Source organism: Staphylococcus sp. MI 10-1553 (genome assembly GCF_010365305.1).
In the GTDB taxonomy this organism is placed as follows: domain Bacteria; phylum Bacillota; class Bacilli; order Staphylococcales; family Staphylococcaceae; genus Staphylococcus.
On the sequence record NZ_CP048279.1, the window covers coordinates 115,343 to 173,013 of the forward strand.

53 protein-coding genes, 3 pseudogenes and 1 CRISPR repeat array (2 of these 57 running past the window's edge) are annotated in these 57,671 nt (G+C 34.4%); of the genes and pseudogenes, 38 read left to right on the forward strand and 18 right to left on the reverse strand.

The annotated features are described in order from the left end of the window. The 6 genes from GZH82_RS00500 to GZH82_RS00525 all read left to right on the forward strand — a co-directional run. A protein-coding gene (locus GZH82_RS00500; RefSeq protein ID WP_238989599.1) for a DUF2975 domain-containing protein crosses the window boundary here: on the forward strand, nt 1-243 show its 3' portion. The gene continues 213 nt to the left of window position 1, outside the view; 243 of the gene's 456 nt are visible here — the last part of the coding sequence; its start codon lies off the left edge, out of view; its stop codon occupies nt 241-243. Between the two features lie 9 nt (nt 244-252). Next, a complete protein-coding gene (locus GZH82_RS00505; RefSeq protein ID WP_086428585.1) occupies nt 253-456 on the forward strand; it encodes a helix-turn-helix domain-containing protein in 204 nt (67 codons plus the stop codon). A gap of 190 nt (nt 457-646) precedes the next feature. Then, the gene (locus GZH82_RS00510; protein ID WP_162680834.1) at nt 647-1,780 is read left to right on the forward strand and encodes a Fic family protein; all 1,134 of its coding nucleotides are present in this window, start codon (nt 647-649) and stop codon (nt 1,778-1,780) included. Nucleotides 1,781-2,372: 592 nt separating this feature from the next. Continuing rightward, entirely contained in the window at nt 2,373-3,308 is a 936-nt protein-coding gene (locus GZH82_RS00515; protein WP_162680835.1) for an amidohydrolase family protein, read from the forward strand. 142 nt (nt 3,309-3,450) lie between these two features. Beyond that, nucleotides 3,451-3,921 carry a peptide-methionine (S)-S-oxide reductase gene (locus GZH82_RS00520; RefSeq protein WP_162680836.1) on the forward strand — a complete coding sequence of 157 codons (471 nt, stop codon included), beginning with the start codon at nt 3,451-3,453 and terminating at the stop codon, nt 3,919-3,921. Nucleotides 3,922-3,964: 43 nt separating this feature from the next. After that, on the forward strand, nt 3,965-4,114 hold the full coding sequence (locus tag GZH82_RS00525) for a hypothetical protein (RefSeq protein ID WP_238989600.1): 150 nt from the start codon (nt 3,965-3,967) through the stop codon (nt 4,112-4,114). Nucleotides 4,115-4,210: 96 nt separating this feature from the next. Here the strand turns inward: GZH82_RS00525 and GZH82_RS00530 are convergent, their stop codons facing one another. Next, nucleotides 4,211-4,951: an NAD-dependent protein deacylase gene (locus GZH82_RS00530; RefSeq protein WP_162680837.1), complete on the reverse strand. Its 741-nt coding sequence runs from the start codon at nt 4,949-4,951 to the stop codon at nt 4,211-4,213. A 370-nt stretch (nt 4,952-5,321) separates the two neighbouring features. Here GZH82_RS00530 and GZH82_RS14055 point away from each other — a divergent pair. Further along, a pseudogene (locus GZH82_RS14055) lies at nt 5,322-5,492 on the forward strand (alpha/beta hydrolase); the annotation flags it as partial. 57 nt (nt 5,493-5,549) lie between these two features. Further along, on the forward strand, nt 5,550-6,440 hold the full coding sequence (locus tag GZH82_RS00540) for a LysR family transcriptional regulator (protein WP_162680839.1): 891 nt from the start codon (nt 5,550-5,552) through the stop codon (nt 6,438-6,440). On the opposite strand, the gene GZH82_RS00545 is transcribed toward GZH82_RS00540, so the two are convergent. The 5 genes from GZH82_RS00545 to GZH82_RS00565 all read right to left on the reverse strand — a co-directional run bounded on the left by GZH82_RS00545 (nt 6,437) and on the right by GZH82_RS00565 (nt 10,717). Beyond that, nucleotides 6,437-7,825, reverse strand: coding sequence for a YfcC family protein (locus GZH82_RS00545; protein ID WP_162680840.1), 1,389 nt, complete (start codon nt 7,823-7,825; stop codon nt 6,437-6,439). The two genes, GZH82_RS00540 and GZH82_RS00545, sit on opposite strands and share 4 nt — an antisense overlap. 20 nt (nt 7,826-7,845) lie before the next feature. Then, a complete protein-coding gene (locus GZH82_RS00550) occupies nt 7,846-9,027 on the reverse strand; it encodes a M20 family metallopeptidase (protein WP_162680841.1) in 1,182 nt (393 codons plus the stop codon). Nucleotides 9,028-9,432: 405 nt separating this feature from the next. Then, complete coding sequence (locus GZH82_RS00555; protein WP_162680842.1) at nt 9,433-9,975, reverse strand: TetR/AcrR family transcriptional regulator; 543 nt, start codon at nt 9,973-9,975, stop codon at nt 9,433-9,435. Continuing rightward, complete coding sequence (locus GZH82_RS00560; RefSeq protein ID WP_162680843.1) at nt 9,944-10,339, reverse strand: DUF3147 family protein; 396 nt, start codon at nt 10,337-10,339, stop codon at nt 9,944-9,946. Before GZH82_RS00560 ends, GZH82_RS00555 begins: the two co-directional genes overlap by 32 nt. Nucleotides 10,340-10,354: 15 nt before the next feature. Next, on the reverse strand, nt 10,355-10,717 hold the full coding sequence (locus tag GZH82_RS00565) for a DUF3147 family protein (RefSeq protein WP_162680844.1): 363 nt from the start codon (nt 10,715-10,717) through the stop codon (nt 10,355-10,357). A 478-nt stretch (nt 10,718-11,195) separates the two neighbouring features. Between GZH82_RS00565 and GZH82_RS14545 the strand changes: the two genes are divergently transcribed. The 3 genes from GZH82_RS14545 (at nt 11,196) to GZH82_RS14550 (ending at nt 11,850) form a co-directional block, all read left to right on the forward strand. Further along, nucleotides 11,196-11,384 carry a Mu transposase domain-containing protein gene (locus tag GZH82_RS14545; protein ID WP_457853066.1) on the forward strand — a complete coding sequence of 63 codons (189 nt, stop codon included), beginning with the start codon at nt 11,196-11,198 and terminating at the stop codon, nt 11,382-11,384. A gap of 17 nt (nt 11,385-11,401) precedes the next feature. Further along, nucleotides 11,402-11,590: an ATP-binding protein gene (locus GZH82_RS00570; protein WP_238989601.1), complete on the forward strand. Its 189-nt coding sequence runs from the start codon at nt 11,402-11,404 to the stop codon at nt 11,588-11,590. Between the two features lie 104 nt (nt 11,591-11,694). Then, nucleotides 11,695-11,850 carry a hypothetical protein gene (locus tag GZH82_RS14550; protein WP_162680743.1) on the forward strand — a complete coding sequence of 52 codons (156 nt, stop codon included), beginning with the start codon at nt 11,695-11,697 and terminating at the stop codon, nt 11,848-11,850. A gap of 293 nt (nt 11,851-12,143) precedes the next feature. On the opposite strand, the gene GZH82_RS00580 is transcribed toward GZH82_RS14550, so the two are convergent. The 4 genes from GZH82_RS00580 to GZH82_RS00595 all read right to left on the reverse strand — a co-directional run bounded on the left by GZH82_RS00580 (nt 12,144) and on the right by GZH82_RS00595 (nt 15,493). Continuing rightward, the gene (locus GZH82_RS00580; protein WP_162680845.1) at nt 12,144-13,052 is read right to left on the reverse strand and encodes a sensor histidine kinase; all 909 of its coding nucleotides are present in this window, start codon (nt 13,050-13,052) and stop codon (nt 12,144-12,146) included. Nucleotides 13,053-13,068: 16 nt separating this feature from the next. Beyond that, nucleotides 13,069-13,827: a cation-translocating P-type ATPase gene (locus GZH82_RS00585; protein ID WP_162680846.1), complete on the reverse strand. Its 759-nt coding sequence runs from the start codon at nt 13,825-13,827 to the stop codon at nt 13,069-13,071. Beyond that, nucleotides 13,820-14,734, reverse strand: a complete 915-nt coding sequence (locus GZH82_RS00590; RefSeq protein ID WP_162680847.1) for an ABC transporter ATP-binding protein — start codon at nt 14,732-14,734, stop codon at nt 13,820-13,822. The genes GZH82_RS00585 and GZH82_RS00590 overlap by 8 nt, the downstream gene beginning before the upstream one ends. A gap of 90 nt (nt 14,735-14,824) precedes the next feature. After that, nucleotides 14,825-15,493, reverse strand: coding sequence for a response regulator transcription factor (locus GZH82_RS00595; RefSeq protein WP_162680848.1), 669 nt, complete (start codon nt 15,491-15,493; stop codon nt 14,825-14,827). Between the two features lie 411 nt (nt 15,494-15,904). Here GZH82_RS00595 and cas1 point away from each other — a divergent pair, with 411 nt between their 5' ends. Genes cas1 through cas6 form a run of 9 tightly spaced genes read left to right on the forward strand, consistent with a single transcriptional unit; the run spans nt 15,905 to nt 24,440 of the window. Beyond that, a complete protein-coding gene (cas1, locus tag GZH82_RS00600; protein ID WP_162680849.1) occupies nt 15,905-16,813 on the forward strand; it encodes a type II CRISPR-associated endonuclease Cas1 in 909 nt (302 codons plus the stop codon). Continuing rightward, entirely contained in the window at nt 16,813-17,118 is a 306-nt protein-coding gene (gene cas2 / locus GZH82_RS00605) for a CRISPR-associated endonuclease Cas2 (protein WP_162680850.1), read from the forward strand. The genes cas1 and cas2 overlap by 1 nt, the downstream gene beginning before the upstream one ends. Before the next feature lie 13 nt (nt 17,119-17,131). Further along, nucleotides 17,132-19,405 carry a type III-A CRISPR-associated protein Cas10/Csm1 gene (gene cas10, locus GZH82_RS00610; RefSeq protein WP_162680851.1) on the forward strand — a complete coding sequence of 758 codons (2,274 nt, stop codon included), beginning with the start codon at nt 17,132-17,134 and terminating at the stop codon, nt 19,403-19,405. A 2-nt stretch (nt 19,406-19,407) separates the two neighbouring features. Next, nucleotides 19,408-19,833, forward strand: a complete 426-nt coding sequence (csm2, locus tag GZH82_RS00615; protein WP_162680852.1) for a type III-A CRISPR-associated protein Csm2 — start codon at nt 19,408-19,410, stop codon at nt 19,831-19,833. 1 nt (nt 19,834) lies between these two features. Beyond that, entirely contained in the window at nt 19,835-20,479 is a 645-nt protein-coding gene (gene csm3 / locus GZH82_RS00620; protein ID WP_162680853.1) for a type III-A CRISPR-associated RAMP protein Csm3, read from the forward strand. A gap of 10 nt (nt 20,480-20,489) precedes the next feature. Then, on the forward strand, nt 20,490-21,398 hold the full coding sequence (gene csm4 / locus GZH82_RS00625; RefSeq protein WP_162680854.1) for a type III-A CRISPR-associated RAMP protein Csm4: 909 nt from the start codon (nt 20,490-20,492) through the stop codon (nt 21,396-21,398). Between the two features lie 3 nt (nt 21,399-21,401). Continuing rightward, nucleotides 21,402-22,406, forward strand: coding sequence for a type III-A CRISPR-associated RAMP protein Csm5 (csm5, locus tag GZH82_RS00630; protein WP_162680855.1), 1,005 nt, complete (start codon nt 21,402-21,404; stop codon nt 22,404-22,406). Between the two features lie 16 nt (nt 22,407-22,422). Beyond that, nucleotides 22,423-23,691, forward strand: coding sequence for a type III-A CRISPR-associated CARF protein Csm6 (gene csm6 / locus GZH82_RS00635; RefSeq protein WP_162680856.1), 1,269 nt, complete (start codon nt 22,423-22,425; stop codon nt 23,689-23,691). Further along, complete coding sequence (cas6, locus tag GZH82_RS00640) at nt 23,688-24,440, forward strand: CRISPR-associated endoribonuclease Cas6 (protein ID WP_162680857.1); 753 nt, start codon at nt 23,688-23,690, stop codon at nt 24,438-24,440. The genes csm6 and cas6 overlap by 4 nt, the downstream gene beginning before the upstream one ends. 265 nt (nt 24,441-24,705) lie before the next feature. Beyond that, nucleotides 24,706-25,179: a CRISPR direct-repeat array (repeat unit 37 nt; unit sequence AATCAGATAGAACCCCGTACAAAAGGGGACGAGAACT). A gap of 174 nt (nt 25,180-25,353) precedes the next feature. Here cas6 and GZH82_RS00645 read toward each other — a convergent pair. Further along, nucleotides 25,354-25,578: pseudogene (locus GZH82_RS00645) on the reverse strand (transposase); the annotation flags it as partial. Nucleotides 25,579-25,739: 161 nt separating this feature from the next. On the opposite strand from GZH82_RS00645, the gene GZH82_RS00650 reads away from it, so the two are divergent. The 5 genes from GZH82_RS00650 to GZH82_RS00670 all read left to right on the forward strand — a co-directional run bounded on the left by GZH82_RS00650 (nt 25,740) and on the right by GZH82_RS00670 (nt 28,595). Further along, on the forward strand, nt 25,740-26,225 hold the full coding sequence (locus GZH82_RS00650; RefSeq protein ID WP_238989602.1) for a hypothetical protein: 486 nt from the start codon (nt 25,740-25,742) through the stop codon (nt 26,223-26,225). 214 nt (nt 26,226-26,439) lie between these two features. Further along, a complete protein-coding gene (locus GZH82_RS14065; RefSeq protein ID WP_473964383.1) occupies nt 26,440-26,496 on the forward strand; it encodes a hypothetical protein in 57 nt (18 codons plus the stop codon). A gap of 447 nt (nt 26,497-26,943) precedes the next feature. Next, complete coding sequence (locus GZH82_RS14070; protein WP_162680858.1) at nt 26,944-27,312, forward strand: hypothetical protein; 369 nt, start codon at nt 26,944-26,946, stop codon at nt 27,310-27,312. 72 nt (nt 27,313-27,384) lie between these two features. Then, a complete protein-coding gene (locus tag GZH82_RS14075) occupies nt 27,385-27,714 on the forward strand; it encodes an AAA domain-containing protein (protein WP_343236278.1) in 330 nt (109 codons plus the stop codon). A gap of 47 nt (nt 27,715-27,761) precedes the next feature. Further along, nucleotides 27,762-28,595: a MurR/RpiR family transcriptional regulator gene (locus GZH82_RS00670; RefSeq protein WP_238989603.1), complete on the forward strand. Its 834-nt coding sequence runs from the start codon at nt 27,762-27,764 to the stop codon at nt 28,593-28,595. A 101-nt stretch (nt 28,596-28,696) separates the two neighbouring features. Here GZH82_RS00670 and GZH82_RS14485 read toward each other — a convergent pair whose 3' ends face one another. From GZH82_RS14485 to GZH82_RS00685, 4 genes and pseudogenes are all read right to left on the reverse strand, one after another. Then, on the reverse strand, nt 28,697-29,209 hold the full coding sequence (locus GZH82_RS14485) for a PTS sugar transporter subunit IIA (protein WP_343236279.1): 513 nt from the start codon (nt 29,207-29,209) through the stop codon (nt 28,697-28,699). Between the two features lie 36 nt (nt 29,210-29,245). Continuing rightward, a pseudogene (locus GZH82_RS00675) lies at nt 29,246-30,667 on the reverse strand (PTS transporter subunit EIIC); the annotation flags it as partial. A 16-nt stretch (nt 30,668-30,683) separates the two neighbouring features. Further along, nucleotides 30,684-31,574 carry an N-acetylmuramic acid 6-phosphate etherase gene (murQ, locus tag GZH82_RS00680; RefSeq protein ID WP_275401864.1) on the reverse strand — a complete coding sequence of 297 codons (891 nt, stop codon included), beginning with the start codon at nt 31,572-31,574 and terminating at the stop codon, nt 30,684-30,686. Then, entirely contained in the window at nt 31,567-32,640 is a 1,074-nt protein-coding gene (locus tag GZH82_RS00685) for a DUF871 domain-containing protein (protein ID WP_162680862.1), read from the reverse strand. The genes murQ and GZH82_RS00685 overlap by 8 nt, the downstream gene beginning before the upstream one ends. An 858-nt stretch (nt 32,641-33,498) precedes the next feature. On the opposite strand from GZH82_RS00685, the gene ausA reads away from it, so the two are divergent. The 10 genes from ausA (at nt 33,499) to GZH82_RS00735 (ending at nt 51,113) form a co-directional block, all read left to right on the forward strand. Next, nucleotides 33,499-40,650 carry an aureusimine non-ribosomal peptide synthetase AusA gene (gene ausA / locus GZH82_RS00690; RefSeq protein WP_203232826.1) on the forward strand — a complete coding sequence of 2,384 codons (7,152 nt, stop codon included), beginning with the start codon at nt 33,499-33,501 and terminating at the stop codon, nt 40,648-40,650. Nucleotides 40,651-40,660: 10 nt separating this feature from the next. Continuing rightward, the gene (ausB, locus tag GZH82_RS00695) at nt 40,661-41,320 is read left to right on the forward strand and encodes an aureusimine biosynthesis 4'-phosphopantetheinyl transferase AusB (protein ID WP_162680864.1); all 660 of its coding nucleotides are present in this window, start codon (nt 40,661-40,663) and stop codon (nt 41,318-41,320) included. 382 nt (nt 41,321-41,702) lie between these two features. Continuing rightward, nucleotides 41,703-42,530 carry a peptidoglycan recognition protein family protein gene (locus GZH82_RS00700; protein ID WP_162680865.1) on the forward strand — a complete coding sequence of 276 codons (828 nt, stop codon included), beginning with the start codon at nt 41,703-41,705 and terminating at the stop codon, nt 42,528-42,530. A gap of 368 nt (nt 42,531-42,898) precedes the next feature. Then, nucleotides 42,899-43,099 carry a hypothetical protein gene (locus tag GZH82_RS00705; protein ID WP_162680866.1) on the forward strand — a complete coding sequence of 67 codons (201 nt, stop codon included), beginning with the start codon at nt 42,899-42,901 and terminating at the stop codon, nt 43,097-43,099. Between the two features lie 169 nt (nt 43,100-43,268). Continuing rightward, a complete protein-coding gene (locus GZH82_RS00710) occupies nt 43,269-46,064 on the forward strand; it encodes a type I restriction endonuclease subunit R (protein ID WP_162680867.1) in 2,796 nt (931 codons plus the stop codon). A gap of 82 nt (nt 46,065-46,146) precedes the next feature. Continuing rightward, a complete protein-coding gene (locus tag GZH82_RS00715) occupies nt 46,147-46,728 on the forward strand; it encodes a restriction endonuclease subunit S (protein ID WP_162680868.1) in 582 nt (193 codons plus the stop codon). 1 nt (nt 46,729) lies between these two features. Further along, nucleotides 46,730-48,286: a type I restriction-modification system subunit M gene (locus tag GZH82_RS00720; RefSeq protein ID WP_162680869.1), complete on the forward strand. Its 1,557-nt coding sequence runs from the start codon at nt 46,730-46,732 to the stop codon at nt 48,284-48,286. Further along, the gene (locus GZH82_RS00725; protein WP_162680870.1) at nt 48,279-49,511 is read left to right on the forward strand and encodes a restriction endonuclease subunit S; all 1,233 of its coding nucleotides are present in this window, start codon (nt 48,279-48,281) and stop codon (nt 49,509-49,511) included. The genes GZH82_RS00720 and GZH82_RS00725 overlap by 8 nt, the downstream gene beginning before the upstream one ends. Before the next feature lie 507 nt (nt 49,512-50,018). Next, nucleotides 50,019-50,345, forward strand: coding sequence for a PadR family transcriptional regulator (locus GZH82_RS00730; RefSeq protein WP_050329702.1), 327 nt, complete (start codon nt 50,019-50,021; stop codon nt 50,343-50,345). 3 nt (nt 50,346-50,348) lie between these two features. Continuing rightward, nucleotides 50,349-51,113: a hypothetical protein gene (locus tag GZH82_RS00735; RefSeq protein ID WP_162680871.1), complete on the forward strand. Its 765-nt coding sequence runs from the start codon at nt 50,349-50,351 to the stop codon at nt 51,111-51,113. A gap of 72 nt (nt 51,114-51,185) precedes the next feature. Here the strand turns inward: GZH82_RS00735 and GZH82_RS00740 are convergent, their stop codons facing one another. Then, nucleotides 51,186-51,680: a YagU family protein gene (locus GZH82_RS00740; RefSeq protein WP_457853069.1), complete on the reverse strand. Its 495-nt coding sequence runs from the start codon at nt 51,678-51,680 to the stop codon at nt 51,186-51,188. A gap of 236 nt (nt 51,681-51,916) precedes the next feature. Between GZH82_RS00740 and GZH82_RS00745 the strand changes: the two genes are divergently transcribed. Then, nucleotides 51,917-52,924, forward strand: coding sequence for a DUF418 domain-containing protein (locus tag GZH82_RS00745; RefSeq protein ID WP_162680872.1), 1,008 nt, complete (start codon nt 51,917-51,919; stop codon nt 52,922-52,924). Between the two features lie 350 nt (nt 52,925-53,274). Here the strand turns inward: GZH82_RS00745 and GZH82_RS13810 are convergent, their stop codons facing one another. Together GZH82_RS13810 and GZH82_RS00750 are read right to left on the reverse strand one after the other, a co-directional pair. Beyond that, nucleotides 53,275-53,442, reverse strand: a complete 168-nt coding sequence (locus GZH82_RS13810) for a hypothetical protein (protein ID WP_182282097.1) — start codon at nt 53,440-53,442, stop codon at nt 53,275-53,277. Between the two features lie 382 nt (nt 53,443-53,824). After that, nucleotides 53,825-54,655, reverse strand: coding sequence for a B domain-containing protein (locus GZH82_RS00750; RefSeq protein ID WP_162680873.1), 831 nt, complete (start codon nt 54,653-54,655; stop codon nt 53,825-53,827). 491 nt (nt 54,656-55,146) lie between these two features. On the opposite strand from GZH82_RS00750, the gene GZH82_RS00755 reads away from it, so the two are divergent. Together GZH82_RS00755 and GZH82_RS00760 are read left to right on the forward strand one after the other, a co-directional pair. Beyond that, nucleotides 55,147-56,661 carry a PTS mannitol transporter subunit IIBC gene (locus tag GZH82_RS00755; RefSeq protein WP_162680874.1) on the forward strand — a complete coding sequence of 505 codons (1,515 nt, stop codon included), beginning with the start codon at nt 55,147-55,149 and terminating at the stop codon, nt 56,659-56,661. Between the two features lie 23 nt (nt 56,662-56,684). Beyond that, nucleotides 56,685-57,671, forward strand: the beginning of a protein-coding gene (locus GZH82_RS00760; protein WP_162682964.1) for a BglG family transcription antiterminator. 1,038 nt of this gene lie beyond the right edge of the window; 987 of the gene's 2,025 nt are visible here — the first part of the coding sequence; the start codon lies at nt 56,685-56,687; its stop codon lies off the right edge, out of view.

Sequence of the window (57,671 nt, forward strand, 5' to 3'; positions counted from 1 at the left end):
AAATTTGAATTTTCAACTCAATCACAGAATAGGATTTTATACCTTTCTCTCGGTATTATGATATTTTCAGCCACAAGCTTTTTGACCAATTCACTTCAAATTGACCTCAAATACATGAAAGCTCTTAATATGCAGGACTTATCTGATACACTTTTAATGGTGCTTGGTACAGTGGCACTCATTTTTAGTGCTATTTTTGAAAAGTCACGTAAGCTCAAAGAAGAAAATGATTTGACGATATAAGGAGTCATTATGATTAAAATAAAGTTAGATGAAGTGTTAAAAGAAAAAGACGTGTCGCTGACTGAATTGTCCAAAGCCGTCGATGTGACCATTGCGAACTTATCCATTTTAAAGACGGGGAAAGCAAAGGCCGTGCGCTTCAGTACTTTAGAGGCCATCTGTAAATATTTAGAATGCCAACCCGGCGACATTATCGTTTATGAAGAATCATAATTTCGTCTCTAATTCTAAGATAAGTTAACACAAGGGCTCGTGTGTAACGTGAGTGTTCAAAAAAGAAGCTACACACTTAAAAATGTTGATATAACAAGGTTTAGCTGATAATGAGATATAAAGAAGAACAAATTGATATCCTCTCTTAACGCAAAATGTTGTATAATTTGCGTTAAGAGAGGTGTTTTTAATGACTTTACGAGGCATAGATTTCTTACCACCCCAAGTGACTTTAGAAAATGCTTTAGATTTATACAAATCAGTTGCTGAAATTAATAGTTTAATAGGTGCGCTAAATACACAAATTAATCATTCATTGGTGAGTACACAAATGATTCAATTATTGACGTTATCGGAATCGGTTCAGTCTACAAGAATTGAAGGTACACAGGTCACATTTCTAGATATTATTGAAGAAACACCGAATGAACAAAAAAGTACGGAAGTGACGGAAGTGCTCAATTATAAAGATGCTTTAGATTATGGTGTCATGCAAATTAAAAATGGGAATCCTATTACAACGCGTCTGATTCATGAATTGCACAAGATATTGATGGGACGCAACACAAGAGGAACCACTGTCTCTTCCGGTGAGTTTAGAAAGATTCAAAATTTTATTGGACCCAGTAGTGATATTAAAGATGCTGTCTATATTCCCGTTCCTGCTCATGAAATTGATGCCTATATGACAAACTGGGAACATTACATCAATCGTGTTAAGCATCCTAGTTTTGATCATGTACTCAAAGAAGGATACACTTTTTTAGATGAACAATCTGACCCGCTGATTAAAACGGCAATTATGCATGCACAGTTCGAATCTATTCACCCTTATCTTGATGGCAATGGTCGTCTCGGCAGAATATTAATTGTGCTGAATATGATGGCTGAAAGTGCTGTAAATGCGCCGATATTTTTTGTGAGTGAAGAATTAGAGCGAGAAAGACTACGATACTACAATTTGTTGAATAGTGTCAGAGGTTCTCATGCTGATTGGTACAAATGGATTCAATTTTACTTACGCGCTTGTCAACGCATGATTCTAAATCTACAAACGAAGCTAGAAAATATCGAAACATTAGCTAAAGAAGGGCTTAAGAAAATTAATAATGCTGCTGGTTCAAAAATCATGGATGTCTGGTTTTACACGTTTACAACACCCAATGTGACTGTTAAATATGCAGCTAAAAGTTTGGATATGAGTGAAAATACTGCCAGAATGCATCTCAATACACTGGTTGATCTAGGTATGATTGATGTGGATCATGCGCGAAAACGTAATAAAGTGTATGTGAATTATGATTTATTACAAATTCTAAGATAAGTTAACACAAGGGCTCGTGTGTAACGTGAGTGTTCAAAAAAGAAGCTAAACACTTAAAAACGTTGATATAACAGCATTTTGTCAAATCATTGATGAAAATCCTACATTCTCTTAACGCAAAATTTCGTATTTTTTGCGTTAAGAAGTTTGCAGGATGTTTTTTTATTCGTCACGGGTATGGCTTGATGAAGTTGCAATGTGAACGATTATATTGCTGACGATGGACTAAGAAGAATTGTTTGAGGGCGTGAAATGATAAACATATAATATGAAGTGTATCGCATGTCATTGTTTATTTAAACTGTACGCAAAATTAATTTGATAGGTCATTAAAAACAGTTTGATATGAAAAAGAAATATCTTGTAAGTGAGATGACGGTGATGCGATATGTCAATAAGTATCAGAAAGGGTTGTTGTGTCATCTTAATGTGCTAGAGTGAAAGGAAAGTGAAATGAGGGAAGACTGCCGGCGCTCTAAACGCTGTAGATAAAGGCATTCAACCATGTGTATGAAAGTATGATTGTCCCAACGCTTTGGTTCAGTGACATATTTTTTATTCAACACATATTAAAAAGAAAGAAGTGTGTCTCATGAAAAAAATCGATTTGCATTCACATTATTTCTCACCAGGTTTTATCAAATATTTAGATGAGTATTTTGATGGAAAGGGGGCAGGTGTTGCGACGCCGCTATTTTCGATCGAGGGCTATTTGAAATTTATGGAGGAAATGGAGATTGATTACGGGGTGCTGTCGATTGCAGGGCCTCATCATAGCGCTGCCCCAGATGACGTCATGATTGAAGTTAATGAGGAAGCCAATGCGTATGGTGGGGAACTGGTGAAAAAGTATCCCGAAAAAATTGGCCTTTTCGCATCATTACCGATTCCTCACGTTGATGCATCGATTCAAGCGATTAATCGTGCATTAGATGTCCATCATGCTGTGGGTTTCACGTTGCCATCACATGCGCGTGGAATTTATTTAGGCGACCCAAGCTTAGATCCAATCTTTGAGAAATTAAATGAACGTCATGCGATTGTGGCGATCCATCCGAACGAACCACAGCCGATTAACCCATCGATTAAAAAGAAAGTATTTACACCATTGATGGAATTTTTCTTTGATACGACACGAGCTATTGTCTATATGAACCAAAACCGCACATTTAGTAAATTTCCTAATATTAAATGGATTGTCCCACATAGCGGTGCGTTACTCCCAGTGATTGCGCAACGGATTGATATGGGGAATGCGATTTTTGAATATGAAGAACAACCGGATGATATTTTGAAAACAATGAACAATTTATATTTTGATTTAGCAGGTAAAGTGTTACCACAACAATTACCGATGCTGCTTCAAATGGCAGATGAAAATCGCATTGTTTACGGCTCAGACACGCCGTACACGATTGAGCCAGTGGTCAAAAAATTAACAGATGAAATTTTAATAACTGACCTTATTACGGATGAACAAAAAGAAAAGTTTATGTATCAAAATGCCGAAACGTTATTAGGAAGATAATGATATTCACATTTCAAACACTTTTGTGCTGATGATGCGCAGAAGTGTTTTTGATTGTTGATTAACGAAAATAGTGTTCGATGTATCATTGGGTTCACTAGCGCCCATCATATAAATAGAAGCAACATAAGGAGGGAGAGGTATGGAAACAATCTATCTTGCAGGAGGCTGTTTGTGGGGTGTGCAAGCATTTGTCAAAACATTGCCCGGTATCATCACAACAGAAGCAGGACGTGCAAATGGTGCTACAACAACGTTAGATGGTCCGTATGACGGCTATGTCGAGTGCGTTAAAACAACATTTGATCCATCACAAGTCGATGTTACCGCATTGATGGGCTACTTATTTGAAATCATAGACCCGTATAGCATCGATCAACAAGGAGAAGATGTTGGTTCTAAATATCGGACAGGTGCGTACAGCGAACAGTCGAAACATTTAGATGAAGCGCGACGATTCATTCACCAGCGACCTGATGCCGAACGTATCGCTGTCGAAGTGAAACCACTCACGAACTACATTCCGAGTGCCACTATCCATCAAGATCACCTCGACAAATATCCGAATGATTACTGTCATATCCCAGAAGCATTGATGAAGAAATATCTATAAAGGCAAAATCACAGTTTAGAAAGGTCTCCACCTCAAACAAAAAGTGTCTGTAAAGCATATTAAAGCTGGTAACCAATACAAAGTTAAAGACGTGTACGATCATACGAATGGCAAAAAATATTATGCTTTATATGACAAAAAAGGAAAACGAATGGGGTATATTGATAGCCGTATCGTTACAGTTGTGAAATAAACTGTGAGAGTGGATGAAAGTATTTAAACATCCCATTAAAGCAAAAAAAGCGGTAGTTCTACACGAGAGCTACTGCTTTTTGATTTATCATTTCATTTACGACAATATATCTCCTGTAAGTTGTTCCACGACAGTGACCATGTCGTCATGAATAACCAGTTCTGCAAAATGATCGTAAGGGGTTGTGTCTTTGTTAATAATCACGAGATGCTGACCTTGAAAGTTTGAGATAAGTCCGGCTGCGGGTTGGACGACCAATGAAGAACCTAGCACAATTAATGTATCCGCTTGTGTGATTTTTTGTACCGCACGCGTAATAGTCGCTTGATCTAACATTTCTCCATAAAGAACAATGTCAGGTCGAATGACATGGCCACAGTGTTTACATTGAATGAGTTGCTGTTGCATGACTTCATTTTTCGTATACTGCTGCTGACAATTCGGGCAGTAGAAGCGATTGAGTGTACCATGCAGTTCATCGACATGTTGGCTCCCTGCGTCACTATGAAGGCCGTCAATATTTTGCGTGATGACGCCTAATGATTGCTGACGTTGCTCCAATTCGGCAATCCATTTGTGTACAGGATTAGGCGCTTTATCTGCAAATAATAAATATTGATGACAAAAATCCATAAATCCAATTGAATCACTGTGTAAATAATCCGTACTCAACAAATATTCAGGAGAATACCCTTTTTTAGAAATTTCATCATATAACCCCCCAATAGAGCGGAAATCGGGAATACCACTCGCTACAGAGACGCCTGCGCCAGTGAAAAAAACGATTTTTTGAGCCTGATTAATGATCGCTTTTAATTTTTCAATGTTTTCATTCATACCTTTTCACTCCATATCAATAAAATCTTTATCGCTAACATTTTAATACGTTAAGGTAATCATATATTCATTTTAACAAATATGTTATTTTAAAGCGAAAAGTGTAGAGTGATATTATATTAAATAGTAATAAAAAGGTGTAGAGCCAATCTGAGGCTTTTTTGAGCCAGTTCCTTTATAATAAAAAAGAGAGAATAGAGGTCATGTCATGAAAAAGAAATGGATTTGGGGCGCCACTGTTTTAATCGTTGTCTTAATCGTTGGATTGTTTGTTGCGGTTTCGTTCAATCACCATCAGGCTAATTCTAAAAACTACTATAATACGAAGCTTGTGAAAAGTCAGACACCTACATTATTTTTACATGGCTATGACGGCAGTGTGTCCAATAGTTCCTCAAAATCATTGAAATATCTATTAGGGGATAGTCCAAAAAGTTACAAAGAATCAAAATATGAAGGTAAGACGGCACAGTACAGTGAATTGCATGAGAACAGTGACGTTGCAGATGAGTTGACTTACTTTTTATGGAGTGAATCATAAGGAATCAGTTATAGGTTACGAGTGAAAAGAAATTGTTTATTTTAAAGGGGGGTCTTGATGAAAGAACAAGATTATAAAATTCTCTCATTGCTTCATCAAGAAAAAAATTTAACTAGGGTAGCAGAAAAGCTTTTTATTTCACAACCTGCTTTAACATATAGAGTGAAGAAAATTGAACAAGAATTTGGTATCCATCTTACAAATAGGTTTGGTAAAAACATTGAATTTACCCCTGAAGGAGAATATTTAATGCAATTTTCGAACAAGATTTTGCATGATATACAAAATTTGAAAAATAGTATTAGTGAAATCAAATCATCTATACCCAATAGTTTTAAACTAGGTGCTAACAGTAACTTTATTGTTTATCATTTACCGTATATAATTAAAGCTTTTTCAGTCGTGGAACCCGCTTTAAAAATAAACATAGAAAGTGGATGGAGTTCCGAAGTGATGCAAAAATTAGAGAATAATGAATTAGATGTAGCGATTGTTACTGGTGATTATCAATGGTGTGGAGAGAAAATATTTTTAAAAAAGGACCCGATTACTTTAATAAGTAGTAGACCAATTAATTTGGATAGTTTACCACAAATCCCTAGAATTAATTATAAGCCACAAAAGAACTACAAAGCATATGTTGAGTTGGAGAATTCAATTACTAAGTTAATTAATGATTGGTGGCAAAGTAGATACAGTGTTGAAGGAAATATAGTGATAGAATCAGATAAAGTTGAACTTTGTAAAAAACTGGTCCAAGAGGAGATGGGATATTCTATTATTCCATATACTTGTATTGATAAAAATGAAGAATTTTATCAATACAATTTAGTGGATAGGAAAGGTAGCGAATTATATAGAAAAACATGGTTATTTTATAGAGAATCTGCAAAAGAAAATAACCATGTTCAAAATTTTATAGAATATTGTGAAAACTATTTTTGCTAAGGACCATAGTTTATCAATACAGCAATGACTAGAAATATTGCACCTACAAGTGTCCACCATAACACTAATGGGAATGCGAATTTTAGCCACTTGGTCCACGGTATACCGCCAATTGCAAGAACTGACATCAACACCCCTGAAAAAGGCGTAATAATATTTGTTATACCATCTCCAAGCTTAAATGCTAACACAGTTGTTTGTCTTGTTAGACCTATCATATCACCTATTGGCGTCATAATGGGCATGACTATAGAGGCTTGCCCACTACCAGAACTAACAAGGATATTAAAAAACCAATTGAAAGCAAACATCGCTAGAGCGCCAATCATTGTGGGTAATTCTTGTATATGCGCTGTAGCTATGTGAGTTATTGTATCTAAGATATTTGCTTCTTTAAAAATAACTATAATAGATCTGGCAATACCAATAATAATTGCACCATATGTTAATTTTTTGACACCACTCATGAATATATGAACAAAGTCATTAGGTTTAATTTTATCGATGGCTGCAATTATGATAGAAGTTAAAATAAAGATGCCTGACAATTCATTAACCGACCATTTATAGTTAAATACACCGAACAAGAAAATGCCTATAGAAGCTATAAATGTTAAAATAACAAGTAGATGTTTTTTATTGAATTTTTCAAAATTACTAACAGTATCAATCACTTCTACAGGGAATGGATTATCTTTTAATATACTTTTTGAAGAATCTATACTTATTTTTTTAGTATATCTACATATATATATAATTGTAACAGTAATCAGAGTTATAAAAATAATGATTCTAAACCATGCACCAGAGAATAGTGGGACGCCTGCAATTTTTTGTGCAACGCCCATAATGGCAGGATCAAATGTGCCCACTGCCCCACCAGCAAAGTTTCCCAGATAAACCATTGAGACACCGACGATAGCATCTAAATTCATTGCCCTTGCAAGCATAATTCCTATAGGGATAAAAGCGATGACTGTATTTCCTGATACCCCGACTTGGTGCATGATACCAAATATGGAAGCTATAGTAATAATTAATAAATATTTTCTACCTTTTGTTTTTTCTACTAATGCATTAATACCACTGTAAGTTGCGCCAGTTGAATCAATAATAGCAATAGCGCCCCCTATGATTAATACTAAGAAAATAATGTTTGCACTTTCTATTAGACCTTGTGGAATAGCGGTTATAAAATCTATTAAACTTGTTGGATTTTTAGCCGTTGAATGAAATGAATTAGGTATGATTTCGTGTATACCATCAATTGTTGTCCTTTTATACTTTCCTGATGGTAAAATGTAGGTCAGAATACCAGCAATTATAGACATGACAAATATAATTACAATAGCATCAGGAAAAGTTTTCCCACTCTTATGTTTCATTAACAAACACCCCAATCTTGTTAAACCTCTTTTTGTGCTTTATCGAATTCAGACTTGATTCTTGAACGCAAAACATTATCAGTTAAAAATTCAATAATTGTATAACTTAAAGCCTTACTAGCAATTCGAATTGCATTATAAGCCTCTGGAGTTTTTCCTGCCTTTACCCAAGCAATAGTGTGGTTGGGTGTATTAAATGGAACGAAAGCTGTTCTTAAACATGCACCAGGAACATCGTGTGTAACTAAACTGAAATCTGTAGATCCAGTTTTTTCTCTAGGAGGTGAAATTTGTGAAGCACCGACTTCTCGGGCATTTCTCAAAAGTACATCATTTAATGATTGAACGTTAACTTTACTTTCCATTTGTTTTAATGTTTTTATTTGAACTTGAGTTTCTGTTGCCAATGCAGCTCCTTTGGCGATTTTATATACTCTATCTAGTACTTCATTTAGATTTTTCCTTTTCTCGGCACGAATTGAAAATTGGGCAGAAGCATATTCAGGTACGATATTGACAGCTTGACCTCCATTTGTGATGATACCGTGCATACGTACATCGGGAGTAACATGCTCTCGTAGATACTCAATACCATTAAATAACATCATTACGCCGTCAAGTGCACTTCTTCCAAGTTCAGGAGAAACTGCAGCATGAGAAGGGACACCGCTATATTCGAAATCTATCTTATTAATGGCTAAAGACTTAACATCAACAGTAGTTCTATCTCCGCCATGCATCATTAAAGCTAAATCTAAATTTTTAAAGATACCTTCTTTCTGCATTGGGATTTTACCACTAGTCGTTTCTTCTGCTGGTGTGCCAATAACCTTTAACTTGTAATTTAAATCGCTACAAACTTTTGTGATAGCAATAGCTGCCCCAATAATTGATGGCGGTTGCAAATTATGGCCGCACCCATGTCCCATCCCTTCTAATGCATCAAACTCACATATTAATCCTATAGTTAAAGCGGTATTTGTTTTTTTATGATTATTAAAAGAAGCAATGAAAGCAGTAGGCAGACCTGACACATTTTTTTGTATAGAAAACCCATAGCTCTTTAATAATGATGTGATTTTGTCTACTGCTCTAAATTCATGATTACCTATCTCAGGGTTATCATGAATAAAGTCATTTAAATCAAACAGTATTTTTTCTACATCCTGTATTACGCTATTAATTCTTAATTTATAATCCATAATCCCACTCCTAAAGAAAGCGCTTTCTTGATATAAAATTATCATTTAAATCCTGTAGAGTGAAATTCAAAATTTTTAAGTGATGATAAAATAATTTTATAGATTTTTATGTGGCGTTGTTAAGGTGGGAAAGAGGGATTAGGATATTGGGGTTCAGTTTCCTAATAAAACACCTCAAAATTCTTTCAAACGAATTTTGAGGTGTTTTATTATTTTGGCTAAGTTACATCCTAGGTTCTATTAAAATTGTTTAAGGACAAGAGAGTGATAGTAATTGAAAATGTATTGCGTTTGATGCGCTTCTAAAATTTTTGATGTTTTGTTTTCTAACATAACTTAAGCTCCTAAGCAAGCGAGTTCATGGAGGCAAAATCATCAGAGTAGAGCAGATAATCAAGCCCACCTTTATATTAATTCATAAGCTTGCAATACTTTCGTGAGCATCGTTTCAATGTATGATTCATTCAACACATCTGGTTTAATTAGAATGTTAAAGTAAATGGGTGAGAAAATAAGGTCGATTAACATATCTTCATCTTCACTATGAATATGCGGTTCAATGATTGATTTTAAGATGGCACGCTTTTTCAAGAAATATTCTTCCATAAAGCGCGCTTTCGCATTTGTATCATGATGGCTAACTAAAATCTCAATGACTGCGGTACCAATGGGTGTCTTATATATGTTCATCATTGTCACGAGAAAGCGATACAAATCATCATATAAATTGAAATACGCTGGATGAAATGTTTCTGCGCGCTCTAAAAACAGATCCATAATGATAAATGTTTTGTCTGGCCAACGACGGTAAATCGTCGCTTTTGAGACACCTGTATTTTCTGCAATCTGATCGATCGTAATTTGATTTAAATTATATTCTACGAGTAACCGTTCAATTTCTTCATAAATTTTTTGATTAATTGTGGGATCTTTGGGTCTTCCGGCCATAGTGACCTCCTTTGCTTCTATGTGCTATCCATTCAACAATTTCTAATATTATCATTGCACTTATAAACCACGCAACAAATCCTACTACAATACTTAACAACCAGAGATGTGTCACTTTTAACATTTCCCAAGTGACGACAATATCAACAAGGACGCCTATCATACCAAAAATTGCACCACGGCTGACATGTACTGCAACAACGTCGCCAAATTCCATTCCAGATAAGTACATAGATACGAGGAAAACCGCTGGAAACGTTGCAAAAATTCCACCAAACTCTTTCCAAGGCAAGACTTGGGAAATGATATAACTTAATACGACTGTGAAGCCGCCTACGATAAACTTGATTAATGCCGATTTCACTATTTTTCGCGCTCCTTATAAGAAATGTTGTATACCGAATAATGCACAAGAAATGATAAGCCAACACAATACTGAAAAAACAGTCCCTTTTTGAAAGCCATGTTTATGAATGTAAAGGACAGTTAGGCCGACAGTCACAATACAGGAGAGAATACCTAAAATGGCTCCAGAACTTAGACGAATCGACATTTGCACTAATGTATCACCATGATGGTCAATCGCTAGTGCAAAAATCGCAGCTAAGAAAACAGCTGGCATCGTCGCAATAACACCGCCAATTTTTCCACCTGCTTTTCCAGCGATAACAGAAGCTAAAGCAACAGCAAAGCCACCAATTAAAAAGCGTAATAAGACACTTGTCAAGGAGATCCCAAACATGAACGTGTGCCTCCTTAAGATTTAATTATTAAACGAAACGTTTCGTTTAATAATATCGTAACGCGCATCATTTTTAATGTAAAGGAATTAAACAAAATGACACGAAATGGGCATATTTATTTGTTAATTCTTTGAAAAAATTAAACGCTCATACACGAAAAATTAGAGTTGGGTTGTACGGCTATGGCGATTTATAAATATATTTCTAAAAAAGGATATGAAGGCAAGTATACGATTCTTAGAGAATAGTGTAAGAATAAGAAATAGAAGGAAATTAAAAAAGCAACTATACGGGTAGAAACACGCCCCGGTATAGCTGCTCAAGTAGACTGGAAAGAAGATATGGTCATGCATGATAAATTTGGCAAACGTTATCAATTCAATATCTTTCTTTGCATTCTACACTATTCAAAAATGAAGTATATCACATTAACTTGGGATAGAAAACAAGATACACTATTTCAATTCTAAAGAGTCGATGGTTAATTTTAGAAAAGGTAAATATTCAGTACCTACAAAATTTATTGGAGAGGAGGTTCAATTAATCTTTAATGAGTTGACTGACGAGTTATCAATCTACTTTGATGCCGAATTAATTAGAACGCATCATTTATCGGACAAAAAATTCAATTATGTTACCGAAGAGCAGCTCTCTTCTATCAATTGATGTCACTCAGATATGAAATGAAATCCAGAATCATAACGATGAATATCCCCTTTTGTAGTTGGGGGGATTCATTTAGTAACAAAATAGCGTCAGCAGCCATTATTGATAGGCTCATTCATCATTCAAAAACATTTAAAATAACACGGGATTCCTACCGACTTAAAGACTATAAAAGTGAAAAAAGTTTAAACATACGTCATTCTTAAACCGCTAAAAAACGACATTTTCAAACCGCTATTGACACACCAGCTGTAGAGAGGGCAATATCTCAAAAAGATAGCACAAAAAATAAGGGAACGTGCTGAGGGTATTGATTCATACCATTATTACAGAAGGAGGTAAAATACATGCTTTAGCTGGGACAGAAGTTTATTTTACTGCCGACTATTTGGAGTATATGTCGGAGTGGGCAAGAAGGTATGAGGGAGAAATATATATTAACAGAGAAAACTTTGAAGCGATGTAAGGCTTCCATGCAAGTATCAAAAATTCTAGAATTGGCGGAGCAGATGGAAAACATGGCATAGAGGAATACTTAAGAACGCATATGGTATATATGAATGTTGGGGATTAGCGCGTAACCCATAGTTGAATACAAACATGATGGATAATTTAATTATACGATCTTATCGATTTTAACTTTTGTTATTATAGAGGAGCTAGGACGTCATTTTCGTCTCAGCTCCTTTATGTGGATACCCTTGTATACATATATAAGAGGGAGGTTCCGTTTTACCCTTGCTAAAAACCCCTTGTCTTTCATGAATAATCTTTTGAAAATTGTAGGCTTAGTTGAAATTGATGGTTTTTCATATTGGCGGTTACACGTCCTTTTTGTGTATGCATCAACCGTTGTACAACATATAAACCTAAGCCCATACTGCCATTGCTTCTACTCATATCAAGGGTGTATGATCTTTGGAAAATATGTGTTTGTTTCCCTTCATTTAAAAGCTCATCTGTATCATTCACGATTAACACTTCAACATTACGATCGCGTTCATAAAAATGAATATGTGCATACGTTTTACTATATTTGAGAAGATTTTGAATGACATTGGCGAAAATTCTTTCTAAAATCTTAATATCTCCTTTGATGGGACTGACGGATGTCTCATCAAAGGTTATCTTTATATTGTGTGCTTGAAATTGATAGAAATAAAGTAAAAACTGTTCTTGTACGATTTCATTGATATGAATTGTGACGATGTTCAAAGGGTAATCTCTTGAATCAAGGCGTGTGATTTCATGAAATAAATCCACAGCATGAATTAAAGCGTCTGTTTTATCATTGATAATCTTCAAGTACTTGTCAGGATTGTCCTGAATTTCTTGTGTTTTTAACAAGTTAACGTACCCTTTAATTGCTGTTAAAGGGGTGCGTAAATCATGGGAAATATTGGTGATTTCTTGATTTAAATGCAACTGTTGTCTCTTATAGCTTCTAACTTCAGCTCTCTGAATTTCTAACGTATGGTTGATCGCTGTTATAAGTTTTTGCGTCTCTTTTTGTTGGGTTTCCGTTCTAATATACTGATTAGACGTAATATCTTGTTTTAAATAATTTAATTGTTGCGTTATTTTTGATAGATCTTGCCTAATAAGCAAATAACGTGTGGCCATCACCACGAGTATCAATACAAGTATACCGATTATGAGATATGACATGATTACGTTTCCTTATCTATTCATCATTGAATTCTGATTTTTTAAATATGACCTGTCCACAGAATAAAAACAAGAGGCTTAAAATGCCACCTATGATCCAGTTGTTTAAATCAAGTGTACTAGAATGTGTCATAAAGTTTTCGAAGTTTTGATTCAGACGTTCTCCAGGTGTCAGCTTATAAAGGTGATTAAAATGATGATTGAGATATGCTAATAACTGAAATAAGTGTGAAGATTGAAGATAAATAAGGCTCGTTAAAATGATAACGATTGCGATATTAATTTTAAAGCTATTTAGTGTATGTGCAAGTGCAAGGCCACCTAATATAAGGGGAGCCATATTGATTAATGAAATTAAGTATTGATTGAGTGATACATTGTCATATTCAAACAATGTTAGACCTAAAATCACTGTAATGATGGTACTGATTATGCACAGTAATGAAAAACTAATAAGATAAACTAAGAATTTCCCCCAGAATATGGTACTTCTAGATACATCAAATGAAACAGAGATTTTATTCATCAACTTATTTTCTTTGTGATTAACGAGTAAATTCATTGCAATACCTACAATCAATATGAGCGTACTTGCTGAAATGACATTAATATAAAAGAAATGCGCGTTACCGTATGGGAAATGTGAGTCCACTTGATTAAAATAAAATAATGTGACTGCAGCTAAAACCATGAGTACATTACATACAAGAATGTACAGGTATAGGGCTTTACTATTAAATACGCGATATAATTCACTTTTGATATAATTAATCATATGAATTCACCTTCTCTTTATTTAAAAAATAATCTTCTAAATCGGTTGTCTGAATTTTAAATTCTTCAATTTCTACGCCGTGTTCTAATAAGAGCTTATTTATTTGATGATTTTGAATAGGGGTAGGGTCAATCCATAGAGATTGATCATGTAAGACTTTATAATGAATGTCTTTTATATTTTCTTCTAAGACTTGTATCGCTTTTTCAACAGGAGAGGCTTTAATGACGAGATATTTCTTACCTTTTTGCAACATTTCTTCTTTTGTAATATCTTCAATAATTTTTCCGTCATCAATAAAAACAAATCGATGCGCAAGTTGTTCTAGTTCATTCAAAATATGACTTGAAATCAGTATTGTAATGCCATATTCATGATTGAGTTTCCGCATTAAATTCCGAAAATCTTTGATACCTTCAGCGTCTAATCCATTAATCGGTTCATCTAGCACTAACAGGTCAGGTCCTGAAAGCAGTGCTAAAGCAATATTTAAACGTTGTTTCATTCCTAGAGAATATTGCTTAACTTTTTTATTTACACTTTTAAGACCCACTTGAGTTAAAACTTTCTGAATGTTTTCTTTGCTTGCAAGACCGCGTTGGATACTGAAATAAGTTAAATTTTTCTCACCCGTAAAGGTTGAAATCCAAGCGGAATGTTCAATCATAAACCCTACACGTTTACGTATGTGTGGGTTTGATTTAGGATTTTCTCCAAAAAGCTCGATATGACCACTTGTGGGGAAAATTTGATTTGCGATAAGTTTAAAAAGTGTTGATTTACCAGCACCATTCCTTCCTATGAGTGCACATATTTGTCCTTGGTAAAGCTCAAAGTGAATATCTTGTAATCCATAGTTTGTTTTGAATTTTTTACTCAGACTTTCTGTTTTAATGATGGGACGCAATATCTCCAACTCCTTTGCTATTGATACTTAGAATATAACGAAAATAGCTTTAAGTAGTTCTAAGCAAAGTATAAAGAAACCATAAAGATTTCATATGAGCATAAATCCAATACCCCAGACGGTTTTGATATAGGTTTCATTAGTATGTTTAGAAATTTTCTTTCTAATATTAGAAATATGTACGTTGATAGTATTATCGTCACCGAAATAAATGCCTTGCACTTTTTCGTAGATTTTTTGTTTAGAAAAGGCATTTTCCGGTTGTGACATAAGCAATGTTAAAATATCGTATTCTGTATTTGTTAAATTCATTTCTATGTTTTTGATGTAGGCTTGATGCTTTGTGAGATCTAAGCGTAAATCTTTCCATACTAGGACTTCAGGATTTTTATGATGTTCTAAATTTCTTAATTGAACGGCTACACGTGCAGCAACTTCCTTTATGTCAAAAGGTTTTGTGATGTAATCATCAGCACCCTTATGCAATAAGTGAACTTTTTCTTCGATATCCACCTTAGCAGAAATCACAATGATTTTACTGTTTGTGTTTGCTTTAATGATAGGAAGAATTTCCTCGCCTGTCACTTCAGGTAGCATTAAATCTAATAGAATTAAGTCATAAGTATTTTTTTCTATACACGCCTGTGCTTCAAGCCCCGAATATACGATATGTGCTTTTATATTCATTTTTGTCAATGTTAAAGACAATATATGCGCAATATCAATATCATCTTCTATAATAAGTGCTTCATATTGCATCAGTATTCACCTCATCAGTACCATTCTTGATTAATCACTTCTATCATACCATTATCACGAAAGGATATTATAGATTGAAAAAGAACACTTTTCAGAAAAAAAGATAAATAAACTTTTCGTAACGTAATTAATTTTGGCTTTAATCTTTATCTAGAAAATTGATGATGGTTTTTTTATACAAAGTAGAATCATTAGATAACAATAGTGTATAATTAATACGTATTAGTTGATATATAATTAGTTGTAAAGAATTTTTATCAATATAAAAGATTGTTAAGGGTTGTTTTATTAGTAAGAGAATGCTTAATTTACTTTTTAAAGCTTCAACAGAATCGATTGCATAGAAATATATTTAGGGAATGCTATCAACGTTTTTTGTCATTGAGTGTTCGATAATGGTGGTGATATTTATTGAAAGATATTATTTACGTAGAAAGTCATTATTTTGTAACTGTGAAAAACGAAAGTCTTAAATTCAAAAATATTATTGACAAAAATGAAAGATTTTATTTATTGGATGATATTGAAGCCTTAGTCTTTGATTCACCTAGGAGTTATTATTCTCAAAAATTAATTGTTAAATGTGTTGAATATAATATACTGGTTTTATTTTGCGATTTAAAGCATTCGCCTATAGCAGAAATCATCTCTGATTTTGCAATGGTTAATCGATTACAGAGAATTCAAGACCAATTACAAGTTTTAAGTAAAACAAAAGATAGACTTTGGAAAAAGATAGTAGCAAATAAAATAATAAATCAAGCTAAGTGTATTGAGAACAATGTAAATAAAGGGTCTACTGCTAAAAGTTTATGTGAGTATGCTAGAAGTGTTGGTCCAGGGGATCGGACAAACCGTGAGTCTGTAGCAGCAAGGTTGTATTTTCAAAGTTTGTATGGAAAGAATTTTAAACGAGGAAGATATGATGACAAGATAAATTCAGCACTTAACTATGGATATTCTATTCTTAGATCGTTCATAAAAAAAGAGCTTGCTATTCACGGATTTGAAATGAGTTTAGGTATAAAACATCATTCTACAGAGAATCCTTTTAATTTAGCAGATGATATCATTGAATGTTATCGTCCTTTTGTGGATAGCATGGTGTATGATTTGATTTTTAATTGTCATATTTCTAGCTTTGGGGTTACTGAAAAGAAAAAGATGTTAGAAGTTTTATATGAAAATTGTTTAATAGATAAGAAGATTGTAAAGTTGGTCGATAGCATTAAGTTAACAGTGCAATCTTTAATAAAATGTTACAAACAAAACACACCAACACATTTGCTGTTACCTAAGTTGATTGAGGTGGGTAACTAGTGATTTTATTAGTATGCTTCGATTTATCTAGAGAAACCAGACTTGATCGCAAAAAGGCAAACAAATATAGGGAGAGGTTATTAGAGTTAGGTTTTAGTATGAAACAATTTAGTTTGTATGAAAGATATATTAGTACTGCTCAGAAAAAGGATAAACTATTAGAAATTCTTCAAAAAGAAATCCCAGATACAGGCTCAATAACACTTTATATGCTACCAGATGAAGTGAACAATAAGCAAATTACAATCCTCGGTAAAAATGCGGAATTAATAAAAGAGAGGGAACCTAAACTTATTTTTTTATAAGATGGAGGATATTATGAACAAAAAAACATCATTAATGTATGGAGCATTATTACATGATATTGGTAAGATTATTTATAGAAGTAATAACCATCCTTTTGCCAAAGGGACACATTCTAAACTAGGGCGACTTTTTTTGTCAAAATTTTCAGGATTTAAGAATAACGACATTTTAGACTGTGTTTCGTATCATCATTTTAAAGAGTTGTCTAAAGTTAAACTAGATAAAGATAACCCAGCGTATATTACTTATATTGCTGATAACATCGCAAGTGGTATTGATCGGAGAGATGTCATCGAAGAAGGGGATCAAGAAAATGAAAAACATGCATTTAATTTCGATAAAAACACACCGTTGTTTAGTGTTTTCAATATCGTTAATTCACAAACACAAGGTCAAACGGAAGGGAAGTTTATTTTTAGCAAAGAAAGCCATATAGAATATCCTAAAAATGAAGAGGTTCAATATACTAGTGGTAATTATACACAATTGATGGAGGATATGAAGCAAGATTTAATTGAGAAAATAAAAGTAAACGAGCATCATTTTTCTTCTCTTTTGCAATGGACAGAGAGTTTGTGGCAATACGTACCAAGTTCAACCAATAAAAATCAATTAGTTGATATTTCTTTATATGATCATAGTCGCATTACATGTGCAATTGCTTCATGTATTTATGATTATTTAACCGAAAAAAATATATGTGATTTTCAAAATGAACTTTTTTCAAATTATAAGAAAACTCAAGCTTTTTATGATGAAAATGCCTTTTTATTATTAAGTATGGATATGAGTGGGATTCAAGATTTTATTTACAATATCAGTGGTTCAAAAGCACTCAAAAGTTTACGGTCCCGAAGCTTTTATTTAGAGATAATGATCGAAGTTATTGTAGACGAATTTTTATATAGAGTAGGTCTTAGTCGTGCTAATCTGTTATACACGGGGGGAGGGCACGCGTATTTAATAGTGCCAAACACAAATTATGTGAAAGAACAAGTTGAATTATTTCAATATGACATAAAGGAATGGTTTATACAAGAGTTTACAACAGATTTATCATTATCTATTGCTTATGAAGCATGTAGTGGTAATGACTTGATGAACTCGAATGGTAATTATAAAACAATTTGGCGCAATGTCAGTAATAAATTATCAGATATGAAATCTCAAAAATATACAGCTAAAGATATTTTAAGGTTTAATCATGAACATTCTCATGGTGATAGGGAATGTAAGGAATGTTTACGAAGTGATACAGAGATTAATGAAGAAGGATTATGTTCAGTTTGTGAAGGTATCATAAGTATATCTAATGACCTAAGAGATAAATCGTTTTTTGTTGTGTCAAACTCAGGAAAGTTGAAAATGCCATTTAATAATTTTTTAAATGTCTTAAATTATGAGGAGGCGGAGACATTAGCAAATCACGATGATAATGCAAAAATTTATAGTAAAAATGAGCCTTTTGTAGGGCAAGGGATTTCAACTAATTTATGGATGTGTGATTATGATTATGCAAGTCAATATGAAGAAATGAAATATAGTGGAATCAGTAGTTACGCGGAAAGAAGTGTAGGAATAAGACGATTAGGTGTAGTACGAGCAGATATTGATAATTTAGGTACAATATTTATTTCAGGTATACCTGAAAATTATAATTCACTCTCTCGAACTGCAACATTGTCTAGACAATTATCATTATTTTTTAAATATGAACTCACTAATCTTTTAAAGGGATATCAAATTACCGCAATTTATTCTGGTGGGGATGACTTGTTCTTAATTGGCGCATGGGATGACATTGTAGAAGCAAGTATTCATATCAATGATAGATTCAATGCATTCACGATGGGGAAATTAACTATTTCAGCGGGTATAGGTATGTTTAATGCCAAATACCCGATATCCAAAATGGCATTTGAGACAGGGCTATTAGAAGAGGCTGCTAAAACAGGTGATAAAAACCAAGTCGCTTTATGGATGAATGAAAAAGTTTACGGTTGGAAAGAATTAAAAGAGCAAGTGTTAAAAGAAAAATTATCATTAATACAAGAAGCATTTAAGACTACTGATAAACATGAAAAAGCTTTTATTTATAAAATACTTGTACTATTAAGAAATAAAGAACAAATTAACATCGCAAGATTAGCCTATTTATTGTCTAGAAGTAAAATGACGAATGATTTTAGTTCTTTGGTTTTTAAATGGGCTCAAGAGGAGCAAGAAAAAGAAGAGTTAATTACAGCTTTAGAATATTACATCTATCAAATAAGGGAGGCTGAATAATCATGATTTTAGCTAAGACTACAAGTGGTAAAAATATTGATTTGAATTTTGCACATGAAGTAATAAAAAATAATGTGAAAAAGTATAGAGATAAGCCAGGTAAAGAAAAAGAAGAGTTATTTGGTGGATTAACAACAAGTAAACTAAGAAATTTAATGGAACAAGTAAATAGACTACACACGATTGCTTTTAACTCAAATGAAGAAAAGTTGTCTGATAAATTTTTAGATGAATTGGAATACTTAAAAGTGAAATTTTACTACGAAGCAGGAAGAGAAAAAAGTGTAGATGAATTTTTAAAAAAAACATTGATGTTTCCTATAATTGATAAAGTTATAAAAAAAGAGTCCAGAGAATTTTTCTTAGATTATTGTAAGTATTTTGAAGCGCTCGTTGCTTTTGCTAAATATTATCAAAAGGAGGATTAAGATGTATTCAAAAATTAAAATCACAGGAACGATTGAAGTTGTCACAGGATTGCATATAGGAGGTGGTGGTGAGTCAAGTATGATCGGTGCGATTGATTCACCAGTTGTTAGAGATTTACAAACAAAATTACCAATTATTCCAGGTAGTTCAATAAAAGGAAAGATGAGAAGTCTCCTTGCTAAAAACTATGGCTTGAAAATGAAACAAGAGAATCATAATGACGATCATGAAAACGTATTAAGACTATTTGGGTCAAGTGAAAAAGGAAATATTAAAAGAGCACGGATACAAATATCTGACGCATTTTACTCGGATAAAACTAAAAAATTATTTGCTGAAAAAGATATTGCGTATACAGAAACGAAATTTGAGAACACAATTAATCGTTTAACTGCAGTGGCTAATCCAAGACAAATTGAAAGGGTTACACGTGGTTCTGAATTTGATTTTACATTTATTTATAATGTAGATGATGAAAGTGAAGTTGAAAAAGATTTTGAAAATATAAAGCGCGCACTTTCTTTGTTAGAAAACGATTACCTTGGTGGCGGTGGTACTCGAGGAAATGGACGTATTCAATTTAAAGATATTCTTATTGAAACGGTAATAGGAGATTATGATAGCTCTAAACTTAGAATAAAGTAGGTGTAGAAGTATGAATTTTGAAATATTTAAATTATATTTTAAGACGCCCGTACATTTTGGTAAAAAACGCTTATCAGACGGTGAGATGACGATTTCAGCTGATACTTTATTCAGTGCATTATTTATTGAATCTTTACAAATGGGTATAAATACAGATTGGTTATTGAATGACTTAGTTATCAGTGATACATTTCCATTCGAATCAGAGTTATATTATTTACCAAAGCCACTCATCAAAATTGAATCGAAAGAAGAAGGAAATCATAAGGATTTTAAAAAGTTAAAATATATTCCTGTTTATAATTATATGGATTATATACAAGGTCATTTACAAGCTAATGATGCAAAAGATTTGAATGAAATTTTTAATATTGGTCATTTTTCACTACAAACAAAGGTTTCACTAATTAGTCAAGAAACCGATCCAGATGCGGATAGTGAGCCATACTCTATCGGGACGTTTACCTTTGAAGTAAATGCAGGTCTATACTTTATTGCCAAAGGGTCAGATAAGACGTTGGAAAAATTAAAGGTGGTTATGAATACCTTGCAATTTTCTGGAATAGGAGGAAAACGTTTTGCAGGCCTAGGTAGATTTGAAGTTCAAAATGTGAATGATAGTAGTTTAAATCAACTCTTAAGTAACAAGGGAGTAAAACATATACTTCTTTCTACTGCTATGGCAAAGGAGCACGAGCTCGAAGCTTCTTGTGAAGATGCACGTTATACTTTAAAGAAACGCTCTGGCTTTATTCAATCAGTTAATTATTCAGAGACTCTAGTCAAGAAAAATGATTTTTATAGTTTTTCTGCAGGGTCCGTATTTACAAATCCTTTTAAGGGTGACATTTTTAATGTGGGTATGGAAGGTCAGCACCCTGTGTATCGATATGGTAAACCATTATGGTTGGAGGTCTAATATATGAGTATTAAAGTGTATGAGGCAACAATAAAGACAGTGGGTCCTGTACATATAGGTAGCGGTCGAACAATACGAAAACAAGATTATATCTATGATTTTCATAAATCGATGGTGCATATGGTTAATGGTGCAGAGTTAGTCAAATTTTTGAAAGGTAAAGATTTACTGGATGATTATCAAAAATTTTTAAGACATCCTCCAAAAAAACCTAGAGAAAGCGGTTTGAAAAATTTTTTAGATGCACATCGTATTAAACAAGATGAATGGAAAACATTTATTAAGTTTTCTGAACAAGTTCACCAAGGAAAAAAACATGGTACATATAAACCAAAGCCCCTTAATGATATTCATTTAATGATGAGAGATGGGCAAAACCAAGTTTATATACCAGGGAGTTCAATTAAAGGTGCTATAAAAACGGCTGTTGTATCTAAATATAATGAGGCAGAAAAAGATATTTTTAGTAAAATTAAAGTTAGTGATTCAGAACCCATTGATGAATGTCATTTAGCAATTTATCAAAAAATAGATATCAATAAAGTTGATAAACCTATGCCATTATATCGAGAATGTATTGATGTTAACACTGAAATCAAGTTTACTTTGTCTCTAGAAGATGACATATACACAATTGAAGATATTGAAGAATGTATTCAATCATTTTATAAAAATTACTATAACGAATGGTTAATCGGTTTTAAGGAAACCAATGGTGGCAGACGTTTCTCTATAGAAGGAGGTATGCCTGCTTTAGTTGGAGAAAATGTATTATACCTTGGTGCTGGTACAGGATTTGTAAGTAAAACAACTCATTATCAATTGAAAAATAGATTACAGGCAAAAAAAGATTCTTTTGAAATATTAAGAAAAAAATTTAGTAGTACTTATGGGAAAATGAAAGAAATACCTAAGAATGTACCTGTGGTTTTAAAAGGAACGATTAATGAAATTAAAAAAGAAGCGTATCAACAAGGCATGTGTATGATTACATTTAATAGTAAGTAATAGAGGAGTGAACGTTTTGAAAATCCTTTTTAGTCCGATAGGGAATACTGATCCTTGGAGTAATTATCGAGACGGTGCAATGTTGCATATTGTGAGACAGTATCGACCTGATAAGATTGTCTTATTTTTTACAGAGAGCATATGGAACGGGAATGAAAACATGCCTGGACGCAAGGAATTCAATTGGAATAAAATTATTTCTTCCGTATCACCTGATTCTAAAGTAGAAATTAAAATTGATAAAGTAGAAAATGAGCATGATTTTGATAGCTACAAAGAGTTGTTCCATAATTATATTTTAGAAATTATGAATGAAGAACCAAATGCAGAAGTACTGTTAAATGTAACGAGTGGTACACCTCAAATGGAGTCAACATTATGTCTAGAGTATGTAACCTATCCAAATCATAAGGAATGCATCCAAGTCGCAACGCCAGAACCTGAGAAAAATATTAAACGTATATTTGCAAACCCTAATGATCAAGAAGAAGCATTACAAAAAGTGAATGAAAACGAGATGAATTCAAAAATCAGAAGCAAATCTATAGATATTATTAGTTTTAGGGAAGCTATGATACGATCACAAATAATAGGATTAATTTATAATTACGATTATGAAGCGGCACTTACACTGATTAGTGAGCAAAAGTCATTTAGGAATGCCAAAAACTTACGTAAAAAGCTATTATTAATGACTACGCAGGTTAAAACACATGAAATCTTTCCAGAAATAAACGCTTCCTATAACAATAAAGCGTTAAAAAAAGTATTATTTCATTATTTAATTTTAAAGATGCGATATGATAGACAAGATGTTGCCGAAACATTAATCCGAGTTAAGTCCATTGCGGAGTTTATTATTAGAGACTACATTGAAGTCCATTATCCTAACATAATAATCGAAGAAAATGGTAAACCTTATCTAAATACGAATGATAATATGCCCTTTTTAATGAAATATCAAAAGCGGTTGAAAAATGAGTATAAAAGTTATGTGCCTCAAAGAATTTTAAGTTTACCTACATTTATTGATATTTTAAAAGTTTTAAGTCCTAAGTCACCATTGTTGAAAGAATTACTCGCAATAAATGATGTCAACGGGTTAAGAAATTCAGTTGCGCATCATCTAGATACATTAAAATTGGATCGTAATAAGAACCATACCAAAATTAGGTTATCAGTTGAATCAATCAAAAACATGCTAAACATCGCATATCCTGAGATTGATGAAAAGGATTTTAATTATTTTGAAGAAAAAAATAAGGAATTAATTGGACTGCTATGATTAATAAATTAACAATTGAACTTTCATTACCATCAAATATTAAGCCTAATTATTTAGGAAGTATTCTGCATGGTGTAATAATGGATTATCTTTCTACAGACATGGCTGCACAATTACATCATTATTATGCCTATAGTCCATTGAAACAGAGAATATATTTAAAAAATCACCTCATTATATGGGAAATTATTAGCATGAATGATAATCTCTCTGGAGAATTAATTGAAATATTTAGTAAAAACGAAACATTATTTTTAAAACATTATCATACACATATTCAATTGAAAACTTTTATAGTGACTAAATTTAATATTAAAGAGATGATGAATGGCTTTCTTGGAAAAGATGATTTGAGTCGTTTCATTCATATTAAAATACAAACACCGATGTCATTTAAAATGAAAAATGAATATTTAATCTTTCTAGATATTAACCGTTTCTTTAGAAGCATTATGATACAATTTGATAGTTTTTTTGATAATTATAAAATGTACGATAAAGAAACGTTAGATTTTATTGAAAGTAATGTAAAAATAGTAGATTACAAATTAAAAAGCACTAAGTTTTACTTGGAAAAGGTGAAAATACCTTCTTTTACTGGTGAACTTTCGCTAAAAGTTAAAGGTCCTTTGCCGTTTTTACAGTTAATATATTTTCTTTTGGAATTTGGCGAGCTTTCAGGTGTAGGGATTAAAACTAGTTTAGGTATGGGAAAATATAGTATTATTGAGAGGGAAAATAAAAAGTAAATATAATGAGATTTATGTATATATAAATGGATAACTTTTTAGTTATAGTAATAAGACCAGCGATATAGAAAATTACAAATTTACAGTAATTATTCAAAACGGAAAAATTGTACTCAATTAGTGTATAATTGATATTGAAAGTGTTGTTAATAGTTTTTGTCCGAAAAGTGGGCATCATGTAAGTATACACGTGATGTTGTGTCCACTTTTCGGACAGTAAATACACATTATAAGCCACTACAATAAAGTATTTGTGCAGATGACTAATCAGATAGAACCCCGTACAAAAGGGGACGAGAACATAAAATAACTCCGTCTGCTTCATTAAAATTGTACAATCAGATAGAACCCCGTACAAAAGGGGACGAGAACTAATTATTTTTTTGAATTCTTTATATTTTTTAGAAATCAGATAGAACCCCGTACAAAAGGGGACGAGAACTCAAATTTCACGCTACTAGTTCGCCATATGGTGTTTTAATCAGATAGAACCCCGTACAAAAGGGGACGAGAACTAAACGGTCGTGATTTGATTTCTTTGATGTATTTTTCATAATCAGATAGAACCCCGTACAAAAGGGGACGAGAACTTGTAAACTTCGAGCATTTGTTTATCTGTACTTAACAATCAGATAGAACCCCGTACAAAAGGGGACGAGAACTCGATAGCAAAAGTATTATAAAGTGCATTACGATGATTTGAATCAGATAGAACCCCGTACAAAAGGGGACGAAAGGTTGATATTACGATTTTTGAAACAATTTGTCCTAGGGTAAATAGGTTTAAAGGGGGATAAAAGTCAAGTGAAGTGGGGGAGTATTATCTCATAGAGTGTAAAAATAAGGGGCTGGGACAGACCTTTAGATCCCTTTAAGAAAAAGTCGTTATAATTCATTTTTTTGAATTTAACAGTTTTTTTCTTATTAGCGAACGAAAACTAGAACTTATTTTGGCTAGCTTTCGTATATTTACTGCCATGAGTGCGATGCCAAGTTCACACTCAACCTTTGATTTTGTGCGAACCGATAATCTTTGGAAACCCAAATTAGCCTTCAGATTTCCAAAAGTTGATTCAACATCTATCTTTCTCTTTTGATAAATGCGTTTCGTCTTTGGATCTGAAAGCTTCTTATTTGTTGTAAATGGCGGTTATAAAATGTAGGAAAAAGGCGGAATGAAAATGCTGTTTTTCCTACATTTTTAATTTTCTAGAATATATAATCATGTCTTAACTCAATCTTTGAATGGAGGTTGTTTGATTGAGACTTGATATATACGAAGGAGTGCTATTTTACATCATGAAAGGAATAAAACCAAATGATGCTGAGCTGGGTAGACAGTATTATTGCGACCCAAGAACAGTCAAAAAGTATTACGAAGCTGGAAAAGAAAATGAGTTAGAAAGAATAAAAGCAAGGAAAACGACGAAGAGAGTATCAAAATTAGAACCCTATAAAACGCTCATAGACGAAAAATTAGAGTTGGGTTGTACGGCTATGGCGATTTTTAAATATATTTCTAAAAAAGGATATGAAGGCAAGTATACGATTCTTAGAGAATATTGTAAGAATAAGAAAGAGAAGGAAATTAAAAAAGCAACTATACGGGTAGAAACACACCCCGGTATAGCTGCTCAAGTAGACTGGAAAGAAGATATGGTCATGCATGATAAATTTGGTAAACGTTATCAATTCAATATCTTTCTTTACGTTCCACACTATTCAAAAATAAAGTATATCACATTAACTTGGGATAGAAAACAAGATACACTATTTCAATTCTAAAGAGTCGATGGTTAATTTTAGAAAAGGTAAATATTCAGTACCTACAAAATTTATTGGAGAGGAGGTTTCAATTAATCTTTAATGAATTGACTGACGAGTTATCAATCTACTTTGATGCCGAATTAATTAGAACGCATCATTTATCGGACAAAAAATTCAATTATGTTACCGAAGAGCAGATCTCTTCTATCAATTGATGTCACTCAGATATGAAATGAAATCCACAATCATAACGACGAATATCCCCTTTTCTAGTTGGGGGATCATTTAGTAACAAGATAGCGTCAGTAGCCATTATTGATAGACTCATTCATTATTCAAAAATATTTAAAATAACAGGGGGTTCATACTGATTTAAAGATTATAAAAGCGAAAAAAGTTTAAACATACGTCATTCTTAAACCGCCATAAAACAACATTTTCAAACCGCTATTGACATGGAGTTCAGATAAATTACAATTTGAAAGAGGATTGTTATTTTTAAAGTCGATGGTATTACACAAACTAATCTTAATAGGGAATGCAAAGTCCATACAATCAGGGTTATATGATTTTCAACGTCGCTTTGAATATTTAGATGTATCTCCTAAAAAAGTGGAAAATGCATGGAACGTAATTCACCTTATTTTTCCTGTTATTATCACTACTTTCGCAAGTTTTAGGTCAATGTATCAAAGGATGCCTAAAGATTTTATAAATTACTTACTATACAGATGAAGTGAGGCAAGCTATTCCTCAAGCAGCAGTTGGAGCAATACAACGTGCCCAGCATCTTGTGGCAGTTGGAGACCCTGTTCAAATTGAGCCGGTGGTAACTATAGACCGAAATTTGATTGATTTTGTGAGGAAAGCATTTAATGTACCTGAACGATTAGTTAGCATTGAATCCTCAGTTCAAACGCTAAGTGATGGAGCTAATTTGTATGGTTATTGGAAAGGAGAAGATGCTGAAAAACAGTGGATTGGGATTCCACTATGGGTTTATAGAAGATGTCTTAATCCAATGTTCACTATTAGCAATACAATAGCAATTTGTGAAGGAGCAAGGTATAGTCGTAGTAGAAGAATTAAAAAAAGATTGGCGTAAAGCAATAATAAAAATGGGGATAAGGAACCCAATGTCTTTATTATTACCCCATTTTCTAAAGTTAAAAGTGAAATTATTGCTTTTGCCAAAAAAGAGTTGGAATCATTAGTTAACCCTAATATAAATCTTAGAAAGTGGCTATTTGATTCTATAGGAACAGTTCATACATTTCAAGGGAAGGAAGCAGATAAAGTTTATTTTGTCACTGGTACGGATGATACTCAAAATGCTGCTATACAATGGTCATGTCAAAAGCCAAATTTAATTAATGTTGCTGTAACAAGAGCTAAAAAAGAATTTATTGTTATTGGTGATAAGAAACGCATTAGTCAATTAAAGTATTATCAGGCGATAGATAAAGGAATAAATAATGTTTGTGAAGACCTATTATATTTAAAATAATGTAATAGTAAAAATTAAAGGAGGAGTTTATGGGAGTTCTTTCTCACATGAAAAGTATGCAGTCAGAAATGTCTGCTGCTGAAAGAAAAATTTTTCAGTTTATTTATAATAATAGTGAAAAAATAGCTAGTATGACAGCAAATGATATTGCTAAAGCATCTGGCGCAAGTAGTCCCACAGTTGTTCGTTTTTCTAAAAAGATGGGTTATAACAGTCTTACAGAACTTAAAATTGAACTTTCTGCTGAAGCTAAAAAAGTTCCTAGTGTAAATACTTATAGTGATGTCGACCAAGACGAATCATTTTATAGTTTAAAGAACAAACTTGCTAGTAATGCACGCTACACAATTGATGAAACCACAGCTTTATTTAATGAAAAACAATTTTTAGATGCTTGTAAGTTCATAGAGGAAAAAGAGTACTGCTATGTTTTAGGAATAGGGGCTTCTAGCTTAACTGCTATGGATATTGTTCAAAAATGGGGAAGATTAGGTAAGAATATAGTCAGTGAGCCGGATTATAATACTGTTTTACCACAGCTCATTTTACATCAGAAAGACTGTGTGATTTGGCTAGTTTCAAATTCGGGTTTGACTTCTGAATTAATTTCACTTGCTGAAACGGCCAAGGATTTAAATATTCCTATTATTACATTAACGCAGTTTGGACAAAATCCTTTGTCTAAACTTGCTGACGTTAACTTACAAACTTCAAGACCAATGGAATCGATTTATCGTAGTGCGGCAACGGATTCTATTTTGGCACAATTTATTACTGTTGACCTATTATTTTACGTTTATATTAGCCGGAATCGAGAAAATGCTGAGAAAATATATACAACGCGTTCTATTGTTGAAGAATATAGAAAAAAGTATTTTTAAAGGATTATTGAGAATTTAATTAATAAATTGCAAAAATGTAGAAGTAAGAAAAAAGTGTTAAAATATTAAATCAATTAAGGGGGATTAGCCCCTTAATTGATTTAATGAGTTGTAACACTAAAAACAGTATCTGTCGGAGTGACGCTCCCACAACTTTCTAATTTATAAGAATCTACTTTCTCCATATTTGTAATTACAACCATGATTGATGTATCTTTATTAGCAGTTTTAATGGCTCTTAAATCGAGCTTCGCTATTTTAGAATCTGTTGTTACCTTTTGACCTTCTGTAATAAAAACGTCAAAAGGTAAACCATTTAATTCTACAGTATTAACCCCCATATGTAACAATACCTCTAATCCATTGTCAGTAGTAATACCGATTGCATGTTTAGTGGGGAAAATAGTTGATATTGTACCGCTTACGGGCGAAAAAATTTCCTCATCTGTAGGTATAATGAAATACCCTTCACCCATCATTCTCTTGCTAAAAACAGGATCTGTTGATTCCTCTAAAGGATGAAGAGAACCTGTTGTTACAGCATTAAAAAATTCAGTTTCCTGCTTGCTAATTTTATTATCAGTTTTATTATCTTTAACCTGATTAACTGCCACTGTACTTATCTTACTGTCGATTGGTGATTGTTCCAGTAGTTTATCTTTGGGTATGCCTAAAAAATAAGTTACTATAAATCCCCCAATGTAAGCAGATATCAATCCCAATATATAACCTATCCAGTGGTTATTAGAAATCAATGGAATAAGTGCAATACCAGAAGGTCCTATTGCAATTGAACCAATACCCCCAATAGCACCTATAACTGCGCCCCCGATGCCTCCGCCAATACAAGCAGTAATAAATGGACGCCCCAACGGTAATGTTACTCCATATATCAATGGCTCCCCAATTCCTAAAACACCGACTGGTAAGGCCCCTTTTATCATTTCAGTTAATTCTGTATCTTTACGTAGTTTAACCCATAAAGCAATTGCTGCTCCAACTTGTCCTGCGCCGGCCATTGCTAGAATAGGAAGTAATAATGTCATACCTGTTTCATTAATCATTTGAATATGAATAGGTGTTAAAATTTGATGTAATCCAAACATAACCATTGGTAAAAATAGGGAGCCTAATACAAAACCTGAAAAAGGTCCTCCTACAGATAGTACCCAGTTGATACCGCCTACTAAAACATTTGAAATCAAGCCAGCTAATGGCATAATCAAGAAAATTTCAAGTAAACCTACTATTAATAGGGAAAGTGTAGGTGTGAAGATAATATCAACAGAATCGGGAATAATTTTATGCAATTTCTTTTCAATTATTGATAACAACCAGATGGCAAATATAACACCAATAATTCCACCTTGTCCTGCCGTTAATGCATCACCAGTAATAAGGTTTTTAATGGGTTTATCGACATTCATACCTGTAAGTGTTACTACTGCTCCAATAACCCCACCAAGAGTCTGGTTAGCTCCAAAAACTTTCGCTGCATTTATCCCTGTGTAAATGACTAAATATGCAAACATACCATTCTTAAGAATATTCAAGATATCTACAAACTGTTGCCAAGTTGTCGCACTTAATGTTCCTGCAGTAATCAAATTATTCATCACTGCGGCAATCCCAGCTATTAAACCTGAACCCACAAACGCAGGAATCATCGGCACAAAGATGTTTGATATATCTTTTAAAATAGACCTCAACGGAGAATTTTTTTGCTTAGCTTTTTGAGCTGCTTTCATTTTAGCTGCGTTAGCATTAACTCTTTCTTTTCCAGAACTTTTGTTGATATTTTCTCCTAGGTCTACACCAGCCAAACTAACCATTTCATTAGCTACTTTAGTAACCTTTCCTGGACCTATAATGACTTGTAATTGTTCATCAAATATGACACCTAATACACCAGGTATACTTTTTAGCTTTCTTTGATCAACTTTATGGTTATCATATATATTCATGCGTATACGAGTCATACAATGATTAACAGTTTGAACATTTTCTAATCCCCCGGCACCTGCATATATTTCTTTGGCAAGTTCATTTAATGTCAATTCTTCTTTTCCCATTTGATACACCCCTTGTTCAAATAGTTCTTCTGATAAACCCGTCTGCTTTGACTAATTTTTTCGTTGCTTCTTCTTTGTTACTGTTTGTCAAAATCATAACAATTGCTAATTTTACATTTTGATTAGCTTCTTCAAAGTAACGTGTTGCTGTGACATAATTGACTTCCGTTGCTTGCATAATAATTCTTTTAGAACGCTCTATTAATTTTCTATTTGTTGGCTTTACATCAACCATTAGATTTTTATACACTTTTCCTATTCCAATCATACTAACAGTAGAAATCATATTAAGAACCATTTTTTGAGCAGTTCCTGATTTCAAACGTGTTGATCCAGTTAAAAATTCTGGCCCACAGTCAACTTCGATTGGGAAATTTGCAATCATACTTATTTCTGAATTTTTATTGCATGATAAAGAGCCAGTTTGAGCTCCTATAGATTGAGCATAATTTATTCCACCAATAACGTAGGGGGTCCGGCCACTTGCTGTAACTCCAATGACCATATCGTTTTTTGTTAGACGAAGACTCATTAAATCTTTTTTACCTTGGTCTATATCATCTTCAATACCTTCTATAGCAGAGATCATTGCTTTATTACCACCAGCAATTAGGCCTATTATCATGTCTGTGTCCGCTCCAAAAGTTGGCACACATTCTACTGCATCTAATACACCTAAACGACCACTAGTGCCGGCACCCATATATATTAAGCGTCCGCCTTTTTTGAGATTTTCCGTTGCTGCATCTATCAATTTTTCAATTTGAGTTAATTGTTCAGAAATAGCTAGTGCCACTTTTTGATCTTCCTGATTCATTTTTTTTAACGCTAGACCTAAACTCATTTCATCTAGATTGTAGCTGTTTTCATTTCTATGTTCAGTTGTTAAATTATCTAAATTAATCATTTTCATCCTCGCTTTCGATATCATTTTTTATTAAGGTAAATTTCTGACCACCTTTGATAAATTGAATTAAATGCTGATCATTTTGACTTACTTGACCAACTACATTTACTTTTTCATCTGCTGGTAATGAGTATTTAGTAATTTGAATTTCCCCCATATATCTTAAATACTTTGAATTATCAATTGTTACTGATCCCGTATCACGCTTTATATTAAGTAAAGGTTGAATGTTCGTAATTTTTTTCTTTCGAGAATATGCGCTACGAATTACATCTCTTGCTTCATCAAGGCGATTTGTGTGTTCTCCTAAAGCAAAATCGATTTGATTACTAAATGAATCTACATGCAATAAAATATTATTTTTCTGTATGTAGTTAGCAAATTGATTTAATACAGAGTCAGAAAGACCAGGATCACCTATAAAAATTTTATCTGTTTCGGATAACAAGTCGAGAGAGGCAGCTAATGGATGATAGTTACGATGCTTTTCTAATGTTGGTAGACCTTGATAAAGTGGACCACGTAAGTTATTGTTACCAGGAACAAATGCTTGAGTCTTAAGCCCCAAAGTTTTTAACCATTTTGTTTTTTTACGATACCACTCTTCATCTAACCCTGTTTCTGATCGAGGATAGTAATTATGCCAAGCTTCTAACCGATCAAAGTTAGCATTAGCTAATTTCAGTTCTTGAATGTCATTTGAAGTAATGGTTGAAGCATTTAACGCAATCGTTATTTTATTGGATAACTGAGCTATACTTTTAATACTGATATTGTCGTCCGCACGTAACCCTGTTACACCTATTGATTGTAATTCATTAATCCTATTTACAGAAAAACCAGCATTTTGTAATGATGAGCTAGATATATCAACCATTAAATCTAAGTTTAACGATTTGGTAATATTACCTAATTCAATTAGTAATTTGTGATAATGAGTATTATTGTCTTCTGGTATATGTAGGGATGTGAAAACACCTGTGAACCCAGAGGTTGCCATCTTTTCAATGTATTGTTTTATTTCAGTAGATAGTGGTTGGTTTAAAAATACTGAGAACCCGAACATGACCTTTTCCTCCAACATTATACATATTTTTTAAAACACTCACCCTTAAATGAAAGCCCTTACATAATGATAAGTCAATTATAAACTTTTAATTTATTTAATGCAACGAAATTTCTTTAAATTGTTATAATTGATGAAATATCATTTCTATTAAAGCTGTTTAACCTATTTGTTAATCTAGGTGGTACTACGTTAAATCTATCTGTAACATCGATTTAAAACCATATATACATTTGAATCAAAATATCTTCCTAATATACCAATTATTGTTAGTGACTCATCATTCATATATATAGTCTAATTATCTATAGTGGCGTAATGATTTCTATAATGTTTTTACAATGGTATGTGGATTATCTAACTGATTTGCAAAGAGAGTATGGGTGGCGTTTTTATTCTGAAGGGTATTGATTCATACCATTATCACGAAAGGATATTATAGATTGAAAAAGAACACTTTTCAGAAAAAAGATAAATAAACTTTTCGTAACGTAATTAATTTTGGTTTTAATCTTTATCTAGAAAATTGATGACGGTTTTTTTATACAAAGTAGAATCATTAGATAACAATAGTGTATAAAATCAAATAGAACCCCGTAAAAAAAGGGGATGACGAGGTTGATATTGCAGCGTTTGAAACGATTTGTCTGAGGTTAGGTAGGGTTTAAAGTGTGATAAAAGTCAGAAGTCGAAATCAGATTTATGTCATATTTGTGTATAGAATTTTAATTTTATTTTTCATTTATATTAAAGTTATATAAAATTATTTATTTTGAGTTGTAAATTTGGCATAAAGTTTTTATGATATCAATGTAATAAAAATTATAATTTAACACATCTGAGAAAGAAGGGACTTTTATGAGGCTTTATGAAAATGAATCAATGACACAACAATATGAGTCAGTTTTATTTAATCGAGATCCATCTACACCGCCACATTCCTATGTGGTGCACTTACCGAAGAGTTTGGATATTCAACGCTTACTATATGCGTTGACACAGTTAGTACAAACTCAATCATTACTTAGGGCGTCTTTTACGTATGTAGAAGGTGAGTTGAAATATCGGATTCGTCAATTTGCGCCATTTATTGAGGTGGTTCATGAAGCGCGTGCCTTGTCAGATTTAAATTTCGAGGTTGATTTGGAACACAACGCATTTGATACGACGATTCCTACAACTGCCCCGCTTTTTGCCTTCAAAATTATTTGTTTGACCGATTGTATGCTACTTCAATTCAATGTAAGTCCTCTTATTTTTGATGAAGCTTCGATGCCTATTTTTTTAAGTCAACTGAGTCACTATTATGAAAACCCTTTTCAATCGATTACTTTGACGCCGAGCTTTAGTGAATTGATCCAACAAATGCATCAATTACGTCGATTGCCTTCGTTTAAGATGCAACTTCAACAATGGCAAAGCCAGCAAGTTGTACAAGATACCTACCATGCTTATATGCCTGTTCAAAGTTTAACGAATGAAAATCATACACAATGGCAAACGGTTAAGATTCAACATGATAAGGTGAATCTTGATGATATTTATAGCAGTATTATACTCGCGAATCATTTTATAGGACGTAGTGATGATGTACACGTCGGTTTAACGACGATGCGGACGCCGTCTTTTGACCAAGGTGATGCGATTGGGCCACGTATACGAATTTTACCTGGCAATTTTCATGTTGATCGCACACTTTCTTATCAACAGTTCAAGACACGGCTTTCCAGTCAAATTAACACGATTGTTAATGAAGAGGTACTGCATTTAACAGATTTAATTGAGGCGCATACAGGCTTTCCGTTTGAAACGTTAATTCATTCAGAGCCTATTCACTATACGTTTGAAATTGCAGGCGAAGTTTGTAAAGCTGAGCGCTTAAAACCGATTGAGACCGAAGCGGCACTCGATGTATATGTTCAAGAAGTCGAGGATGGCTATGTCGTAAAGATGTTATATAACCGCGATCAGTATGATGATTTAACAATTGAAACGTATGCGAATTTGATACGTCATTTATGTCTCCAAGGTGCGACGCGTCCAGAAGTGCCAATGAATTCATTTTCGTTAATGACGACAGCGCAGGACGAGGCGATATTACAACAACTGTTGAGAACAGAATCTGATATTTTTGCGACTGTACCTGAGTTGTTTGCCGAACAAGTCCAACGTCATCCTGATAAAGTAGCAGTCAGATTTGAAAATGACAGCATCACGTATGCACAACTTGATCGTCTGACGAATCAAGTTGCACGTCAAATACGTGCACGTGGGGTGAAGCCCAATGACTATATCGCGGTGATGGCGGAGCGTAGTATGGAGATGATTGTAGCGGTTTTAGGTATTGTGAAATCGGGGGCTGCTTATGTCCCGATTGATCCGGATTATCCTGAAGCACGGATTCAATATATATTAGAAGATGTGCAACCTGCTTTATTCGTGTTACATCAGGTCGATTTTGATACGACGGCGCCAACTGTGCTTTTGAAAGATTTGCAGGTTGGAAGTGACGCTACAGTACCTGTCGTTAATCATTGTGATGATGATGTGTATGTGATTTACACGTCTGGAACAACAGGTCAACCTAAAGGAACACGTATTATGCATCAGAGTGTTGATCGTCTTGTTAAAGGCGTGGATTATGTCCCATTAAATGAAGCAACAAAAATTTTATTATCTGGAACCATTGCGTTTGATGCGGTGACATTTGAAATTTATGGTGCATTATTAAATGGGGGTGAACTGGTCGTCTTGTCAAAAGACCAATTGTTAAATCCAAAAGCGCTCGAACAAGCAATCCAGAAGTATGAGATTAATACGATGTGGCTAACAGCATCGCTCTTTAATGCGACTGTGAGTACGCATGTTGAGGCACTTGAACCGCTCTCCTATTTATTAGTTGGGGGTGAAGCGCTGACGCGGAAGTGGGTCGAGCTCTTACATCAGCGGCCACATCACCCTCAAATCATTAATGGTTACGGACCTACGGAAAGTACAACCTTTACGACGACCTATACGATGCCTGAAACGATTCCTGCACGTATACCGATTGGAAAGCCGATACGAGAGACGGACATTTATATTTTACAAGGCACTCAGCGTTGTGGTATCGGCGTCCCAGGTGAATTATGTATTGGAGGGGCAGGTTTGGCGAAAGGGTATCTCAATCGCCCTGAATTAACGGCCTCACGTTTTATCGACCATCCATTTGGTACTGGGAAATTATATCGTACTGGAGACTTGGTTCGTTTACAACCTGATGGTGAAATCGATTATTTAGGACGTTTAGATAAACAAGTTAAAATAAGAGGATTTCGCATTGAATTAACAGAAATTGAACGTGCTATCGAGCGTATCCATGGCGTTAATAAAGCGGTTGTCGTGACGCGAGAAGTAGAGGGAGATAAACAACTCTATGCATTTTATGAAGGGGAACAAGAAATCTCAAATCAAACGATGACAACCACGCTCTCTGCACAAATGCCGAGTTATATGGTGCCATTGTCTTTCCAACGTATTGATCAAATACCGATGACGGTCAATGGAAAGTTAAATACGCAGGCATTACCCGATCCTGAAACCCGACTTCAAAGTCATTATGAAGCACCACGAAATGAAATGGAACAAGTTTTATGCCATATCTTTGAAGAGGTTTTGCATATTGAACGCGTGGACATTCATGATCACTTTTTTGAATTAGGCGGGCATTCGTTAAAGGCTACCCTAGTCGTGAACCGGATTGAGCGTGAATGGCATAAGCCCATGACAGTAGCTGATTTGATGAAATATCCGACGGTGGCCTCATTGTCAGAACGATTAGAAGGGATGTCAGAATCACAGACAGAAACGATGCCTATCGTCACATCGAATCAGCAGGCTTATCCTGCGAGTGCAGCGCAAAGGGGGATGTATTTCTTATGGCAGCTAGATCCAGATGATACGGTTTATAACGTCCCATTTATTTGGCGATTGAGCGCACCTTTAGATATAGAGAAATTACGCCATGCGGTGAGCCAATTGATTGAACGGCATGAAATTTTAAGAACGCAATTTGGAATGGACAATCAGCAAGTATATCAATATATTCAAGACTGTCATATCCCTGATTTTGAGGTGGTGACATTAGAGGAGCACGACCCTCAAGTATTGGTAGAATGCATGATGCAGCCGTTTGATTTAGAAAATGACCGGCTTTTACGTATACGTTATATTCAAACGCCAGAAGATGATTTTTTATTTATGGATACACATCATAGTGTCAATGATGGGATGAGTCAAACAATTATATTAGATGAGTTGAATCAACTTTATCAAGACAAACCACTACCTACTACGACACACCAATACAAAGATTATAGTGCATGGAGCAATCAACGTGAGATGACGAACCATCAAACCTATTGGCATGAATTATTAAAAGAAACACCCCCGACGTTAGAGCTTCCACTGGATTATCCAAGACCTCACGTCAAATCAACTAAGGGGGAGATGTATCAATGGCAGTTAGATGAAGACTTGAGTCAAAAAATTAAACAGTATGTTCAACAACACGATGTTACTGACTTTATGTTTTTTATGAGTGTCATTATGGTTTTATTAAGCCAATACAGTCGTCAAGAGGAGATTGTGTTAGGAAGTGTGATGAGTGCGCGGACACATCCAGATACAGAGCGCATGTTAGGGATGTTCGCGAATAGTGTCGTGTTCAAAGGTCAACCGACACGCAATAAACCTTGGCTCACATTTTTAGATGAAATGAAAACGATGAGTTTAGCAGCTTATGCGCATCAAGATTACCCATTTTCTGTATTAGTTGATGATTTAATCGCGCAACGTGATGCATCCCGACATCCATTTTTTGATGTCATCGTCATTCGTCAAAATAATGAAGCACATCATGCACACTTTGGTCATAGTCGTCTTATACATCAACATCCGAAAAGTACAACGGCGAAGTTTGATTTGTCTTTTATTATTGAAGAAGATAATCATCAATTTGCTTGGAACATTGAATATCGGACAGATCTTTTTCATAAAGAAACGATCCAACATATGTGTGACCAATTTGAAGTGATGATCCAAGCGATATTGGATCGAACAGCGTTACGCATTGGTGAACTCCCAATTGCGAAGCTCGACATGCATCAGTGGGTTGAAGCACATGTGACACCGCAACCAATGGCATATCCTGAACAGGAGACCGTCGGCAATCGGATTAAACAGTTGGCGCTACAAGCACCTGAGGCCACAGCAATGATTTTTGGAAACCAACATCATTCGATGCAAATGTTATATCAGCGTGCATTAGCCATTGCGCGACACTTATACGAACAAGGATGCCGTAAAGGAGACCGTGTGGCGCTTCTCATGACGCGGGGACCAGAAATGATTGAAAGCATGATAGCGGCAGCGTTGCTCGGCTGTCCTTATGTCCCGATTGATACAGATTATCCAAAAACGCGAATTGAATTTATTTTGAAGGATGCGCAAGTCAAACATATCTTGACGAATGTGCCACCACGTTTCACAACGGCGGCTACTTTAGATGTAAGAAGTTGTGTCACACAAGAAGATGATGCGCAAGTGATTCAATCAAGTGAACACGTAGAAGCTAACGATGTATTGTATATGATTTATACATCTGGAACGACAGGTCAACCGAAAGGCGTACAAATCACACATCATAATGTAATGAACTTAGTGACAGGTTGGTCGCAAAACATAAAACTCACGTCTGATGATGTCATATTACAATACGCTAATATTGTCTTTGATGCCTCTGTGATGGAAATTTATTGTGCATTATTCAATTCATGTCCTTTGGTGATTGCTTCTGAACAAGAAAGAAAGGATATTTTCGCTTTAGAACAATGTCTCCGCACACAACATGTCACTGTCGCTTTGATACCGGCACAACTGTGCATGATGATGACGGATTATCATTTACGTTGTTTGATTACGGGGGGCTCTGTGAGTACACCAGAACTTGTTGAAAGGGTTCGACCGCATTGTGAGATGTACGCCAATGCGTATGGTCCAACCGAATCGACAGTGATTACAACGGCATGGATTGACGACGGTCAGTCTGCATTGCAACGTGTACCGATAGGGCGACCACTCCCTAATATACAGGTGTATATCGTGTCGGAAGGACGACTCTGTGGTGTAGGGATACCTGGAGAGTTATGTATTGCGGGTGACAGCTTAGCGAAAGGTTATTTAAACCGTCCTGAAGTCAATGCACAAGCCTTTATTCCGAATCCTTGGGGTGACGGTCAATTATATCGCACGGGTGATTTAGCACGCTATTTAAACAACGGTGAGATTGAGTTTTTAGGTCGCATCGATCAACAAGAAAAGATTAACGGTTACCGTATTGAATTAGAAGAAATTACGAATCAAATGAATCGTGTGGATGGTATTTTAGACAGTGTTGTAAAAGTTGATCGGACGCATGAACATGCGCAATTAGTCGGTTACTATGTCGCTGAAAAAGATCAATCCGATGCATTACGTTACGCTTTAACTGCACAATTGCCACAGTATATGGTACCTCAAATATTCATACGGTTAGAGGAACTCCCTTTAACACCGAATGGCAAATTAGATGTTAAAGCTTTACCCGATGTTCATTCACAACTAGATCGCGCTGTTACAATGCCGAGAAATCAAACGGAACAACAGTTGGTGGATGTATTTGAACAGGTGCTCAATGTGACACCTATCGGCATAGATAATGATTTCTTTGAACTTGGTGGCAACTCAATTGCGACGATGAAAGTAGTGATGTTGCTTAAAAATAAAGGTATCGACATGGACATGCAAGATATCTATCAATATAAAACGATACGCGCACTTGTTGCTCAAAATGAACCGACCCAGTTAGATGTCCCGGGAAATATAGATGTCTTACAAACGATGATTGCGACGAACCAAACGCCTTTGTCAGAAGTGTCACAACAATCTTTAGGAACAGTATTACTAACAGGTGCAACAGGATTCTTAGGTGCTTATTTACTTTATGAACTGACTGAGCGTTACCAACGTGTACATTGTCTCATTCGTGCAGAAAGCGAATTACAAGCCCGTGAACGCTTAATCGACAATTTAAGTTATTATTTTGATTCATCGACGCGTGAAAAAATGATGCGCAATGTTGACATCATACATGGCGACACAAACCAAGATTTCACACAGTTAGCGACATCTATAGACACGATCATTCATGCAGCAGCGCGAACAGATCATTTTGGCGAAGATGATGAATTTTATGAAGCGAATGTGAAAAGTACTGTGGACCTGATCGCCTTGGCCAAGCGAGCACAAGCCCAGTTGATTTACATTTCTACATTGAGCGTGGCAGGTGACTTTTCAGAAGAACAAGAAGACACGCAATTCTCAGAAACAACGATTTTTAAAGACCAACGGATAACATCGCCTTATGCACGAAGTAAATTTTATGCCGAGCTCGAAGTGTTAGAAGCCATGCGACAAGGATTAAAGGTCAAAATCATGCGTGTAGGGAACTTAACAAGCAGTCGACACGGCAACATCACAATGAAAAATATGCGGACGAATCGTTTTTCTATCGTCATGCATGACTTGCTTCAGCTCGATAAGATTGGTATATCAGCCGCACAAACACCGATTTCATTTTCGTTTGTGGATGAAGCAGCACAGATGATTATTCAGTTCGCGGAGATCCAACAAAGCACTTACAATACATTTCATATTACGAACCACCATGAATATACCATGCAATCGATGCTCGAAAAGCTGACAAATCGCACAATTAAAGTGGTGGATGACGCAACATTTGAGCAATATGTACATGATGCGGGCTATTATGCTTGGGTGGGGTTAATGCATCACGATGATAAGCTGAAACCTGCCATCATCACGCAAGATTTTACACTGTCTGTGATGAAAGAACTGGATTTAAGTTGGTCAGAACTATCAGAAGCATGGTTAGCCCGTTGGCAACAAAGACTGAACGACACATTTAAGTAGGTGAAATGCAATGATATTCATTGTTAACTTAGAAAAGATGACAAACGCTATGACGAAGCAACTTGCTCATAAACAATATCTGTTTAAAAGAAATCATACGAAACACCACTATAAAAGCAATGAGAATCAGCATCGTGTGGGTGAACTACTCGTGCATTACGGATTAAGAAAAATGTATCAGCTTGAATCTTTAGATTGGCAGTTTAAATTTGGCACTTACGGCAAGCCTTATATTGACTCACCTCAGCCGGTATTCATCAGCCTATCGTATAGTGGGAACTATGTCGCTTGTGCATTTGATCAAAGTGAGATCGGATTGGATATTGAAAATCTCAGTCCGATTGAATGGCAACGATTGAAAATACAATTTACTAAAGAAGAAGCACACTGGATAGATAACGAAACACAATTTTATATGATTTGGACACAAAAAGAAGCCTATGCGAAGCTAACTGGCAAAGGCCTATCTGAAGGTGTTGCGACAAATAATGTATTAGAACCCCTTTATTACCATGGGCAACCTATCGCATTTCAAACACAGATTAAAGACACGTTGATGATACAACTGTGCCAAACAAAGCCATGTACACAAACGCCAATGATTGAAGTCGATCTTGAGACATTACTGGCGTCATCTTATATGGATCATCCGGGCAGTTTCACACATTGAAACACCTTAAATCATTTCGGATACTGAAGCAGTCACATTTTGCACTTTTATCATATGTATAAAAGTGTGAAGTGTGGCTGTTTATTGATAATACAAATATGAAAATCCGCTCTATGATGTTTCGTGGGATAATATTTCTACAGATTTCGAAGTACATGGTGAAATCAAAAAGATCAAAAAGGGTGTTGAGCAATTAGAGAGCGCTTTGAATCAGATATTGGCATCTTTAAACTCAGGGCACTGAGTATTGAGACATACATAAAAATCACAATTTTTTAATAACAAAAAACTTGACTTTATACTGTTTTTACGTAATATAGTTAATATAAATATGTTATATGATTTATTAATTATTAAAAAAGAATATGAAGGAGTGGGATTTATGCTGAAAATGTTTTCTGTGTTATCGACGTCTCTCACATTGTTGCTCATGCCAATGGTTTTTGCCCCTACAACTTATGCCAGAAGTTTATTTTCCAGACCGTTGCCTTCTTCTACACTTGCTCAAACTGTACCAACAATGATGTTAATGAATCATGATGAGCATGACAGTCCGAGTCAAAATTCGACTGAAAACAATGCACCTGGAACTGAAACCGCTCATCAAGACCAACAGAATCGCACGTTGCCTCCTCTTGATTACCCCAATGTTAATCAATATATCATAGAACATCATCTTCCACACTCAAAAATTGTGAAAGACCCAAGAATGAATACTTTACCCCATTTACCATATCGATATGGAACTTATATGGGGGTGGTCATTCATGAAGTCGGTGAAGATAACCGGACACTTCAACAATGGGTCGATCGAATGTACGCGACATACTACAGAGCGTTTGTACATGCCTTTGTAGACAATAATGAAATTCATCTTACCGCACCATCAGAATATTACGTCTGGGGTGCAGGCAAACAAGCCAACCCCTATTTTTACCAAATTGAAGTCGTTAGAATGTACACTTTTGATGATTTTGCAAGATCGGTCAATAACCAAGCGTGGCTCGCAGCGTATATGTTAAAACAAAATCATTTAACACCAACGCTAGCTGACGATCAAGAAGGCGTAGGTTCAGTCATTAGCCACAATGCAGTCAGAAAATACTGGGGTGGTACGACACACGTTGACCCGATAGCGTATTATGCAAGATGGGGCTATGATATGCATCAATTCTTTGATTTGGTGAAATATCATTATAATCATATGTAAAAAAATATGGCTATGCCGAAATATTAGAAAAAAACTTTTGTAAGCTATCAAGTTAAAGGTTTGTTACCTGTTTTTTTTAGGTGACAAGCCTTTTTGATGTCTATCTTTTTTTAGAAATGCCATCCACAAAAACCACATCTTTTCTCTTAACTCAAAGTGCTAAAAGTGTGATAAAAGATGTACGATATTATCATAACGTTACTTATTATGATTTCTTTTCTCCAGTTGGAATAGGCGCTCTCTCAAAACGTAAAATGAAAGGAAATGACACAAATAATGTGTTTTACGCTATAATTTAAAATAAAGCGTTTACTTATTATGAAAGTCATCGTACGAAATTAGAAAATAAATCATTTTGGAGATACAAGATGGAAGCATTATTTGAATTTGTTAAAAGTCTTTCGTACATTATTGTGTCCATCCCTACTAGCTATTTCATCGCATTTGGGGTAACAATATATGCTTTAATGCTTTGTATCTTTTTAGTCAGAGCGCCGATTAAAACATTTTTCGATCGACATTACTATGGTGGGGATAGTGACCAAATGCCATTTGTGGCGGGGCCATGATTTATTCTTGCAATGTCTTCGTTAATTGGATGCGCAATCGTTATGATATTATTGTATGTTTTTGCACGTCTATTAGGACATGTTTTGATGTTTATCCTCTTTGTTGTTGGCGTGTATTTGTTGTATAAAAAATGAAGTCAGGTTTTAAGTAGAGAGGGTTTGATGGTAAATGGCATATCAAAGTGAATTTGCGTTAGAAAACGATGTATTAAAACAGTTAACTCAGATGGGGTATGAACAATTAAATATTCATACACACGATGAAATGTTACAAAATTTTAGAGCAATCATTAATGAACGTCATATAAAAGCACTTAATCATCAGCCATTAACTGATAGTGAGTTTGATCGCTTAATTACAGATATTAATGGCAAGTCTGTGTTTGATAGTGCAGTTATTTTAAGGGATAAGTATGTACTCAAACGAGACGATGAAACGGTTGTTTATTTAAGTTTCCTTGATCAAAATAAATGGTGCCAAAATAAATTTCAAGTCACAAATCAAGTGAGTGTGAAAGATACTTATAAAAGTCGATATGATGTGACAATTTTGATTAATGGTTTGCCGTTAGTTCAAATCGAACTTAAACGTAGTGGTGTGGCTATTTCGGAGGCATTTAATCAAGTGGAGCGTTATCGTAAGCAAAATTTTACAGGTTTATTTAGATATATCCAACTGTTTGTGATTAGTAACAAGATGGAAACGCGCTACTATGCGAATAGTGATTTAACAATATTGAAGAGTCATATGTTCTACTGGAGTAATGAAAAAAATGAGCGGATTAACTATTTAAAAAGTTTTATCGAGGACTTTTTAGAGCCGTGCCATCTCGCTAAAATGATTAGTCGTTATATGATTGTTAATGAGACGGATAAAATTTTGCTGGCTCTACGTCCATATCAAGTGTATGCAGTAGAAAAATTGATAGAGCGTTCGCTTGAAACCAATAACAATGGTTTTATTTGGCATACGACAGGAAGCGGAAAAACGTTAACTTCTTTTAAAGCAAGTCAAATCTTGTCACAACAAGAAGGCATTAAGAAAGTGATCTTTTTAGTAGACCGAAAAGATTTAGATAGTCAAACCCTAGCCGAATTTAACAAGTTCCAAGAAGATTCTGTTGACTTAACAGACAGTACGCGTAAATTGTTAAAGCAACTAGGAGACGCCACGTTACCTTTAATCGTGACAACTATTCAAAAAATGGTCCATGCGATTAAATCGAATCATCCGGTCATGAACCAGTACGAGCATGACAAAGTGATCTTTATTATTGATGAATGTCACCGAAGCCAATTTGGCGACAAGCATCGCTTAGTTAAGCGACATTTTAAAAATGCACAATACTTTGGTTTTACTGGCACACCTCGTTTTGAGGAGAATAAGAGTCAAGATGGGCGTGCCACTGCGGACATCTTTGACAAATGTTTACATCATTACTTAATTAAAGATGCGATAAGAGATGGTAATGTTCTGGGCTTTTCTGTAGATTATGCACGCACCTTCGACCCTAAAAAAGACTTAAAAGAAGAATATGTCAATAAAATCAATGAAAAAGAAGTGTGGATGGCTGAAGAAAGAATCAGTAAAATTACAGAGCATATCATTGAAAACTATGCTAAGAAAACGAGAGATGGTCATTATACTTCAATGCTAACGGTACAAAGTATCCCAATGGCAATCGCTTATTACGAAGCCTTTAAAAAAGCGAAAGAAGCAGGCAAGCATGATTTAAATGTCACAACAATTTTTACATTTCGTCCCAACGAGGATTCAAATGAACAAGAAGATTTTGTACATTCAAGAGAAATGTTAGATCGCGTCATGGTAGACTATAATGCAATGTTTGGGACAAACTTTAATACGGATTATTTTGATGGCTTTTTCTCTGATGTCTCTAAAAAGATGAAGAAAGTGATACCTGGAGAAAAAATAGACATTCTTATCGTTGTTGACATGTTTTTAACAGGATTTGATAGTAAAAAATTGAATACGCTTTATGTTGATAAAAACCTAAAATATCACAATTTGATTCAAGCTTATTCAAGAACGAATCGTGTTGAAAAAGAAACAAAACCTTATGGGAATATTGTATGTTATCGTGACTTGAAAGCTGAAACAGATCAAGCGATAGAAATTTTTTCACAAACTGACAATACCGATACTGTACTGAGTGGTTCATTTGAAGAATATTTAGATGACTTTAAAGAAGTATTGAAACAATTATTTGCGCTTGTCATCACACCAGCTGATGTAGACAAGTTAGATCGAGAAGATGACCAAAAAGAGTTTGTATTGATATTTAGAGCGTTGGCAAGCTTGTTGTTAAAGTTAAAAACGTTTGAAGAATTTGAATTTACACAAGAACAAGTGGGAATTAGTGAACAAACCTTTGAAGATTATAAGAGTAAATATTTAAATTTGTATGAAAAAGTAGTAAAAAGCAACAAAGAAGAGACAGAGGGTGTCTCTATTCTTGGAGATATTGACTTTAAGGTAGAAATTCTCAGAAATGATTTAATCAATGTGCAATATATTATGAACTTAATCGGTCAAATTGAGCTTCAAGATAAGGCTGAACAAAATCGTAATCGTAAACAAATTCACCAACTATTGGATCGTGCAGATGATGAACAATTAAGACTAAAAGCGGACTTAATCCGTCAATTCTTAGACAAAGTCGTTCCAACACTAAAAGAAGGCACGGATGTGAATGAGGCTTACTATCAATATGAAGAAGCAGAAAAGTATAAAGAAATTGAAGCATTTGCGGAAGATAAAGCCTATCCTTCTCAATTGTTAGGTCACATTATCGAAGAGTATGAATATAGTGGAAGCATTAATAAAAATACCATTGATAAAGGCTTGGAAAATCAAGATGGATTTTTAGCAAAAACGAAAACAGCAAATAAAATCAAGAGCTTCGTCATGGAAACCGTACAAAAATACGGCAGTACAGAATAAATTTTGAAAACAACTGTAGTTTTTCTTTACTACAGTTGTTTTTGGTTGTATACTCATTGTAGTAGAACAAAACTTCAAGGAGATGAGCGCGATTAATCCATTAATTAGATACCATAGCGGGACAATTCTCAACCGCTTAAACCCTGTTGATGAGGCGTTTGGAACACCTATAATGATTTATGACCAAAACATGATGGACACGGATTTAGGTAAGTATCGCATTGAACAAACGGAACCGAAAACAATCACATTGAAAGAAGATCATAATGCCAAATGTATTACGGCAGGGCAAATCGTTTTTAATATGATTACGGGTGAAAGCGTTATTGTGAGCTCAAAGTATTCAGGGGCAATCTTACCGTATAACTATACACATATTGAAGTAGATAGAGAAAAAGTATATCCACGCTATCTCGTGTATTGGTTAAATCATTCACCGAAAGCCTTGAAACAAATCAAGCTTTATCAACAAGGTGGCAGTATGATTAAGAAAATGACGCATAAGCAGTTACAAGCGCTAGAAATCCCATTACCTAGCATGGAACAACAAAAGCAAATTGGTGATTTAGCACACAGCAGATTGAGATTAAAATATCTAAAAGCGAAAAGAGAACATCTTATGGATACGTATTTAACAGCGATTTTATTTAGGGAGGAACGTTAATATGTCAATTACGGAGAAGCAACGTCAACAGCAAGCAGAGTTACAGAAAAAATTATGGAGTATTGCAAACGATTTACGGGGGAATATGGATGCAAGCGAGTTTAGAAATTATATATTAGGTTTAATCTTTTATCGCTTTTTATCTGAAAAAACAGAAGTTCAAGTTGATATTTTATTTGAGGGAGAAAATACGACTTATGAACAAGCATGGCAAAATGAAGATTATAAAGAAGCGTTAGAAGCAGAATTATTGGAACGTATCGGTTATGTGATTGAACCACAAGACTTATTTAGCACTTTAATTAAAAAAATTGAGAATCAAACATTTGAAATAGAAGACTTACATAAAGCCATTAGTAAAATTGAAACTTCAACAAGAGGTCAAGAGAGCGAAGACGATTTCGATCATCTCTTTGATGATATGGACTTGAATGCCTCACGTTTAGGGAACACTAATGCTGAACGTACAAAATTAATTTCTAAAGTTATGATGAACTTATCTACTTTACCATTTGTGCATAGTGATATTGAGATTGATATGTTAGGGGACGCCTATGAATACTTGATTGGTCAATTTGCCGCAACAGCAGGTAAAAAGGCGGGAGAATTCTATACGCCGCAACAAGTATCTAAAATATTAGCGAAAATCGTCACTGCAAATAAACAAGACTTGAAAAATGTTTATGACCCCACTTGTGGTTCGGGCTCTTTATTATTGAGAGTGGGACGAGAAGCAAATGTAAGACATTATTATGGTCAAGAATACAACAGCACAACATTCAACCTCGCTCGAATGAACATGTTGCTACATGATGTGAACTATAGTCATTTCTCTATTGAAAATGGTGACACATTAGAACATCCTGCAGTATTGGAAGAAAAATTTGAAGCGGTTGTCGCTAATCCACCGTACAGCGCAAAATGGAGCGCAGACCCATCCTTTTTAGATGATGAGCGTTTTAGTAACTATGGTAAATTAGCACCAAAGTCAAAAGCGGACTTTGCCTTCATTCAGCATATGATTTATCACTTGGATGACAATGGTACAATGGCTGTTGTCTTGCCACACGGTGTGCTTTTCCGCGGCGCTGCAGAAGGTATAATTAGAAAGTATCTCATTGAAGAAAAAAACTATTTAGACGCAATCATTGGGTTACCAGCAAACCTCTTTTTCGGAACGAGTATCCCTACAGCGATATTAGTTTTTAAAAAATGTCGTGAAAAAGATGAAAATGTCTTATTTATTGATGCATCACAATCATTTGAAAAAGGAAAGAATCAAAACCACCTTTCAGATGAAGATGTGAATAAAATTGTCGAAACCTACTTAAAACGTGAAGACTTCGATAAATACAGCCATGTCGCTACTTTAGATGAAATTAAAGAGAATGACTATAACTTAAATATTCCAAGATATGTAGATACTTTTGAAGAGGAAGAACCTGTTGACTTAGAAGCGGTTCAGCAAGAAATCAAAGCAGTGGATGAAGAAATTGCATCTTTAGAGAAAGTGATTGCAGGTTACCTCAAAGAATTGGGAGTGGTGACGCATGACTAATGAGCCAAAAAATTTGCCTGAATTAAGGTTTCCTGAGTTTGAGAAAAGTTGGAGAATTATAACTTTAGGTGAAGCTACAACAAAGATAGGTAGTGGGAAAACTCCATTGGGTGGTAGTTCAGTGTATCTAAACAATGGAATCCCGTTTCTTAGAAGTCAAAACATACAGTATGGAATATTAGATTTAAGCGAATTGGTTTATATTGATGAAAATACAGATGAAAATATGAAAAGTAGCAGAACCTATTATGGAGATATTTTATTGAATATTACAGGTGCTTCTATTGGTAGAAGTGCTGTGAACACAATAAAAAAAGGTTATGCTAATTTAAATCAACATGTGTGCATAATAAGGTTAAAAGAACATTACAACTATCATTTTATAGGACAGTTTTTAATATCACCAAAGGGACAAAAAAAGATATTTATGGCGCAAAGTGGTGGTAGCAGAGAAGGACTGAATTTTAATGAAATCAGTAAAATAAAGTTTAGTTTACCAGATGAGTTAGAAGAACAACAAAAAACAGGTGATTTCTTCAGTAAACTCGACCGTCAAATCGAATTAGAAGAACAAAAATTAGCATTGTTGGAAGAACAGAAAAAGGGCTATATGCAAAAGATTTTCTCCCAAGAACTCCGATTTAAAGATGAAAATGAAGGTGACTATCCTGAATGGAAGATAAAAAAAATAGAAGATATAGCTTCTGTTACAAAAGGATTTACTCCGAGTACTAAAAATAATGATTATTGGCATGATGAAAATAGAAATTGGCTTTCTATAGCCGGTATGGATGAAAAGTATTTGTATCATGGTAATAAAGGTATTACAGATTTAGCTTCTCAAAAACATGATAAAGTCGATAAAAACACGTTAATTATGAGCTTTAAATTAACATTAGGAAAATTAGGAATAGTAAAAGAACCTATGTATACAAACGAAGCTATATGCCATTTTAATTGGAAAAGTAAAAATGTTAATACAGAGTATGTATATTATTATTTAAGTTATATAAATATTAGTAGCTTTGGTTCTCAGGCTGTAAAAGGAATCACATTAAACAATGATTCTATAAATAGTATCGTAATTAAGTTACCTTCACTATCAGAACAGTATAAAATTAGCGATCTATTAAAAAAATATGATGAATTTATTGAAAAACAGTTAGCTAAAATTGAACTATTGAAAGAGAGAAAAAAAGGATTTTTACAGAAGATGTTTGTGTAATTCTGATAACATTTTCAAACCGCTATTGACAATAAGTCCGGTTATGTTAATTTGTTTTAATTAAACCGAGAACGAACAGCAGCTTAAAGTAGGATTTAATGTAAAAATTTTATTTTGTAAATCACAAATATAACCAATAAAAAGGGTGCCATTGATGACAGACACCCTTTTTATAAAGTTCGACTGTATAAATGGACTTTATTACAACAATGGGGACGGAAGTCATTGGATTCTGTCAGTTAGAAGTGAAGTAACGCTAATTTCTGATTTTGTTAATGATGAATAATAGGCGATAGTTTAAAAAGGATAGAAGTAAATCGTTATACGGTCATGTTTTTGTTTTGCCAGATGTTTGGATAGATAGCATTATATGAGTTGACAATTATATTTATAGCTTGAATCGTGATGTAGCAAGGTCCATTAACTCATTTTTTATTATAAAAGGGTTGACGGGTTTCTAGAAATCAACTATCTTATATTATAAGATAGTTGGAATAGGTGATGGACATGTCAGTATCGAATCAAATGATGAAGGGGCTTTTAGATGGCGCGATACTCGGTTTAATTGCGCAAGGTGAAACTTATGGTTATGAGATTTTAGAAAAGTTGAAGGCAAACCAGTTTCCTGAAATTAGTGATGGCAGTATATACCCAGTCTTATTACGACTTAGCAAAAAGGGATATGTCCATACGACGACACGAAAATCAGATAATGGTGGACCGAAACGGAAGTATTATACGATATCGGAAAGTGGAGAAAAAGAGCTTGAACAATTCAAAGCAAAGTGGCGTGATTTGAATACAGGTATGAATCATCTTTTTGGAAGGGTGTAAGAAATGTTGAGCAAACAGTCAGAAGATTTTTTAGTTAAACTAAGAGTTGAGCTTTTGTTTAGAGGTAAAAAGGAAGAAGATATTGAAGAAATTGAAGCAGAATTAAGAGATCATTTAGAGACTGCTGAACAACAAGGTGAAAACGTCCATGCAATTATTGATACGCCGATTAAAGCCTATGCTGACCAGTTTTCAAAGCATTTGCCTTTTATCAATCTTTTGACTAAATATATTACCTTTTATGTCTTATTTCTATTCGCACTGTTTACAGTACCCGATTTATTTGCACAGTCTTATACTTTAACAGCAAGTACCATTTTAAATGCGATTTTTACTCTTTTAATCACTGTCATACTTGGTCTATATATGATACGGAAGTTGATATTGACATTTGGTGACAGTAAAAAAACATACATTTTTGGAGCGATGGGAGGCATTCTGCTATTTGGTTTAATCGTATTGAGCACATTTTTAGCACATCATTTTCCATTGTATAAGATTGTTACTTTGAATCAACAGGAAAGTAATATTGTAGGTATTGTCTTGCTCATGCTGGTTACGATGATTTGTTATATATTAAAACAAAAAATCTATGCACTCATTTTATTTTTAGTTTGTCTACCTAATATGATTGCTCTAGTCATGACACAAAATGGATCACGAACGTATTATCTCATTATTTCGTTATCTTTAATTATTGTCTTCAATATTGCTTTTATCGTCTATACCTTTTATCAATTTCGTAAAGATTCAAAGAGTAAAAATTAAATATTGTTAGATTGTAGAACTCAAAAAACCGCTCGTGTGATGTGCACTTATCACAATTGAGCGGTTTTAATTTTAATCTAATTGATAGCGATAGACAAAAAGTTGTCGTACGAGATCGATGGTCATCATCCAAACGATATGACCGAATAATTCAGAAAGATGCTCTTGGAAGGGTTGATCCCAAGGCGCAGGAACGGTATGCATAATCGGCATAATGATCAAGTGGAATAACCCCCAAATCACAATACCAAAGACAGCCCCTTGTCCCATTGCCATATACGCGTACCTTTTAACTAACAAACAATAAATAATGGCAATGACAATGGAGAAACTAAAGTGAACGATAAAGCTCACCCAAGGTAATGACATGCCGGAGAATGTATATGTTTGATGTGTGAAATCGTGACTGAATCCTAATTGTTGTAAGAGTTGTTGAGGGGGATTCGTCGCATTTCTTTCAGGTGTTCGTGGTGGAAACATGACTTCCCAACCTAATTTTACAATACCGGAAAGCAGCCCGCCGATAATGCCAGTATAAAATAACAGACCGATTTGTCTTTGAGTCAACTTAAGGACCTCCTGTTTATTTATCTATAATTAGTATATTACTATGTGAAAATGTTCTCAATTCATTTTGAATAAAAATATTTGTCTATTTAATAACAGAAACAGGTATATTGTGGGACGGTTTATACAATAGGCGGATTCATTTTACATTTACTCGTAAAATACTTCCTAAGTCTCATGATAGCTTCTACTTAAACCTATATTATGAGACAGGACATTTGATAAAGGAGCATTTTATGGAACCTACAAAAAAGAGAATTGAAGTTTTAGATTATTTAAGAGGATTTGCGTTACTTGGTATTATTTTTGCGAACATTATTTCGATTATACATGTGACTGAACATACAGGGAATGTCGACATTGTATATATGAAATATTTAAATATTTTGGTTGAAGCGAAATTCTTTTCAATCTTTTCATTATTATTTGGTATCGGCTTCTACATCTTTTTTCACAATGCGAAACAAAAAGACGTTAATCCGTACTTTCTTTACTTAAGAAGAATCCTAATCCTATTACTATTGGGTTTGATACATCAAATATTCCAACCCGGAGAAGCATTGTTTTTCTACGCGATTGTTGGTTTACCCCTTTTACTTTTTACATTTGTAGATAAGCGTATCAATCTCGTCCTTGGATTGATTTTATTGGCGTTAGGCGTTCTCAGCGGTAACAAAATCACTTTTATACCGGGACTATTTATACTGGGCTATACGATTGGGCAATATGACCTTCATAAGACGATCTACCATCATGCGAGGGCACTGCGTATTTCATTATTGTTATCTACAATAGGTTTTATTATTTCTATGGTTGTTTTACATCTTTATTATGTCGCGCCATCATATGATTTGGTGGAATCGACATTATCAAATGAGACCTATGTTAAGATGTATGAGACATTTTCGAATCTCATTGTTTACACGGCGCCTTTTATTTCTCTATTCTATGTATTATTGTTTGTCTACTTATTAAAATTTGATGGTGTGAAAAAATTATTACGCCCACTCAAATACTACGGTCAAATGGCTTTAACGAATTATTTATTGAATACATTTTTAATTATTATTGTCGGCAAATTTGTTACATTAACCTTTGCACAAACAGGGTTAGTCTGTGTCGCGATTTTAGCTGTACAAATGGTCTTTTCAATGATTTGGCTACGCGTATTTAGATACGGACCGATTGAATATATTTGGAGAATGGGGACTTATTTACAAGTCTTTAAAATCAAAAGAAGTTAATATCGATGTATTTGAACGTGAGTATTAAAAAACGGGTACAGAAATCGTTGTGATTTTTGGTACGATACACAATTGAGTCTGGAATATAACTCTCAAAATAAATGCGCTAAGATGATGTTTAATTGAAAATCATCTTAGCGCTTCTTTTTTATGATAGAACTTCGGAGGGTATGACTTCTTTTCCGAGAGGACAGCCGACAGCCTGTAATCTTTGGTGAGTCTGATTTTTTTATGCTCTACGTGGACTTATCAATACTTTAAGAGGAACGGTTCAAAATCGAAATAGTTACACTTATTATCAAAACAAGAAGCAACTTGTTTATAATCGTTTCAAAACCTCAAACCGCGCCTTACTTTTTCCGTTTTTTTGTACTACGAGCTGAAACAATTGCGACTCCTAAAAATCCAATGAATCCATTAAATAAAGCCGGTAAGAAGGTCATATGTCCTATAAAAAGACCGATTAAAAAAATTAATATCCCAGTTATTAAAGAAATTATCCATTGTTCTAATTTCATAAATTTAAAAACTCCTATCTACTCAAAAGAGGTTAGTAAACAGCATTGTCTGATTCCACTTGCTGTATTGACGTTAAGCCTCTATATTAACAATCCCAAAACTTGTGGAACGGTCAGTTTAATAGCACACGCTATACCGACATTCGTCTACAAGTTTAGTAAAGGTTCTTCTCAATATCAATAAATTTTATCATAATAATTATTGCTTTACAGGTCTATTTTTCGTCGTAATAAACGAGTTAAGTCCATTAGGCACACTTACATATCAAAAAATAAACTGTGCAGTCGCGCTTTTAAACACGACTACACAGTTTTTTAATCCCGTTTATTTATTTTCTAGGTTGTCTCTCTCTTGATGTGTAATATTGGAAAATATTGAAACTTAGTTTGATTTTCTGCTACGGCCTAATAATAATGAACCGAATGCTAAGCTTAATCCACCTGCAAGTGTTGTACCGAATAATGCAGCATCGCTTTCGCTACCTGTTTCAGGTAAAGCTTTCATTTCATTGTTTGCTTTCGCATCTTTGTTTTCGTTCATCATTGCTGGTTTGTTGATCACAAGTTCTTGACCAGGCATGATGACATTTTTGTCTGCTAAGTGATTATCTTTAGCAATTTGGTCAGCAGTTGTGTTGTTTGCTTTAGCGATTTCGTTTAAAGTTTCACCAGGTTTAACAACGTGAGTTGAAGCTTTTGGCATTGCTTTGTTACCAGAATTGTTCATACCGTTGTTACCAGATTGTTCTTTAGCTGCGCCCATGTCTTTGTTGTCTTTTTTACCAGCTTGGTCAGCTTTATGATCTTGATCGGCTTTACCGCCTTTATCTTCAGCTTTGTTGCCTTGGTCACCTTTGTTGTCTTGATCGCCTTTGTTGTCGTTTTGTCCAGCTTGGTTATCATTGTTGTTATCAGATGGGTGTGTTGTACCATCGTCTTTTTTAGGTGCTTGGCTATCGTTTAATTTTTGAGCTTCAGCAAGAACGTCTTTGCTTGCGCTAGGATCGTCTTTAAGGCTTTGAATGAAACCATTGCGTTGATCCTCGTTTAAATTAGGCAAATTCAATACTTCAGCGAAAGCATTTTGTTGAGCCTCAGCAGTGTTTGTAGCATTCGCATTGTTGTTTTCTTCTGCAAATGTAGGAGAGCTTACTAATAAAGAACTCGCGATTAAGCAAGATCCGACACCGATAGAATGAAGAAATACGTTCAAATTTTTCCTATTCGTTCATGTTATGTAAAAATTTTTGTGAATAAAATGAATGCTTATTGCATAAATTTTGAATTAAAAAAAGTACAAAAAAAGAGCGCCATTTAGACTTTTGTATATGTCTATGCGGTGCTTTAATTCTTTGTCAAGAGATTTAGAAGCAGGTTGTAAATGGCTGATTTTATTATGTAAATGATAGAGTATACTGCATTTATACGTTTTTATTCAAATTAGACTTCCTTCAGTGATATCACAATATGCTTTTTTGAAAAATAGTGATATATTTCCTCTTTCTATAAAAAATATGTACCTTTTCTAAAAATTTATGCTCCCTTTTTTTAAACATTTCTTCCATAATCTCTTTTTTATACGTGAATTTAACAAAGTGAATGATGTCAAAAAGGTTGTGACAAACTCACTATTTCTTTATATTGAGCCCCTATTATAAAAGCCCTTACAATTTATATAAATTGAATTAAAGAAGGGGTGTATTTATGTCAAAAACTGAAGAAAAGAAAGGAATAGGACGCAAAGTACAAGCTTTCGGTTCATTCCTCAGTAGTATGATCATGCCAAACATTGGTGCTTTTATTGCCTGGGGATTTATCGCTGCCATTTTCATCGATAATGGTTGGATCCCTAATAAAGATTTAGCACAGCTCGCTGTTCCTATGATTAAATATCTCATTCCATTATTAATTGCATTTAGTGGAGGTCGTTTGATTCATGGGATACGTGGAGGAATTATAGCAGCGACTTCTACTATGGGGGTGATTGTTGCATTGCCTCAAACGCCAATGCTGTTAGGTGCCATGATTATGGGACCGTTAGTCGGTTGGCTCATGAAAAAGGTAGATGAATGGATCCAACCACGTACGCCTCAAGGTTTTGAAATGTTATTCAATAATTTTTCTGCTGGTATTTTGGGCTTTATTATGACGATTTTAGGTTTTGAAATATTAGCACCAGTCATGAAGTTTGTGATGCACATTTTATCCGTTGCTGTTGAAGGATTAGTGCATGCGCACTTACTTCCAATTGTGAGCATTATTGTAGAGCCTGCGAAAATTGTGTTTTTAAATAATGCCATTAACCACGGTGTTTTCACACCGTTAGGCGCTGATCAAGCATCGTCGTTAGGACAGTCCGTTTTATATACGATTGAGTCTAATCCAGGGCCTGGTTTAGGTGTGCTCGTGGCATATATGATTTTTGGAAAAGGCACAGCGAAAGCAACGTCTTATGGTGCAGGGATCATTCACTTTTTAGGAGGGATTCATGAGATTTACTTCCCTTACGTTTTAATGAGACCGATGTTGTTTTTATCCGTTATTTTGGGCGGAGTAACGGGTGTGGCAACTTATCAAGCAACAGGCTTTGGATTTAAAAGTCCAGCTTCTCCAGGGTCATTTATCGTCTATTGTATCAACGCACCAAGAGGCGAGTTTTTACACATGTTACTCGGTGTATTGCTAGCTGCGGCCGTTTCATTTATTGTATCTGCATTCATTTTAAAATTTACGAAAGATACGCAACAAGATATTGAAGAAGCTACAGCACAAATGGAAGCGACGAAAGGTAAAAAATCACAAGTTGCTTCGAAATTGACTGACTCTGAAAGTAAAACAACTGTAGAAGCTAACAAAAAGGTGGATGAAGTCAAAGCTGAAGAAGACTTGCTTCATCAATACAATACAGAACAAGTTTCCGCTCATGACTATCGTGATATCCATCATATTATTTTTGCTTGTGATGCTGGAATGGGATCAAGCGCAATGGGCGCAAGCATGTTACGAAATAAGTTCAAAAAAGCGGGGCTTACAGATATTCAGGTCACAAATACCGCTATTAACCAATTGCCAAAAGATGCCCAACTAATCATTACTCAGAAAACATTGACCGATAGAGCAATTAAGCAAGTACCGACAGCCATTCATATTTCAGTGGATAACTTTTTGAATTCACCAAGATATGAGGAGTTACTGACTAATTTGAAGAAAGATGAATAACGACCAAGAGGGGGATCATGACAATGTTTTTGAGCTCTCGAGAGAAACGTATCATTGAAATTCTAATTAAATATCGTAAAACTTACATTCGAATTTATGATATCGCGCAGCAACTCGGAGTATCCTCTCGTACGATTCATAGAGAATTAAAACACGTTGAATCTTATTTAGAAACATTTGCCGTTGTATTAGAACGTGTGTCTAAACAAGGAATTCGTATTATGGGCCATGAATATGACATGAAACGTCTTTTTAAAGATGTGTCTGAGAATACAGCGATGGATTTATCTCTGGAAGAGCAAAAAGTGATTATTTTATATGCACTTATTCAGACGAAAGCACCGATTAAACAATTCAGTTTAGCAGAAGAAATTGGTGTATCGATTCAAACGTTATCTAAGCTATTGGATGAATTATCACAGGATATCCATTTATATCAATTATCGATATCACGAAAACGTGGTGAAGGTATCCAATTACTGGGTCCAGAGTCAAAGAAACGTGAATTTTTAAGTCAGTTAATGGTCAACAAACTGAATAGTACGAGTGTTTATTCTGTTATTGAAAATCATTTTGTATATCAATCATTGCATCAATCACAACAATCGTTAGTTAATTTGGAACAGATTTTTCAAGTAGAGCGAATTCTTATGGATGATTTGGGTCGGCTTCCGTATTCGTTGACTGAGTCCAGTTACTTGTCATTAACCATCCACATCGTTTTAGGGATTCATCGTATGAAAAATGATGAGTATGTCGCGATCAATGATGATATTTATGACAGCGTGAAGGAGACTTTAGAACAAGAAATTGCCCGGGACATAGCAAATCGATTAGAGGAGATTTATGATGTGAAATTTAATGAAGCAGAAATTACCTTTATTACGATTCATCTGCGAGGGGCTAAAAGGAAAGATTTTAGAGCTGACAAGGCAGAACAGAGTGATTTAAAAACCATCATCCAATTTGTAGAGGCTGTTGAACAAATCTCTGGGCAGCATTTTGAAGAT

Coding starts and splice junctions, on each gene's coding strand:
- GZH82_RS00515 (WP_162680835.1), top strand. CDS start 2,373: ATGAAAAAAATCGATTTGCATTCACATTATTTCTCACCAGGTTTTATC.
- GZH82_RS13810 (WP_182282097.1), bottom strand. CDS start 53,442: ATGAAATTAGAACAATGGATAATTTCTTTAATAACTGGGATATTAATT.
- GZH82_RS00595 (WP_162680848.1), bottom strand. CDS start 15,493: ATGCAATATGAAGCACTTATTATAGAAGATGATATTGATATTGCGCAT.
- GZH82_RS00520 (WP_162680836.1), top strand. CDS start 3,451: ATGGAAACAATCTATCTTGCAGGAGGCTGTTTGTGGGGTGTGCAAGCA.
- csm3 (WP_162680853.1), top strand. CDS start 19,835: ATGTATTCAAAAATTAAAATCACAGGAACGATTGAAGTTGTCACAGGA.
- GZH82_RS00555 (WP_162680842.1), bottom strand. CDS start 9,975: ATGGCCGGAAGACCCAAAGATCCCACAATTAATCAAAAAATTTATGAA.
- GZH82_RS00580 (WP_162680845.1), bottom strand. CDS start 13,052: ATGTCATATCTCATAATCGGTATACTTGTATTGATACTCGTGGTGATG.
- cas6 (WP_162680857.1), top strand. CDS start 23,688: ATGATTAATAAATTAACAATTGAACTTTCATTACCATCAAATATTAAG.
- murQ (WP_275401864.1), bottom strand. CDS start 31,574: ATGATTAATTTAGATAATTTAACAACTGAACATAGAAATGAAAACAGC.
- GZH82_RS00585 (WP_162680846.1), bottom strand. CDS start 13,827: ATGATTAATTATATCAAAAGTGAATTATATCGCGTATTTAATAGTAAA.
- GZH82_RS00650 (WP_238989602.1), top strand. CDS start 25,740: ATGAAAGGAATAAAACCAAATGATGCTGAGCTGGGTAGACAGTATTAT.
- GZH82_RS00505 (WP_086428585.1), top strand. CDS start 253: ATGATTAAAATAAAGTTAGATGAAGTGTTAAAAGAAAAAGACGTGTCG.
- cas10 (WP_162680851.1), top strand. CDS start 17,132: ATGAACAAAAAAACATCATTAATGTATGGAGCATTATTACATGATATT.
- GZH82_RS00705 (WP_162680866.1), top strand. CDS start 42,899: ATGGAAGCATTATTTGAATTTGTTAAAAGTCTTTCGTACATTATTGTG.
- ausA (WP_203232826.1), top strand. CDS start 33,499: ATGAGGCTTTATGAAAATGAATCAATGACACAACAATATGAGTCAGTT.
- csm5 (WP_162680855.1), top strand. CDS start 21,402: ATGAGTATTAAAGTGTATGAGGCAACAATAAAGACAGTGGGTCCTGTA.
- GZH82_RS00550 (WP_162680841.1), bottom strand. CDS start 9,027: ATGGATTATAAATTAAGAATTAATAGCGTAATACAGGATGTAGAAAAA.
- GZH82_RS14545 (WP_457853066.1), top strand. CDS start 11,196: ATGGTTAATTTTAGAAAAGGTAAATATTCAGTACCTACAAAATTTATT.
- ausB (WP_162680864.1), top strand. CDS start 40,661: ATGATATTCATTGTTAACTTAGAAAAGATGACAAACGCTATGACGAAG.
- GZH82_RS00730 (WP_050329702.1), top strand. CDS start 50,019: ATGTCAGTATCGAATCAAATGATGAAGGGGCTTTTAGATGGCGCGATA.
- GZH82_RS00720 (WP_162680869.1), top strand. CDS start 46,730: ATGTCAATTACGGAGAAGCAACGTCAACAGCAAGCAGAGTTACAGAAA.
- GZH82_RS00685 (WP_162680862.1), bottom strand. CDS start 32,640: ATGTTCGGGTTCTCAGTATTTTTAAACCAACCACTATCTACTGAAATA.
- GZH82_RS00545 (WP_162680840.1), bottom strand. CDS start 7,825: ATGAAACATAAGAGTGGGAAAACTTTTCCTGATGCTATTGTAATTATA.
- GZH82_RS00725 (WP_162680870.1), top strand. CDS start 48,279: ATGACTAATGAGCCAAAAAATTTGCCTGAATTAAGGTTTCCTGAGTTT.
- GZH82_RS00735 (WP_162680871.1), top strand. CDS start 50,349: ATGTTGAGCAAACAGTCAGAAGATTTTTTAGTTAAACTAAGAGTTGAG.
- GZH82_RS00755 (WP_162680874.1), top strand. CDS start 55,147: ATGTCAAAAACTGAAGAAAAGAAAGGAATAGGACGCAAAGTACAAGCT.
- GZH82_RS00540 (WP_162680839.1), top strand. CDS start 5,550: ATGAAAGAACAAGATTATAAAATTCTCTCATTGCTTCATCAAGAAAAA.
- GZH82_RS00565 (WP_162680844.1), bottom strand. CDS start 10,717: ATGTTTGGGATCTCCTTGACAAGTGTCTTATTACGCTTTTTAATTGGT.
- GZH82_RS00710 (WP_162680867.1), top strand. CDS start 43,269: ATGGCATATCAAAGTGAATTTGCGTTAGAAAACGATGTATTAAAACAG.
- GZH82_RS00745 (WP_162680872.1), top strand. CDS start 51,917: ATGGAACCTACAAAAAAGAGAATTGAAGTTTTAGATTATTTAAGAGGA.
- GZH82_RS00570 (WP_238989601.1), top strand. CDS start 11,402: ATGAAATCCAGAATCATAACGATGAATATCCCCTTTTGTAGTTGGGGG.
- GZH82_RS00715 (WP_162680868.1), top strand. CDS start 46,147: ATGAGCGCGATTAATCCATTAATTAGATACCATAGCGGGACAATTCTC.
- csm2 (WP_162680852.1), top strand. CDS start 19,408: ATGATTTTAGCTAAGACTACAAGTGGTAAAAATATTGATTTGAATTTT.
- GZH82_RS00530 (WP_162680837.1), bottom strand. CDS start 4,951: ATGAATGAAAACATTGAAAAATTAAAAGCGATCATTAATCAGGCTCAA.
- GZH82_RS00510 (WP_162680834.1), top strand. CDS start 647: ATGACTTTACGAGGCATAGATTTCTTACCACCCCAAGTGACTTTAGAA.
- GZH82_RS00700 (WP_162680865.1), top strand. CDS start 41,703: ATGCTGAAAATGTTTTCTGTGTTATCGACGTCTCTCACATTGTTGCTC.
- csm4 (WP_162680854.1), top strand. CDS start 20,490: ATGAATTTTGAAATATTTAAATTATATTTTAAGACGCCCGTACATTTT.
- GZH82_RS00670 (WP_238989603.1), top strand. CDS start 27,762: ATGAAAAGTATGCAGTCAGAAATGTCTGCTGCTGAAAGAAAAATTTTT.